The 57,671-nt window shown below is 58.1% G+C and carries 34 protein-coding genes (2 of these 34 cut by a window edge); 12 read left to right on the plus strand and 22 right to left on the minus strand.

Features of this window, described 5'->3' with window-relative positions:
* The 10 genes from NHH03_RS11815 to NHH03_RS11860 all read right to left on the minus strand — a co-directional run.
* Positions 1–2,470 carry the 5' portion of a DUF4175 family protein gene (locus NHH03_RS11815; RefSeq protein WP_253156267.1) on the minus strand. It extends 1,133 nt beyond the left edge of the window, so the window shows 2,470 of its 3,603 coding nt (coding positions 1–2,470); the start codon lies at positions 2,468–2,470; the stop codon falls past the left edge of the window.
* On the minus strand, positions 2,467–4,548 hold the full coding sequence (locus NHH03_RS11820) for a BatA domain-containing protein (RefSeq protein ID WP_253156269.1): 2,082 nt from the start codon (positions 4,546–4,548) through the stop codon (positions 2,467–2,469). Before NHH03_RS11820 ends, NHH03_RS11815 begins: the two co-directional genes overlap by 4 nt.
* Complete coding sequence (locus tag NHH03_RS11825; protein WP_253156271.1) at positions 4,545–5,456, minus strand: DUF58 domain-containing protein; 912 nt, start codon at positions 5,454–5,456, stop codon at positions 4,545–4,547. The genes NHH03_RS11820 and NHH03_RS11825 overlap by 4 nt, the downstream gene beginning before the upstream one ends.
* Complete coding sequence (locus NHH03_RS11830) at positions 5,457–6,545, minus strand: AAA family ATPase (RefSeq protein WP_253156273.1); 1,089 nt, start codon at positions 6,543–6,545, stop codon at positions 5,457–5,459.
* Entirely contained in the window at positions 6,542–8,140 is a 1,599-nt protein-coding gene (locus NHH03_RS11835; protein WP_253156275.1) for an EF-hand domain-containing protein, read from the minus strand. The genes NHH03_RS11830 and NHH03_RS11835 overlap by 4 nt, the downstream gene beginning before the upstream one ends.
* 65 nt (positions 8,141–8,205) lie before the next feature.
* Positions 8,206–9,510, minus strand: coding sequence for a DUF1501 domain-containing protein (locus NHH03_RS11840; RefSeq protein WP_253156277.1), 1,305 nt, complete (start codon positions 9,508–9,510; stop codon positions 8,206–8,208).
* On the minus strand, positions 9,507–11,027 hold the full coding sequence (locus tag NHH03_RS11845; protein WP_253156279.1) for a DUF1549 domain-containing protein: 1,521 nt from the start codon (positions 11,025–11,027) through the stop codon (positions 9,507–9,509). The genes NHH03_RS11840 and NHH03_RS11845 overlap by 4 nt, the downstream gene beginning before the upstream one ends.
* Before the next feature lie 110 nt (positions 11,028–11,137).
* On the minus strand, positions 11,138–11,983 hold the full coding sequence (locus NHH03_RS11850; RefSeq protein WP_253156281.1) for a hypothetical protein: 846 nt from the start codon (positions 11,981–11,983) through the stop codon (positions 11,138–11,140).
* Positions 11,984–12,336: 353 nt separating this feature from the next.
* Entirely contained in the window at positions 12,337–13,482 is a 1,146-nt protein-coding gene (locus NHH03_RS11855) for an aromatic ring-hydroxylating oxygenase subunit alpha (protein ID WP_253156283.1), read from the minus strand.
* The gene (locus tag NHH03_RS11860; protein ID WP_253156285.1) at positions 13,445–14,746 is read right to left on the minus strand and encodes an MDR family MFS transporter; all 1,302 of its coding nucleotides are present in this window, start codon (positions 14,744–14,746) and stop codon (positions 13,445–13,447) included. The genes NHH03_RS11855 and NHH03_RS11860 overlap by 38 nt, the downstream gene beginning before the upstream one ends.
* A gap of 226 nt (positions 14,747–14,972) precedes the next feature.
* Here NHH03_RS11860 and NHH03_RS11865 point away from each other — a divergent pair, with 226 nt between their 5' ends.
* Positions 14,973–15,803 carry an endonuclease/exonuclease/phosphatase family protein gene (locus tag NHH03_RS11865; RefSeq protein ID WP_253156286.1) on the plus strand — a complete coding sequence of 277 codons (831 nt, stop codon included), beginning with the start codon at positions 14,973–14,975 and terminating at the stop codon, positions 15,801–15,803.
* A 161-nt stretch (positions 15,804–15,964) separates the two neighbouring features.
* Here NHH03_RS11865 and NHH03_RS11870 read toward each other — a convergent pair whose 3' ends face one another.
* Positions 15,965–16,522 (minus strand): REP-associated tyrosine transposase, encoded by a 558-nt coding sequence (locus NHH03_RS11870; protein ID WP_253156288.1) that lies wholly within the window; start codon positions 16,520–16,522, stop codon positions 15,965–15,967.
* Positions 16,523–16,792: 270 nt separating this feature from the next.
* Positions 16,793–18,958 (minus strand): DUF5722 domain-containing protein, encoded by a 2,166-nt coding sequence (locus tag NHH03_RS11875; protein WP_253156290.1) that lies wholly within the window; start codon positions 18,956–18,958, stop codon positions 16,793–16,795.
* 194 nt (positions 18,959–19,152) lie between these two features.
* Here NHH03_RS11875 and purL point away from each other — a divergent pair, with 194 nt between their 5' ends.
* The 7 genes from purL to NHH03_RS11910 all read left to right on the plus strand — a co-directional run bounded on the left by purL (position 19,153) and on the right by NHH03_RS11910 (position 32,322).
* Positions 19,153–22,128 (plus strand): phosphoribosylformylglycinamidine synthase subunit PurL, encoded by a 2,976-nt coding sequence (purL, locus tag NHH03_RS11880; protein ID WP_253156292.1) that lies wholly within the window; start codon positions 19,153–19,155, stop codon positions 22,126–22,128.
* Positions 22,129–22,132: 4 nt separating this feature from the next.
* Positions 22,133–23,173: a 4Fe-4S dicluster domain-containing protein gene (locus NHH03_RS11885; RefSeq protein ID WP_253156294.1), complete on the plus strand. Its 1,041-nt coding sequence runs from the start codon at positions 22,133–22,135 to the stop codon at positions 23,171–23,173.
* 191 nt (positions 23,174–23,364) lie between these two features.
* Positions 23,365–25,620 carry a hypothetical protein gene (locus NHH03_RS11890; RefSeq protein ID WP_253156295.1) on the plus strand — a complete coding sequence of 752 codons (2,256 nt, stop codon included), beginning with the start codon at positions 23,365–23,367 and terminating at the stop codon, positions 25,618–25,620.
* Between the two features lie 170 nt (positions 25,621–25,790).
* Positions 25,791–26,528, plus strand: coding sequence for a 3-keto-disaccharide hydrolase (locus tag NHH03_RS11895; protein WP_253156297.1), 738 nt, complete (start codon positions 25,791–25,793; stop codon positions 26,526–26,528).
* 53 nt (positions 26,529–26,581) lie between these two features.
* Positions 26,582–28,216, plus strand: coding sequence for a PQQ-dependent sugar dehydrogenase (locus NHH03_RS11900; protein WP_253156299.1), 1,635 nt, complete (start codon positions 26,582–26,584; stop codon positions 28,214–28,216).
* A gap of 128 nt (positions 28,217–28,344) precedes the next feature.
* Positions 28,345–30,885, plus strand: a complete 2,541-nt coding sequence (locus NHH03_RS11905; protein WP_253156301.1) for a DUF1592 domain-containing protein — start codon at positions 28,345–28,347, stop codon at positions 30,883–30,885.
* 24 nt (positions 30,886–30,909) lie between these two features.
* Complete coding sequence (locus NHH03_RS11910; protein WP_253156302.1) at positions 30,910–32,322, plus strand: DUF1552 domain-containing protein; 1,413 nt, start codon at positions 30,910–30,912, stop codon at positions 32,320–32,322.
* Between the two features lie 115 nt (positions 32,323–32,437).
* Here NHH03_RS11910 and NHH03_RS11915 read toward each other — a convergent pair whose 3' ends face one another.
* Positions 32,438–33,292 (minus strand): glycosyltransferase, encoded by an 855-nt coding sequence (locus NHH03_RS11915; protein ID WP_253156303.1) that lies wholly within the window; start codon positions 33,290–33,292, stop codon positions 32,438–32,440.
* Between the two features lie 223 nt (positions 33,293–33,515).
* Between NHH03_RS11915 and NHH03_RS11920 the strand changes: the two genes are divergently transcribed.
* Positions 33,516–35,147: an alpha/beta hydrolase gene (locus NHH03_RS11920; RefSeq protein WP_253156304.1), complete on the plus strand. Its 1,632-nt coding sequence runs from the start codon at positions 33,516–33,518 to the stop codon at positions 35,145–35,147.
* 133 nt (positions 35,148–35,280) lie between these two features.
* Here the strand turns inward: NHH03_RS11920 and NHH03_RS11925 are convergent, their stop codons facing one another.
* The 8 genes from NHH03_RS11925 to argC form a co-directional block, all read right to left on the minus strand.
* Entirely contained in the window at positions 35,281–37,272 is a 1,992-nt protein-coding gene (locus tag NHH03_RS11925) for a sodium-translocating pyrophosphatase (RefSeq protein WP_253156305.1), read from the minus strand.
* 173 nt (positions 37,273–37,445) lie between these two features.
* Positions 37,446–37,655, minus strand: coding sequence for a cbb3-type cytochrome oxidase assembly protein CcoS (gene ccoS, locus NHH03_RS11930; protein ID WP_253156307.1), 210 nt, complete (start codon positions 37,653–37,655; stop codon positions 37,446–37,448).
* On the minus strand, positions 37,652–40,159 hold the full coding sequence (locus NHH03_RS11935) for a heavy metal translocating P-type ATPase (protein WP_253156309.1): 2,508 nt from the start codon (positions 40,157–40,159) through the stop codon (positions 37,652–37,654). Before NHH03_RS11935 ends, ccoS begins: the two co-directional genes overlap by 4 nt.
* A gap of 89 nt (positions 40,160–40,248) precedes the next feature.
* Positions 40,249–45,297: an MG2 domain-containing protein gene (locus tag NHH03_RS11940; protein WP_253156311.1), complete on the minus strand. Its 5,049-nt coding sequence runs from the start codon at positions 45,295–45,297 to the stop codon at positions 40,249–40,251.
* Positions 45,294–45,836, minus strand: coding sequence for an RNA polymerase sigma factor (locus NHH03_RS11945; protein WP_253156313.1), 543 nt, complete (start codon positions 45,834–45,836; stop codon positions 45,294–45,296). The genes NHH03_RS11940 and NHH03_RS11945 overlap by 4 nt, the downstream gene beginning before the upstream one ends.
* Before the next feature lie 100 nt (positions 45,837–45,936).
* Positions 45,937–48,972, minus strand: coding sequence for a VWA domain-containing protein (locus tag NHH03_RS11950; protein WP_253156315.1), 3,036 nt, complete (start codon positions 48,970–48,972; stop codon positions 45,937–45,939).
* Positions 48,973–49,070: 98 nt separating this feature from the next.
* Entirely contained in the window at positions 49,071–49,952 is an 882-nt protein-coding gene (locus NHH03_RS28165) for a CPBP family glutamic-type intramembrane protease (RefSeq protein WP_253156318.1), read from the minus strand.
* A gap of 139 nt (positions 49,953–50,091) precedes the next feature.
* On the minus strand, positions 50,092–51,114 hold the full coding sequence (gene argC / locus NHH03_RS11960) for an N-acetyl-gamma-glutamyl-phosphate reductase (protein WP_253156320.1): 1,023 nt from the start codon (positions 51,112–51,114) through the stop codon (positions 50,092–50,094).
* Between the two features lie 206 nt (positions 51,115–51,320).
* On the opposite strand from argC, the gene NHH03_RS11965 reads away from it, so the two are divergent.
* Positions 51,321–54,902: a Calx-beta domain-containing protein gene (locus NHH03_RS11965; RefSeq protein WP_253156322.1), complete on the plus strand. Its 3,582-nt coding sequence runs from the start codon at positions 51,321–51,323 to the stop codon at positions 54,900–54,902.
* Between the two features lie 11 nt (positions 54,903–54,913).
* Entirely contained in the window at positions 54,914–55,681 is a 768-nt protein-coding gene (locus NHH03_RS11970; protein ID WP_253156325.1) for a sulfite exporter TauE/SafE family protein, read from the plus strand.
* Between the two features lie 280 nt (positions 55,682–55,961).
* On the opposite strand, the gene NHH03_RS11975 is transcribed toward NHH03_RS11970, so the two are convergent.
* Entirely contained in the window at positions 55,962–56,852 is an 891-nt protein-coding gene (locus tag NHH03_RS11975) for a helix-turn-helix transcriptional regulator (protein WP_253156326.1), read from the minus strand.
* Between the two features lie 150 nt (positions 56,853–57,002).
* On the opposite strand from NHH03_RS11975, the gene NHH03_RS11980 reads away from it, so the two are divergent.
* A protein-coding gene (locus tag NHH03_RS11980; RefSeq protein WP_253156328.1) for an aldo/keto reductase crosses the window boundary here: on the plus strand, positions 57,003–57,671 show its 5' portion. It continues 255 nt past the right edge of the window; the window shows 669 of its 924 coding nt (coding positions 1–669); its start codon is at positions 57,003–57,005; its stop codon lies off the right edge, out of view.

A 57,671-nucleotide genomic window follows, 5' to 3' on the forward strand; every position in this document is an offset into this window, starting at 1 on the left:
ATTGATCGCGGATCGCCTCCAGACGTTCCAACAAATCGATCTGCTGTTCAAATAATTTGTCTTTCGAATCAACTTCATCAGAATCCTCGTTTTCGCCCTCTGGATCGGGGGTGTCGGCGGATTCGCTTTCGGAGGGCTGCCCTGCGGCTGGCTGGCTCTCGGGACTTTGGCTTTCGGGGGCCTGAGTGTCAGACGAATCGGACTCCGCTGGTTCGGTTGCATTGCCAGCTGATCCGGTCGGCTGAGCGCCCGACGCCGATGTTTTAGCGGTCATCGAGGTTGGCTGTGTCGAGGGCTGTCCGGCAGCGGTTGCCAGCATCTGCGCCTGCGATGCCACGCGTCGTTGTTGGGAAGCGATCTGCTTCAGGGAATCGGCCAATTCACGCTCGGTTTCGGGACGATCGCGGCGCAGTTTCTGTCGCAGTTGCCTGGCCATCCGCCGCAGTGCTTGGCGCTGGGCTGCGGTCATCCGTTTGGTCAATGCTATCTCTAATGTCTGTCTGGCTTCGGCCAGTGCCCGCAGAGCATCCTGCTGTTGAACCATCGACAGATCCAACGACCCCGCGGCCAATGAGTCGGCCGCCTGCAGCATCGCCGCTTCGGCTTGGCTGAGAGCTTCGACGTCATCGTTACCACGCGAGATGAAGAACTCGGCTAAGAAGCGAGTCAAATCCGCCAGCTCACTTTGGTTTTTAACCAGCCGATCGATGGTACCCAATTGGGCTGCGATGTCGGCACCACCACGAATCAGTTTGCGAGTCCGGTTGATCACAAACCGTTCACGGCGAATGATTTCATCCAACTGAACGATCACGCCGCCCCCGCCGCCGTTGGGCTGCATCGGGTCAATTTCTTGATAGAACTGTCGCAACGGTCGAATGTCGATGTACCGCACATCGGATTCGGTGCGGTGGCTGCCCCAAGGCCGATTGTCGATGGCATAGGCGTAGTAACCGATGTAATCTCGTTCGGTCAACGCGAACGATTCCAACGGCAACATTTCGGCCAACATCAATCGCGTTTTCGCCGCCACCGGTTCGCTTTGGGATTGATCCTCTGAATCCCGTTTCCATTCGGTGAGAACGTATTCGTCATCGCCACCTAACTGGAACGCGACACCGGATTCGATCAATCCGTAGTCGTCCGCGATCTGGACGGCCAGCGGGACTTCGGCCAGGGTATGCACCTTGATCTCGTCACTCGGTTCACGCCAGCGAATCGTTGGCGCCGCATCGCGGCGAATTCCTAAACGCCCTGTGACCGCTTTCATCGGCGTTCCATCGTTGCCGTCGCCGCTGAAGCGCCAGCGTAGCGTGTTGTCAGCGGGCAGGTGAAACGTCCACCGTGTGCGATCGGTTCCGGCCGAAATCGAAACCGGTTTCAATTGTGATTGTTTGGCCCCGGTTTCTAAAACCGCTGTCTTCAAGGGATGGTTCAATTCGATCGTCACCGACACGTCGGACTGTTCCAGAACAGTCAGGTCCGACTTGGAAAACGAACGCTGTCCCAGTCCGGTGTATTCCGGCGGTTGGACCGAAATCTCAATTCGCTCGACTTCGATCAGCGGCTGGATCTCGATGCGATGAATCGGCGTCGACTGCCCCGCCGAAATGAACTGGTATTCGATCGGCCAAGTGGCTTTGCCCAACCGCGTCGAAAATGACTTGCGTCTTGAATCGTCCGCGGACGTTGCTGTTTCTGTGTCGCGTTTGTCGGCGTCATCCGGCAGCAGTTCGCTTTCGATCCAGGTCGGTTCCGACGCTGTCTCGGTTGTCTCGTTGGTCTGCGTTTGAGTTCGCATTTCACGGTAACGAAACGTGACATCACGGTTCGTTCGCCCAATCAAATCCAAGGAAACGGCAACCGGCGTTCCCTCCAGTAACCGCACGTTGCCGGGGGTCACTTCTAATTGCGTGTAGGGCAGGTCGCGGCCGAGAGCCCGGGCCAACGCGGAACGCCAATCGCCCGCCGCGGCAAACAGTCCGATCACCACAATTGCCAACAGACCGGTGGCGATCGCGCTGACCCACAGCGCCCGACGCGGCACCAATCGTGTCGGCGAAACCGATTCCCAACGCCCCATGGTTTGGTTGCCCAGCGCCGTCAACATTTCTTGCGGGCCTTGGACACGTCCATCAACGGTGTCCAGCACCGTGCGAATTCGCTGGCCGAAATCTTCAAACGAGCGTTCCAAAACGCCGGCAAAGGTTCTTCGCCGAGTTTGACCCACGACGACCACCAACCGCCATATCAAGACCAATGTGGTGGCGATGAGGGTGGTGAGCACGAGAGTGACCCGAGTTCGCTGGGACCATTCCCAGTGATAATCGATCGCGGTCAGCAACACCCAGACCGACAGCAGAAAACCAACGGCCAACAACAGCATGGTCGCGATGCGAACCGACAGGTAACGTCGGCGGAGCGCGGCGAATTGCCGGGCCACTTGAAAGGCAACGTCTGGGGCGTTCATGCGGTCGTCCGATTGGCAAGTGTAAATTCGGCTGTCAGCAAAACAACTGCCGCGGCTGCCAGCCAGGGCCAAAGTTCATGTCGATGTTCACCCTGAACCGTCGCGGCAACCTGGTCGTTGTTGTCGTCGGCCAGCGTGATTTGAAAGTGTTCGGCGAATTGATCGACCGGCAGACGTGTCGGATCTGATTCCTTGGATGCCGCGTTGACCACATACAGGGCTTGGTCGGTCTGTTCAAAACCAAGTCGATCAAAATTGATTTCCGCCGCGGCGTTGGTTGATCCACGTGCCGAAACGGTCGTGACCGGCGGCTGTGCCGCGGAAGCGATGGTCGGGCGCTGGGCACCGACATCACGAAACCGCACCTTGCCCTCACCGGTCAAATTCAACAGATCCGCGGCCATCTGATGCACCAGCGGCAAGTACAGCGGACTGGTCGGCCAATTGCTCCAGCTGGAATCCGCGCTCGACAGAAACCAGACCACCTGACCGCGGCCAAGGGCGTGGCTGGTCAGCGCCGGTTGTTGCTGTTCAAACCAAGCCAGCACCCGCGTCGTCGGGTCGGGTTGGACCGGCAGAATTTGTTCAAAAGCGAGTCGACCTAGGTCACCCTGTTGCGGATCGCCGAACGGCAGCAGCATTGCATCTTTGTCGTCCAGCGACGTGATCCGAAACGGCATCGCGCCGCTGCGTTTGGGGGAACCGAGCGTTCCCGGCGCAAGCCCACTTTCCTGCCAATTGTCATTCGCCACTGCCGCCGCGGTCAACTGGTCGGTGGCACCGTCACCGGCAAACACCAACAGTTTTCCGCCTGCGGAAACATAGTCGGCGATTTGATCGATCATCGCCGCTGATAGCGAACCGCTGTCAGTGACCACCACCAATGCCGTTTGTCCGGGCCGGATCGGCGGCAACGTGCCGTCATACAAATAGATCACTTGCGGTTGAAACAATCCGCTAGACGTTTGAGAGGATTCTGCGTCGACGGCGATGCTGGCTGCCACGCGATTGGATTGGCGAAGCGCCGCAGCCAGATAAAAACTCTCACCGGTCGCCGCCTGGCTTTCTGCACCACCGTCTAAAACCAATACGGGAGCCGCCGCGGTGACTTCAAAAGCGGTCATCCGCCGGTTGTCGACCGCTAAATCATCCTCGACGTCCAACGCCATCGTGACCTGCCAGGTACCGGGTTCCAATTTGCCAAATTCGAACGAGACCTCTTGGGCTTGCCCGCCGGGAATGTTGATCGACTTTTTCAATCGCACCGAACGATGGCCGTTGTTTGCCGTTGCCGTCATCGGCACCTCTTCCATTGGCAAGGTGCCGTAGTTGAACAGCGTGACATCGGCGACCACCTTGCGATCCGGTGGGATCCGTTTGCCGGCGGTCGTGACAGACAACAACGCCAGATTGTTCGCGGCGGGGCGGCCGACATCAACGACTCGGACCGGAACGCTACTGGGCATCTGCAGGGCAGCGGTTTCCAAGGCATCCGACGCCAACCCGGATTGCTGGAGGTCCGAGACCAGCACCACGTCGGCCAGAGTGTCAGGATCTGCGGCGGCACGATCACGGGCCCAACTGAGCGCTGCCAAATAGTTGGTGTTGCCGACCACGCTGCGTGGGGCCGTGACACGCCCTGGGACGGCTTCGAATGGATGGACGCTGCTATCAAACCAAGCCCAGACGATGTTGGCATCGGTTCCCAACTGACCGGCGATCTCTGTCGCCTGAGCGATCGCATCGTCGATCAAGCGACCATTCTGGCCCGGCATGCCCATGCTGGCCGAGCGATCGATCAACATCAATCGCATCCGATCGCCGTCACGCCGCATGGTTTCCGGCAGATAGGGGCGGGCGAACAACAGCACCAGTGCGGCGACCGCTGCCATACGAGTCATCAGCAACAGCCAACGCCGAATCTTGCGACGCTGCGCCCCGTCCTGCATCACCTCCTGCAAAAAACGCATCGTTCCTAATTCGACGCGCTGCACCTGCCAGCGGCTGAGCAAATGCACCAGCACTGGGATCGCGACGGCGATGCCGCCGAGCAGAAATGCGGATTGAATAAAGTTCATGTTGTTCGGCGGACCAAGTAATCGACCAGCGCTGCGGTCGGCGGCATGTCGGTCGTCAATTCGATTCGATCCACGCCCTGATACAAACAGGCTTCATCAAGCTGCTCACACCACTGACGGATCTTTTCCAAATAATCGTTGCGTATGCTTTCCATGTTTGTGGTCAATTCGTTCGGCCCCTCCATGTCCAACACGCGGTAGCGGCCGCTCTCGGCCAAATTCCTTTCAAAGGGGTCCAGCAGGTGAAACACGACGACCTCGTGTCCACGGTGTCGCAACTGTTGCAAGCCTTTTTTGATCCCCTCGACGTCGTCCACCAAGTCGCTCAGGATCACCACCACCCCGCGGTGCTTTGCCAGTGCGGCGGCTTGTTCGAGCGACTTGGCAAGCGCAGTGACCTTGGATTCACACTTGGTCTGCAACAGGCTGAGACAGTCTTCCCAACGACCTGGTTTGGCAGAGGGATCCAGATACTGCGCGACGCCATCGTCGAACAGTCCCAGCCCGACCGCGTCACGCTGCTTGAGCGCGAGCGAAGCCATCGCCGCGGCCAAAGTCGCTGCGTAGTCATGCTTGCTCATCGCCCCGTCGATCTTGCATTGCATCGAGCGACTGGCATCGACAAACAAATACAAATTCAAATTGGTTTCGGCATCAAATTCTTTGACATACAGTTTTCGCTGCCGCGCGAACACTTTCCAATTCACATGGCGCAAATCATCGCCCGGCCCGTAGCGGCGGTGCGACGAAAATTCAACGCTGTAGCCGACGAAGGGGCTGCGGTGCAGGCCCTGTAGGAAACCTTCGACCACACCACGGGCGCGCAATTCGATCGAGCTCAGCCGCGCCAATTCATCGGGCTTTAGCCATTGCGGGTGCTGCGGTGTTGGTTTGGCAGCGACGACCACTTAGGCATCCTCCTTGACCGCCGCGAGCAACGCATCGATCACATCGTCGGAATCGATGTTGTCGGCGCGGCCATGAAAATTCAGCACCAACCGGTGGCGCAACACCGGATGCGCCAGCGCGGCGATGTCGGCGAAATCGACGTGGTAGCGGCCTTCCAACACTGCGCGGGCTTTGCCAGCCAACACCAGCGACTGGCCGGCCCGCGGGCTGGCGCCATAGGTCACGTACTTGCGAACCATTTCGACATCTTGCCCGAGCGTTTGTTGTTTCCGATCTGCGGATCCCGGTTTGCCGCTGGTTTGTGGGCGTGTCGCGGCGGTCAGCCGCGCGGCGTACATCACCACGTCATCCGACACCGGAACGCTCCGCACGATTTCCTGCAGTTTCAACAAGTCGGCCGAGGTGAGTACCGAGTCGGGCACGCTGACATCGGTGCCGGTCGTGCCACGAATGATGTCGGCTTCCTCTTGAATCGTCGGATAGCGGACTCGAATGTTGAACATGAACCGATCCACCTGGGCTTCGGGCAACGGATACGTGCCTTCCATTTCGATCGGGTTCTGGGTGGCCACCACAAAAAACGGCGGGTCCAGTTTGTAGGTCGTGTTGCCGATCGAAACCTCATGCTCTTGCATCGCTTGCAGCAGCGCTGCTTGAGTTTTCGGTGGCGTTCGGTTGACTTCGTCGGCCAATAGGAAATTGGTAAAGATCGGACCGGGCACGAATTTCAAGCGGTGCCCGCCACCACCTTCCTGTTCCTCGATGACGTCGGTTCCGGTGATGTCCGATGGCATCAGGTCGGGCGTGAATTGAACCCGTTTGAATTTTAGATCCAAGGCCGCCGAGAGTGTGCGGGCCATCAGCGTTTTGCCCAGCCCCGGTACACCGTGTAACAACACGTGTCCACGACACAATAGTCCTAGCAACAACAGATCGACAACGTCCTGTTGCCCGACGATCACCTTGCCGACTTCCTGGCGCAGACGCTGACGTGATTCACGCAGCTTTTCGACTTGATCAAGCAGTTGGCCGTTGCTGGACGGTGCCGCTGGATCGTTCGTTGATTTCGTATCGGTTGTGGTACTCATCCGGCTAGCTTGTCTGCGTTAGAGGCTTCGGTTCGGTCAATCAGATCATCCTGGTCGAGATCCAATTGGTGGAAAATTTCGCGAGGTCCTAGGAATTCATCCCAGGTCAGGTCGCCGTCACCATTGCGGTCCATTCGTTGGAACCACATCGGTCCGCTGGGCGGCGCGATCAGGGCGGTCGGGGTGTCAGCGGTCGGGCGATCGACACGCCCGAACAGGCTGACACCGCCACGTTTGATTTCAATCCGGTAGGAGGTTGCCATTGCCGACGGATTGATTTCGGGTTGGTCGCCGGCGGTTTCTTGCAGCACTTGCTCGCAGCCTCGCAGTTCACGAATCGAAATGCGTCCGTCCGCGTTGCGATCGAGCATTTGAAAGAAGCCGTTGCCGGTGTCCAGTAAAGTCACCTGACAGGTTGTCGACGCCGGTTCGGTGTATTCACCGACATAGTCCATCATTTCATTGGCAAACACCCGATCGTCGCCGTCTTTGTCCATCGCATCAAACAGGTAGCGTTCGAACCGCTGGTGTTCGACGATTTCGTCGCGATCCAAGTAGCCATTGGCGTCGATGTCGATGGCGTTGAAGGCTGCCGAGGCATTGCTTTTTGCTTCCGCCAACGGGTCGCGGTAACGGTAGGCGACGCTTAGCGTCATCGCGTCGCGCCCGAGTCGGACCAGATCCTGTTGGGCAGTCAAGTTCGCATCGCTGTGATGATCGACCACCTGCAACGCGTTGCCCGAGTTGTCGCTTAAATCAACTCGCAACGTTAAATCCGGTCGGGCCGCCGCAATACCGGACAACTCTTGCACACTTAAACGTCCGTTGGCATCGCGGTCGAGCGTCTGCATCTGCTGGTCCGACCAGCCGAGTTCCTGGGCGGTTAAATGCGCATCACGATCACGGTCGTAACGACGCACCAAGCGTGCCGGCAAGATGGGCTCGGCCGCATCACGCAATAGTTCGGCATGCACCGAACCGGGCGGTTCTTGATCAATCGTGTTGACCACGACGCCGGCCATGACCTCGGGCGCTTCGGACAAAAATTCATCAAAGGTGACACACTGATCAAAATCACTGTCACGCTGGGCAATTCGCGACGCCGCCAACCGCATTTCCGCCCGCTCGATCAAACCGGTTTGGTTTTCGTCCAACACGTTGAACACACTTAAATCTTGTTCGGCCAGCGAGTTGTTCTGGCGATAGGTGACCAATTGGCCAGCGGCTCGATCCACGGCCAGTTCCAGTTCTTTTTGACTGAACGGTCGTTTGTTGCGCAGCGAGCTAAGGAATTTATTGCCCTGGAATCGTCGTGTGGTGTTGAACAGCGGGTGGTTCGCGGTTTCTTCGCGACTGACCTGGCCGTCCATGTCAGTGTCCAGCGTCGTCACCAAACGATCCAAATACTCCTGCCGCAATCCTTCCAACGATTTGCCCGCGTTGCCGACATACACCCGTACATGCAGCGGTCCGTTGGGCAATAGCAACAGCATGTCGTGCCGCCCCAAGCCGCTATTGGGGTCGTCGTTTTTCGCATCGGTTTGGGCGCGGGCGGCAGCCGACGGCAGCAGCGCAGCGAGCAGCAACGTTAGCACAACACGTTGAATTCGGGTCCCGGATGGGGACCACGCGGATTGTTTCCAGGCTGCCACGCGCAATTTCATCCCAGCAACTCCCGGATCGGAGTTCCGCCTTCGTCGATCATCGGAATCGGGCGATCACCCATGTCGTTGCTGGACGAAGAATCGATCCCCAGTCCCTCCAAGATGGTGGCATACAAATCAGGTGCGCTGGTTGGTGCATCGACGACTTCCATCCCGTCTTTGGAGGTCGCCCCGTGGACCTGACCACCGCGGATCGATCCGCCCGCCAAGGCGACGCTCCAAGCATCGGGGAAATGGTCCCGTCCCCGGTTCGGGTTGATCCGCGGCGTGCGACCGAATTCTCCCATCCAGACGACCATTGTCGATTCTAACATGCCGCGATCACGCAAATCGGTCAGCAACGTCGACCAGGCTGGGTCCAAGGTTTCGCACATCGACGACACGGTGCGAAAGTTATTCAGGTGCGAATCCCAGGACCCCTCGGCAGTACGATCCAAGGTGACTTCCACAAACGGTACACCCCGCTCGACCAAACGACGGGCCAGCAAACAGCCCTGGCCGAACCGATTGCGGCCATAGGCGTCGCGCAGTTCGGTCGATTCCTCGTCGAGTTCAAAAGCCCCCTCGCCTCGCGTTTCCACCATCCGCATCGCTTGGTCATAGACCGAAGCATGCTTCAGAGCGGAAGACGAGGCAGAAGGGGCACCCTGGCGCAAAATGTTCAGCAATGCTTGGCGCTCACCGAGCGCCGCGGGGTCACCGCCGGCGACCTCCAAGTTTTCAACCGTCAAATTGGCTCGCGTGTTCGGATCATCACTGGCCCCGGAAACCAACAGCGGCGAATGATCCGGGCCCAGGAAACCCGAGCCCAGATTGGCCAAACGAAATGGGGCGATCGAGACAAATCCCGGCAACGGAGATCCCGGCGGTTTCATTCGCTGGGAAACCATCGACCCCAGCACCGGGTAATCCGTCATGCCGCCCATCGGTCGATACCCGGTCATCATCAACTGCGTCGCCCGGCCGTGATCGCCTTCGCGTGTCTTCATCGAACGCACCAGCGCCACGTCCTTCATCTGCTTGGCCAGACCCGGCAGGTTTTGACTGAGCTCGATCCCGGGGACCGCCGTCGAAATGGCTTTGGTCGGTCCGCCATTGGAATGCCCCGGTTTGGGATCGAGTGTTTCCAACTGGCTCGGCCCGCCGGCCATCCACAGCAGAATACAAGACTTGGGCGGACGTTTCTCGCCGGCGGCCTGTGCCAATCGAGGCAACCACGGCGAACAACTGATGCCGCCAAGCGACGCTGCCGCGATGCGGAACATTTCGCGACGTGAATACGACTGGAAAGTTCGTTTCATCGACATAACACAAACTCCGGGCTGTTGAGGAGCGCCCACAGAATCTCGCCGAACGCTTGGCGACGCGTGATCGCGTTGGGTTTTTCATCCAAGTACTTGGTCAATAATTCCATCTCTGTTTCCGTCGGTTGACGCGTCAACACGGCCAGATACAAGGTTTCGATCCGAGTGTTTTCGTCAAAGAACGGCGACTCGACGACGGCACGCAACAATCGGCTGCGATCCAGGTCGATCGCATCCGCAGTGACTTTGCCGTTCATCATCATCAATGCTTGCGGTATCCCCGACGCATAATCCTCCGGCGTCGCGCCGACCGCTTCGCCCAGCCGATTCACCATCTGGGTGCGAGCGCCGGTCCAACGTGGCGCGGAAGGATCAATGCGGCTGATCGGCAAATGCAACGACTGCTCGAGCGAATCGAACACCTGTTCCGGGCTGATCACTTTTAACTCGCGTTGAAACGACGGGTTGTCGTCGTTGGTTTGCATCGACTGGGCGGCGTACCAGTCCGATTTGCAAATCGCCGCGATCAGTTGTTGAACATTGAATCCGTCCTCGGCAAACCGATCGCCCAGTTCATCCAGAAAGGCCCGCTCGTCGCTGGTTGCCAAGTCCAGGTTTTCGACATCCCAATACAATCCGTGGCCGACCAGTAGCTGCCAAAATCGATTCACCGCCGTGGCCGAAAAATTTGGATTCTCCGGTGACGTCATCCACCGCGCTAACCGTACCCGCGGCGTCCGCGAAGCATCCGGCAAAGCGTCTTCTTGCCACAAAAATTTCGCAGCGTAGGTGGTGCCCTCGTAGCGGATTTCACCACTCTTGCCCGTCGGCTTCGACGCGTCTGGATTGGCAATGGTTCCTGGCAGGTCACTGTAAAAAGCAGCCAGCCCCCAAAAATCACTCTGCTTCCAGTCGGTGAAGGGATGGTCGTGGCACTGTGCGCAGTCGATTCGCACGCCTAGCATCACGCGAGACAAGTTTCCCGCATAGTTTTCCGGGGTGCCGCCTAGCAACTGAAAATAGTTGCCGGCCGATTGAGGCGATTGAATTTGCGCCAAGCCGCGCATCATTTCGTCATAGGGAACGCCTTGCTTGAACTGTTCGGTCAACCAAGTCTCGAGCGTCTGCGCCGGACCCAGGGTGACGGTTCCCGGGGGCAACAACACACGCCGCCAATGACGGGCCAAACTGGCCGCCGACAGCCGAGTGTACGTCTCTCGCCGCGGACCTTCGCCGAAGACCAACTCGCCGACCAACAACTCGCGGCGGTCATCGCCCAGTTTCTGGAAATCACGGATCTCCGCGACACTGGGCACGCGGCCGACCAAATCCAGATACACGCGACGGACGAACGTCAGGTCGTCACAAGCCGACGGCGGGTCGCCCCATACCTGACGGCCTCGCTGATCGATCCAACGCGACAATTCATCACCGCCGGAATCCGCAACCGATCGCTCGGGCAGCATCACCATGCTCATCAGCAGAGTCGTTAGGAGGACTGCAATCTTGTTCATTGATCTGCTCTTCCGCCCCGGAACCACGTCTCGACACCAGTCAACCCCGGCACCGCTTTCTTATCCTCGACCATTTCAATTTAGACATTGAGTCTATAAATGTCAAGTGATTATTTTTGGGTCTCTTCGTTAAATGATTTGTAGACGTGATAGGGTGTGTCAATTCGGTGCACCGCCCACTGGGAACCGGTCGTCCAGACCAGTTTTTCGTGCCGGTAGACCTCCAGTGGCACAATGGTCGTCCGGGCGACTGCATAGCGCCACTTCTGTTGATCGTCCTCGGCGAACGCTTCGATCAACAGGATTACCTCGGGGTCGGTCCCCTGCACAAAGGTGAACACGGCCGCATCGATCAGCGGTTGCTGCACGTCGATTTGTGACTTGGAAAAATCAGACCGGTGCACCGGGGTGTCCAGCAATCGCAGCGGCATCGGGTTCTTGTTCGGCGGTACCAGTCGGGCAGTGAACTGGCGGGCCAGTGTGCGCATTTGGCGTAGACGCTGAAACGGTGTCTTGGCCGGTGCGGCGGCGCCATCAACCGCCAGCCACTGAATCCCGGCTTCGTTGGGTTGCCACAAGACCTGCGTTTTGCTTTGTGCGGTCAGCGACGATTCGCTTAGCGATTGGAATTCCAAGTCGATGATGGTCTCGCTGCTGGGATACAACGACAGCGCGACCTGGGGACGATCGTTCAGCGTCCACAAGAACATCGCCCCGGCGGCGGTTTGGCGGGCCGGGTTGCTCCAACTGAGCGCCGGCGGGGACTGCAGTTCAAATTTGTGGTTGGCGCCGTCGCTGGAACGGATCTCCAGCCCCTCGGCCAGTACCGTGAACCGGTCCTTGATCTTGCTGGTCTCGTCGGCATCGGGCTGCTGTGCCGCGGCCGCGGTGGCGATGCACAGCAGCGACAGCGCGCACAGCGCTTGCGACGATCGGTGGAAAAGCGTTGCAAACAATGGATTCACCCTCGATGCGTCTCGCCATGATTGGCCGCCCAGGTTATTTTAGATGAGTTGTCTAATGTCGCAGCCTGCCTGGGGCGCGTCAAGTTTTTTAAGGGCTGCTGAAATGCGAATGGGAAATTTCTTGGGGGGCATCATTGTCCTGGCATGGGTCGCCAGCGGGCTACCGCGCTGTCTTGCGCAGGACGATGCCGCCGTGCAGCCCCGGTTGGCCCAGTTGGCAGCAAACTTTCGATTTGCCGCCACCGATGCTCCATCAGTTCCCTTCCCGTTGGAATCGCCAGCGATTCTGACCTACACCAATCCGGTGCGTGGTCGCGTGTCGCTGAGATTGAATGACGGTGTTGTTAGCGCGACGTTTCACCGGTTCGCTCGTCTAGTCGTTTCAACCAATCTTGTTGAAAAGCGTACAGACGTTCTTCGCTGCGGGCGAAAATCCGCGGGGTTCTGGCGGCATCCAGGCCGGCTTGGACCTCGGGGAAGATCGCGGCGTCTTCGTCCAGGACCCGTCCGGCCAAGCGGGCTGCGGCGATGCCCAGCCACCACGCCAGGTAGCGGCCGCCCCAACCCCAACGTTCGCTGCGGCGGGCAAATCCGAACACCGTCATCCGCGATTGACGCAGCCCGGTCGGAAAGGTTTGGTAGACCAACGTAAACGAGTCTGTCAGAGACGCCATCAGATTGGGGAACACGTGTAGGTGCCGATAGGTCGGATCGAATTGGCCGCTGATCCCGCGCAGCACCCGGGCTTCTAAATCCGCCAAAAAGCTTGATTCACGGGCCGAGGTTTCGAACACGGTTCCTGCATCGTCCAGGTGGTGTTCGCAATCGGCCTCCGATGGCGCACTGCCAAACGTCCCCGCGTGAACTTCGTCCAAATGGTAACTTTCCAACGAGCCTTCGATCGGGATTTTCCAGTCGCACCGGTAGTCGATGTCTCGTTTCATCACCAGCCGCCACCGTTGCTTGCTGGTACGCCGCGTCAACCAATCGTTCCACTGACTGATCGTCTGGCCGACCGTGGTGGTGCCATCGTTTCGGCTGTCGATTTCGACTGGTTCGGTCAGATGCACCAGCAGCAGCTGGCCGATTTGACGGACCGGAAAGGTGCCCAAGCGATAGGACTCTCGATCGAATTTCGGAAACTGTTTGGCATCCGGAATCTTTCGCGTTCGACCATCGGTCCCGTACTGCCAACCATGATAGGGGCATTTGATTTGGGCTGAATTTCCACTGCCGCTGGCCAGCCGGCAACTGCGATGGGCACAGACGTTGTGAAACGCGAAATAGTGGCCGCCGTCGTTGCGAACCAGAATCGGTACACCGAGTCGGTCGATGGCAAAATAGTCACCGTCGTCAGGCGCCATCGAGGTGCAGCCGACCAACTGCCAGCTGCCACGGCGCAACGTGGTGACGTCACGCTCATAGGCAGCCGCAGTGGTGTAATGGCTGGAATCAAGCAGAGCTGGCAGTGATTGCTGGGTTTGGAACATCCCGGCAGCTTAATCCAACGGAATCATCCGCGTCGCCGGGGGCCGGTTTGATCCGCCGCATCACGGTCCAGTGGATCAGTAACAACAGTCCCGACGCCGCCGCGGCAATCAGCAGTGCACCTAGCCACAACACCGGCGCCCCGAAACGGTACAGCACTGCACCACCAACCGGTGCGCCGATCGTCAGGGCCAAGCCATGGCCCATGCCGAACACACCCAGGTAACGGCCGCGCAAATCATCCGGTGCCATCTCGGTCACGATCGCTTGCTGGAACGGAGCTTGCAGGATTTCTCCCAGCGTCCAAACCGCGATGCACAAGGCGATGAAGGCAAATTGCAAACCATTGCCGCCGATTCCGCTGTGAAACGTCGTCAATCCGAATCCCAACGCGATCAAAAAACCGCCGGTCACCACGACCGTCATCGCTTGGAATCGTGACAGCCAATGCGTCAGTGGTAGTTGCAACAGAAAAATCAGCACGCCGTTGACCGACATCAGCAAACCGAACTGAAAATTGCTGTAACCCGATTGCCGCACGTAGATCGGCAGCGTTGACATGCCCTGAACAAACACCAGTGAAATCATCAACATCGCAAAACAGAACAGCATGAACGGGGTGTCCCGCACGATGCGGCCGACGGAATCCCACAACGGTTGCTCTGGCTCCGCACGATGCATCCCCAGCGACTTGGATGAGGGCCGAGTCTCGGCGATCGCAAACACAATGATGATCCCGTAGACCGCCATTGAAATCGCATCGATCCAGAACAGCCACTCGAACGAATAACCGGCCAGCAATCCGCCGACCGGGGGCGCGATCGCAAACCCCAGGTTCACCGAGATGTACATCAGGGCAAACGCATGCGAACGGCGATCGACCGAAACCAAGTCCGCGATCATCGCTGCGGCGGCAGGCCGATACAAATCCGCCACCAGTGCAAATGCCCCAACGGACAACATGAACAGCCAACGGTTGGTCACAAGACTTAAAACAATCAACAGCGCCGCGCCGCCGAACAAAGCGAATAACATCACGCTGCGGCGACCGATTTGATCAGCCAAATGGCCGCCGATCACCGATCCTAGCATGCCACCGACGCCGAGCACGCCGATACAGGCGGTCGCAAAGGGAACCCCAAACCCCAGTTTTTCACTCGCATAGATCGCCAAGAAGATGACGACAAACGAACCGGCGCGATTGACCAGCGACCCCAGACACAGGATCCGCACCGGAAGCGGCAATCGCAAATAATCTCGCAACATGGACGTTACCGAAGCAGTAAAACACAGCCTAGAAAACAAGGTTCAGAAACTGGCCATCCAGACAACTCACCCCTCCCACAGGTTCACAGCAGGCCAGGTGAAACCCAGCATTCCAACTCACTACAATGTTCCAAACGATCACCCTGCCCCCGCTGGGTCTCACCGGCCGACTGAAATCCCCGCCAGGTTGCACCTGGCCTACTGTATCCCTCCTGCGAGATTCAAAATGCTTGTTCGTTCCCTCACCGCGTTGCTGCTTCTGACCGTCGTGACTGGTGTTTCAGCTCAAGACGACACCCTCAAAATTGCCACGTTTAACATTCGTTATGCCAATGACAACGACGGCGAAGACGTTTGGACGCACCGAATCCAGGCGGTGACCGAATTCGCTAAACAGAATGACATCATTGGCATGCAGGAGGTCCGCAAAGGCCAGTTCGATACGCTTCGCGAAAATCTGTCAGCCTTCGGATCCTATGGGGTCGGCCGAGACGACGGCAAGCAAGGCGGCGAACACGCGGTGATCTTTTACCGCAAAGATCGTTTCGAACCAATCGACAAAGGCACTTTTTGGTTGAGCGAAACGCCTGATGTGGTGGGACAAAAAGGTTGGGATGCGGCTCTGCCGAGGACCTGCACTTGGATCCTGCTGCGGAATCAGAAAACCAAGCAACCGATTTATGTCGCCAACACGCACTTCGATCATCGTGGATCAAAGGCGCGACTGGGCAGTGGCGAATTGTTGGCCAAGCGGATCGGCGCGCAACCTCAAGACATGCCAGTGGTGGTGATGGGCGACCTGAACTGCTTGCCGGGATCTGGACCCTACGAAGCACTGGCCGCCGTGTTTTCCGATGCCCGCAAAGTCAGCCAGACGCCACCAAGCGGGCCGACCAGCACTTGGAACGGTTTTCGCGCCATCGCACCGGACCGCATCATCGATCACATTTTTGTCCGCAACGTCGACGTGCTGAAACTGGCAACCCTAGATCCCAAAACCGACCAAGGCCGTTTCGCCAGCGATCACCTGCCCGTGCAAATCACCATCACCCAGTAGGCCAGGTGAAACCTGGCGCCTACCGTTTGGTTGTTGATGCGATGCGGGCGCCAGGTTGCACCTGGCCTACTGCAGCAATGCGGGTGCCCAGTAGGCCAGGTGAAATCTGGCGCCTTTCTGTTTGGTGGTTGATGTGATGCGCGCGCCAGGTTGCACCTGGCCTACTCGCCCCAATTGTATTTTTGATTGTTGACGCATTTGGGAGCGGTACCGCCCCAGTCGATGTGATATTGTTTTTCATCGACAAAACGATGGAAACTCGAAAATTCCCAATCGCGAACGCGCTGCACGAGATTGTGTTTTCGCGGGTTCCAGTGGAGATAGTCGACACATCGCTCAAGATCCGTTTCGTCAACCACAGTGTGCTCCCAATACCGTGGTTGCCAGATCCCGCGGCGCCCTTCTTTCTTCTCCGCAACCGTGACGGTTGCTTCCGTTCCACCCGCTTCGAGCCAACGACAGCTGAAGTCTCGCTTGATCTTTTGGATGCGGGTCGGATAGTCAGCATCTTCTGGCGGCATGATCCAAACCGAATGGACATGGTCCGGCAGCAGACAAATCGCAAATAGTTGAAAGGGAGCGTGGTGGAGTTGTTCCGCAATGGATTCGCGCAGGCAACGTCGACCGAGAGCGGTCGTCAAAATCGGACGCCGCCCGTAAGTGACCAATGTGAAAAAGTAGGTTCCACCCGGAACGAAATTCCGTCGGTAATGCGACATCACAACTCCCCAGTAGGCCAGGTGCAAGCTGGCGTAGTTAATGCGCGCGCCAGGTTGCACCTGGCCTACTTTAGCAAATGCGCGCGCCAGGTTTCACCTGGCCTACTTTAGTGATGCGCGCGCCAGGTTTCACCTGGCCTACTTTAGTGATGCGCGCGCCAGGTTGCACCTGGCCTACTTTAGTGATGCGATAGTCCAGTAGGCCAGGTGAAACCTGGCGTTTTTTCTGTCTGGTGATTGATGTGTTGCGCGCGCCAGGTTGCACTTGGCCTACTTCCACAAGGGTTGGTAGTGGTCGCGCAGCTCGGCTTCGCGGTCGGTGCCGATCGCGCGATAGACGTCCCATGCCGGTTTGGGTTTGCCCAGTCGATCGCCGCGGGTCGGCAATCCTCGCAGTCCCAATTTCAAACCGCCCTCACCGGGATGATCGCTGGGACGATGGTAGTCAAACGCCAAGATCGAGGGGCACTGCCGCAGTTGCTGCCAGGTATACAGTAGCGCCGCTGCTTGATCATCCAACTGTTTGGGATCCGCCGGGTCGGCATGAAAGCCCTGCTCGCTACAAATCACGGGCCGAACCTGTCCGTCATGGGTTCGCGAGCTGGGTAAATGCATCCAGCGATCGAGCACTGTTAAATTCTTGATTGTGATCAACGGAGTGTCAAAATCGTCGCTGACTGCATTGTCATTCCAGGTGTCCGATTTCCACAAACTTTGCGGATACGGATGGTAGGCGACGCCCCAGGGGAAATCACCCTCGAGCTGGCTGTCATGACAGAGCCACTGGAGCATTTGTTTGGGCGGATAGGTTTTCCAGTGTCGGCAATCGGTCGCATTCCAGCGGTGCGTCAACGAGATAAAAACGCGTGCGTGCGGATTGATCTGGCGGACCGCCGCATCGACCAGTCGCATCGAGCGGACGTAGTGATCCATGAACACTTCCATGGGTTGCTCGCCCATGTTGGTCCACTGCCACCCATAGTCGATTTCGTTGTGAACGATCCAATGATCGATTCGTCCGTGTTGCGGATCGCCACGCCCATAGCGATCGGCCAAGACATTCAGTGTGGCCTGATACAGCGCCACCGCGTCGTCCTGATCTAAGTTTGGCATCGCATAGGTTCCCGCCGGGTCCGCTTGCGGATGTGCCAGCGGCGATGGATGAGCCGTCGAATTGGGAATCAGCAAAATACCGGCGACCACAATCCCGGCATCCCACGCGGCGCGAACATCGCCGTCGATCGATCGCAATTTAGGTTCATTGATCCACCACTTGCGCCCGCCGATCGTGGTTTGTGGCCAACCACGGTGTTCACGGTCACTGACCAAGCCGGTCATCACGAGATTCACCGAAGCATGCTCGAGCCCCAGGTCCCGTAGCTGGTCGACCGTGAACCGCGATGTGATGCACGTCAGTCCTTTTGCCGCTTGCAACGATCGCGGTGGATCGGGTGCCTGATCCGGAACATCGACGGATCGATAGACGGCCGCTGACAGCGCGCTGACGTTCGGTTCAGCGTCGGTGGCATCAACGCCGGCTGTATCGGTGTTCGACCCCCGGAACAATTGAAACCGCACACCGGATCGCAGCAGGGGGGAATTCGCTGTCGCCGGGATCTGCGCTGTGAATCCTCTCGTTGCCCTGTCGCCGTTCAGCTTGCTGTCCCCGTGCAACCTGTCCCAGGTCACCGCCCAGGTTCGTGCAAGTTCGGCAGCGCTGGGCGGCGTCGCAGCGGAGGCGCTGGGTTTGCGTGCGACCACGATCGGCGGATTTGCGCCCCCCTGGTCGACAGCGATCTGGCCAACGACGCGGATCTGTCCTGCGGCAAAGGTCACTGAATCGATTCGTGCCGGCCAATTTCGGTTGCGGTACTGACGAATTTGATCGGCCAGATGCTGTTTAGCTGTGATGCGTTGTTCCGCTTGTTCGGCGAGTGCCAATTCGCGTTCATTGATCGGCCGCACTCGAACCTTGCGGACCTGTAAACGGATTCCGGATCGACTGCCTAGATCCATGCGGATGGTGACGGATTGATCGGGGGAAATCGAATCCGGCGACAACTGACTGAGATTGGCCGAATAGGTGGTCCAGCCTTCGGCCGGTGGCATCGCCGGTAGGGCCGCGGCGGGGCTCAAGCGGTTTGACTGGCGTGTTCGCCACTCCACCGATGAGATTCCGGGGGCACAAAAATATTCCAGCGACAACATCCAGTCGCGTGATGAGGGTGGCAGCGGCGGCATTTGGAACCAGAAATACGGGTCCCCACCGGTCGTTTGGATTTCGATCACACCAGCGGATTCGTTGGCGGTCATCTGATGAGCGGTTGTCGCGATGCCAGACCAATCCAAGCGCCCGGCCAAATCATCCGGTTGTTGAGCATTGGCTGTGACCGCCAGCAGCCATGAAAACAGCAATAAAGTGGATTTTCGAAGCATCAATCGAACCGGTGGGGGGCGGGCTGGAAAACGGTGGCAGCGGATCGCGGGGCATTCTATTTTGACGTCGGCTTTTGACGTTGCCCAGCGGGAAGCCTATCCCATTTGCAGGGCGGCGCAGGTTCTCGGCAGCCGGCGGTGTTTTCGATACACTTCTCGCAGCTGACTCAATTTCCCCGTACCAGGACACACCCATGCCGTTGTGGCAGATTGACATCTACCCCGCCGAGAACGAAATCGACCGTGAGGGAGCCCGGACCAGCGAGGAGATTCACGAGTTGGGCATCGGTGACGATGTGCCCGTGGCGTTTGCCCGTAGTTTTTTGGTCCAAGGGGAATTGGACGCGGATCAAGCCCAGACGATCGCTCGCACCCTACTCAGCGATTCAGTGACCGAGCATGCGGTGGTCGGCATGACCAGCGACAATTCGCTCAGCCAGCCGCCTGCGGGCATCGAGTCAGCGTCCAGCGAAACAGTCCGTCTGGTCAACGTGCTGCCCAAACCCGGCGTGATGGATCCGGTCGCGGCCAGCACGATTAAAGCCGCCCAGGACATCGGGTTTGATGTCGAATCGGTGCGGACAATGCGCAAGTATTGGATCGATGGTGTCGACGACGAAACGTTCCAAACCATCTGTCGCCGCGCCCTGTCCAACGATTCGATCGAACAGGTCGTTGTCGGTCCACTGCAAATGGACCAGCTGGATGTCGGGTCGCCGTATGAATTCGAACTGGTTCGCGTTCCCATTCGAGGCTTGTCCGATGACGAATTGGAAACCCTGTCGCGCGAGGGGCAACTGTATTTGACGTTGGTGGAGATGCAAACGATCCGCGATCACTTTGTGGCGCTCGATCGAGACCCCACCGACATCGAATTGGAATCGGTCGCACAGACCTGGTCCGAGCACTGCAGCCACAAAACCTTGGCGGGGCGCATTCACTATCGCGGCGTCGGCGCCGATGGCACCGCAGGTGCCGACCAGCGGCAATACGACAACATGCTCAAGGAAACGATCTTTGCCGCCACGCAAACGATTCGCAAGCGATTGGGCGACGACGATTGGTGTGTCAGTGTGTTCAAAGACAACGCAGGGGTCGTGACGTTTAACGACGACTTTCACGTCTGTTTCAAAGTCGAAACGCACAATCACCCCTCGGCCTTGGAACCCTACGGCGGTGCCAACACGGGGATCGGCGGCGTGATTCGCGATCCGATGGGAACCGGCATGGGCGCCAAACCGGTCTGCAACACCGACGTGTTTTGTTTTGCCCCACCGGACACCCCCACCGACCAATTGCCGCCTGGCGTGCTGCACCCCCGCCGTGTGATGAAAGGCGTCGTGGCGGGCGTCCGCGACTACGGCAACCGCATGGGAATCCCCACCGTCAACGGTGCCGTCTACTTCGACAAACGTTATTTGGGCAACCCACTGGTCTATGCCGGCAACGTCGGTGTGATCCCGGTCGGCATGGAAGACAAACAGGTCTACCCCAACGATTTGATCGTCTCGCTGGGCGGACGAACCGGTCGCGATGGGATTCACGGTGCGACGTTCAGTTCGGCCGAACTGACCAGCGAGTCCGAATCGCTGTCCGGTGGTGCCGTGCAGATCGGTAACGCGATCACCGAGAAAATGGTGCTGGACGTTTTGATGCAAGCCCGCGATCGTGGCTTGTACAACGCCGTGACCGATTGCGGTGCCGGTGGATTTTCGAGTGCCGTCGGAGAAATGGGGGAACAGGTTGGCGCCGAAGTTTGGCTAGACAAAGCGCCGTTGAAATACGAGGGGCTCTCGTACACCGAGATCTGGATCTCCGAAGCCCAGGAGCGAATGGTGCTGGCGGTGCCGCGTGAAAAATGGGACGAGCTGCGCGAGTTGTGTGAAAGCGAAGGCGTCGAGGCGGCGGTGTTGGGCGAATTCAAACCGACCGGTCAATTGCACCTGACCTACCATGGCGAAACCGTCGGCAACGTCAGCATGGCGTTCTTGCACGACGGGCGTCCCCCGGTCATCCGCGAAGCCGTCTACGAACCACCGGCCGTCACGCCCGTCGATTTGCCGGAATCCGTCACGCCGGAACAGACCAAGCAAACCCTGTTGAAGATCCTGTCCAGCTTGAACGTGGCCAGCAAGCACTGGGTGATCCGCCAATATGATCACGAGGTCCAAGGCGGCAGCGTGGTCAAACCATTGGTCGGCCCGCAGTGTGACGGCCCCGGTGATGCAGCGGTGATCCGTCCGCTCTTGGGCAGCACACGCGGGCTGGTGATCTCCTGCGGGATGAATCCCCACTACGGTGATTTTGATACCTATCACATGGCGGCGTCGGCAATCGACGAAGCGATGCGCAATGCGGTCGCCGTGGGCGCGGATCCCAGCAAGATCGCGATCCTGGACAATTTCTGCTGGGGCTACACCGATCGTCCGGAAACACTGGGCTCGCTGGTCCGTGCGGCGATCGCCTGTCAAGACGTTGCGGTCGAATTGGGAACACCGTTTGTCAGTGGCAAAGACAGCTTGAACAACGAATTCAGCTACGTCGATTCCAGCGGTGAGAAACAAACGATCTCGATTCCGCCCAGTTTGCTGATCAGCGCGATGGGACAGATCGACGACGTCTCGTTGGCCGTGACGATGGATGCCAAGGAGGCTGGCAACCTGGTGTTCCTGGTCGGCACCACCCAAGACGAAATGGGTGGTTCACATTACTGTCTCAGTCAGTCCAGCAGCGGTGGCAACGTGCCGACGGTCAACGTGCCGGTGGCCAAAGCAACGTTCGCAGCGATGCACGCGGCGATCCGCGATCGATTGGTGCGCAGCTGCCACGACCTTAGCGAAGGCGGCTTGGGCGTCGCCGCAACGGAAGTCGCGATGGCCGGCGGATTGGGGATGGAACTGAATTTGGATGCCGTCGCAGAAATCTCCACGCCTGGTTTAGACCCCACGGTGCTGTTGTTCAGCGAATCGAACTCGCGGTTCCTGGTCGAACTGGCCCCCGAGCATGGCCCGGCGTTTGCCGCGATCATGAAACAATCCGGCGTGCGGGCTGCACAGGTAGGTACAATCAATGCCAGTGGAAAATTGACCGTCACACGTTCCGGCACCGAGGTGTTGGATTTGGCGATCGACACTGCGAAAGATGCCTGGCAAAAACCTCTCGATTGGTGAGTGGATGATTTCTCCAACGCTGCAAGCTGACGAAACAACGACCAAGACTTGGACCGTGGTGATCTCGCGTGGTCAGTCACGTAACCCGGCCAAGCGGGCGACCGAGCAATCCATCACGGATGCGGCGGCGGAGATCAACGGTGCGCATGTGATCGTTGTTCCGCACCTGTACGATTTGCCCAAAGGCGGCGAATCGTTGCAAAAGCTGGCCGCTATTGAGGGCAACCTGATTGTCGTCTCCTGGATCTTCCCCCGCGCCGCCCACTGGGTGTTGGACCGCAATGGTGTCCGCGGGCAATTCGTCGCCGTTGAACTCGGTGATCCCGCCGGCGATGATGCCGAACAGGATCAGGACGCCTCGGCGAGCGATTCCAACGATCGGGATGACGTGGAGCGAGTCGACCAGCTGTACCCGCGGCCGGAGCGAGAGATTCACTGTATCGATTTGAAGCTCGAAATCGGGGCCGATGAAATCATCGCGGAAATTCAGCGATTGATTCAAGCCGACTCCGCAACCGCTCAGTCGCCTAGCGATCCCAATTCTCTGCCGATCATCGGCGGTCAAATCGTGCAAGTCGACGAGGACACGTCGCGGCGCTGGTACCCGGTGATCGACTTCAGCCGCTGCACCAACTGCATGGAGTGCGTCGACTTTTGCTTGTTCGGTGTCTACGGGGTCGATGGTGCCGAAACGATCCTGGTCGAACAACCCGACAATTGTCGCAAGGGTTGCCCGGCCTGCAGCCGGGTTTGTCCGGAAAACGCCATCATTTTCCCGCAACACAAGGCGCCAGCAATCGCCGGTGCGGAAACCGGTGGCAGCGAGGCATTCAAAATTGACCTGTCCAAGCTATTTGGTGCCCCCGAGGGGTCTGACGACGCGATCGCCACAGCGGCCCGCGAACGGGATGAACAACTGTTGCTGGTCGGCCGCGACGCAATCGGAATCGATGATCAATTGCAGCGTCGACAAGCGGATTTACAGGCTAAACCCAAAGACGAATTGGACCGTCTGATCGACTCCTTGGACGAACTGGATCTCTAGCATTGATGCTTGAGCCGGATTGCTGATTTTGTCGCAATTGGTTGTACACTAGCCGGAATAGTTTACCCACAACACGGTACTTTTCTTCACCTAGTTGACTCACCTTTCTGGGTGAATTTCGGCGGGAATGCTTCCGATAGCAGAGACTAACCCTCTGCATTCGATGGAGCCTGCTAGTGCCAACCCGCTTGATGTTTGACAAACGATCCCGTCGCCGCCGACGCCTACGGACCCTGTTGTGGAAACCCTTTCTGGCCAGCGTTTCGGCCGGAATCCTACTTGCCTTTGCCGGTCAGGCCCGCGCCGACGGTGAAATGCAATTGTTGGCTCCACTGAATTCGACGCTGACGTTACGCGCGGCCGAACCCGTCGCGACGCCCGCGGAACTGCCGCCTGCTGCACTGGAACCAGCGGCCTCGGCCAGTGAGCCCGCTGGCGCCAATTCAAAAGCCAACAAACCCTCGATTCAAGCGATTCCCGCTTCGGGGCCGTTGGATCGATTTCGCGCGCCGGCGGCGAAGCTTCCCGCGATGAATCTCGCCAGCCCACTGGGGCGTCCCGCGACCGCAGGAACCGAGACCGCCAAAGCCCAGATTCCGACGCCCGGCGAACAAGTACTGGACCGCTTGGACCAAGCCGCCGAAGAACTTCCGCCGCTGCCAGGCGATAGTGCTTGGTCCAGTCGTGGAGCATCACAGCGAACGAATTCGCAAGCTGCCAAAACGAGTTCGACGCCAGCTCTTCCCCCAGCCAGCACGCACGTGACCGATGGCTTCGCCCCGCCGGCGTTCGAAGGCGGATGGGTTGCGCGTGATGCGATCAACCGGATCGAACCGCTACGGGATCCGGTTTCCGACGCCCGCGCGAATGTCGATTCGTTTCAGTCGCAACGGCAATCCCAGCCCCCCGTGAATGATTCTCCAGCGGTGCAAACGCAACCTGCTGCGGTCGCCCCCAGCCCTGCGAAGGTTGCGGAAAAATCCGTCCAGCTGAGCGCGCCGGAAACACCCGCCTCGGCTGCGCCCAAATCGATGTCGCTCAACGAAGCCAAGACCGCTGGGCCGATCAAGAAGTCGGTGGATGTCGATGGCAAACAGGACTGGGCCGACCAGATGCTGCAGTCGTTGATGGAACCCCAGTCGACCCGCAGTTCCAATCTCAACCAGGCCGAACTGGGGCGGGCAGACGAGAGCACCCCAGAGATTACGCCCAGCGCACCGGCGACGGTAAAACGCAAGGTTGCAACCATCATCAAACCGGTCGAACAGGTTCGGCCGCAGGCCACCGTGTCGAAACAGTCCACGCCCGAGCCGCAGCAGTCGGCGTCGGTGGGCGATTTGGCGCCGGACGACTCTGTCACAGCCGACTCTGTCACAGCTCGCACGCCTGTCGAAGCGGCTCCGCAAGAACAACTGCTTGACTACACCGGCAATCCGCTGGCCTCGATCCAACCGACACGCTCTGTGTTGAGTATGCGACCGGGCATCGAACGTGCGCTCAGCTATTTCTACGAGCGGCCTGAAATTGCAACCGGGCGCAGCAATTGGGGCATGATGCATTCGTTGATGGTGTTTGGTGCCGACACCAAGATCATCGTCGGCCGACAAAAGTTTAGCGCGATTGCTTGGATCGCAGGCAACAACAACTGCCGCGGCCAACGATTGTTGACCCACGACGGCCACCGACTGCAAGCCAAAAGCGGCGTCGGGTTGCAAGGTCACCAGGGCCAGTTCTTAGCCGTGCTGGGGATGTGCAATGTTCCCACCAGCTATCCGCTTCATGCCGGCGAGCTGAAATTCAGTGTCGCCGATCTAATCGAAGTGGAAAAACGGGACTGTAAAGCAGGCGAAGAGCTGACGTTTACCCTGATCGGACTGTCGCACTATCTGGATACCGATAGCACGTGGATCGCCGCCGACGGCACGCAATGGGACTTCGAGCGTTTGCTGGCCGAAGAACTGAAACAGCCGATCGTCGGAGCGGCCTGCGGCGGCACACACCGTTTAATGGGTTACGCACACGCGCTGCGGAAACGTCGCGCCGAAGGCAAACCGATCACCGGGCAATGGAAACGTGCCGAGACCTACAGCGAGGACTTCATCCAATACGCCTACTCGCTACAAAACCGCGACGGATCGATGAGTACCAAATGGTTCGAAGGCCGTGGCGACAACGGTGATGTGGATCGCAAGATCCAAACCACCGGACACATCGTCGAATGGTTGCTGACGATCACGCCAGATGACGAACTGCAAAATCGTCGCTTGGTCGCGGCGGTGAACTTCCTGTATCGCTCGATCGGATCCAACCCATCGCATGACTGGAGCATCGGTCCGAAAGGCCACGCGCTGCGTTCACTGGCGATGTATCACCAACGCGTCTTCCGCGACGGTTCCCCCTGGATTCCAACCGCCATGGCCAGTCGTCAAACCCAAAACCGACGCTAGCCAAACATCCCCCTGACGCGACGGATCTTTCACAAGATCCACGACAGCAATCGTAAAATCGGCATCCTCAAGGCCAGCCCGCATCGGGGCTGGCCTATGAATTCGTGTATCCTGCTAGCGGATTGATCTCCCGCTACTGCCTTGTTCCCCCCAAGACACGGATTCCCGCGATGCGTTACGTTCTGGTTTTGCTCTCTGCCATTTGTTTGCTGGCCGGTCAGGCGACTGCCCAAGATTCGGTGACCAGTGAACCCGGATTTGTCAGTCTGTTTAACGGCACCGATCTCGCCGGCTGGAAGGGCGACAAACGGTTTTGGCGTGTCGAACAGGGCGCGATCGTCGGTCAGACGAGTGCCGACAATCCAGCCCCACACAACACGTTTCTGATTCGCCCCGATGACTCCTACGGCGATTTCGAACTGCGTTTTTCGTATCAAGTCGACGGCTTCAATTCAGGCGTCCAGTACCGCAGCGTCGAACAGGATGACTACGTGGTCAGCGGATACCAGGCCGATTTCGAAGCACGATGGCACGACGGCGACAGCGACAAATTCTCCGGCATGTTCTTTGAAGAAAACGGGCGGATGTTTCTGGCACAGCGCGGCCAAGCCGTCGTCGTGCGGCCCCCGCCGGCAGGCGAAAAGAAACCGGCGATCGAAGTGGTGGGCTCGCTCGGCGATGCAGCGGAATTGGAATCCGTGATTCGACGCGATGACTGGAATGATTACACCGTGATCGCCAAGGGGTTCCAGTTCACGCATCTGATCAACGGTCGTGTCGTCGCGCTGGCCTGGGACGAAGACACCCAGAAACGTCGCGACAGCGGAATTTTTGCCTTTCAATTGCACTCGGGAACGCCCATGCAAATCAAAATCAAAGACATCCGCGTGCGGCGCATCGACAATTGAATTGGCTTGCCGCGACTGTTCCTCGTCTCCCACCTCGCTCGCCGAAACTTCTCATGCGATTTTTGCTTCCGCTCGCGCTGTGTTGCGTTTCCGTCACTGCTGCTGCTGCGGAACCGCCCGCCGCCAGCGCGGCCGATCTGGCACTGTTGCAACAGTACGCGATGACTCATGCCGGCGATGCGGCGCGCGGCAAACAACTGTTCGATCAAGAACAAGTCACACGCTGCCTGGCATGCCATGTGGTCGGCGACAAAGGCGGTCAAGTGGGACCCGACCTGTCGAAAATTGGTGGCAAGTTCGATCGCATCCACTTGATCGAATCGTTGCTTCAACCCTCCGCCCAGATCGTACAGGGCTATGAAACTAACACCGTGCTGACCGCCGACGGCCAAGTGCTGTCCGGGGTCATCGGCAAAGAATCGCAGCAAGAAATCGAGCTCTGCGACTCCACCGGGAAATGCTGGACGATCGCGCGAGCGGACATCGAATCGATTAAGCCCAGTCAACAATCGACGATGCCTGATAACTTGGCGACGGGACTGGACCCCACACAATTCACGGATTTGATCGCCTATTTGGAAACACTGCGAACCGGTGTTGGCAAACAACCCGGGTCGGCAACACGTGGTCCAGTCAGTCTGCCCCAGGGGTACCAGATCGAAACACTGGTGACCGGGCTGTCCGGTGCAACGGCACTCGAGGTTTTGGATGATGGCCGCATTTTGGTGTGCGAACAACAAGGCGATCTGCGGGTGATCAAAGACGGCAAGCTGTTGGAACAACCGATGCTGTCCCTGGACGTCGAACTGTACTGGGAACGAGGGCTGATCGGTGTGACGGTGCACCCCGATTTCCCAGCCACCAATTGGTTGTATGTTTGTTATGTCGCCCAACAGCCCTACACCCACCATCGCATCAGTCGCTTTCGCGTCCAGGGCGACGTCGCACTGCCAAGCAGCGAACAGATCTTGCTGCGAGGTGACGACCAAAGCAAGCTTGGTGGCAATGTTCCTGCGGGACACCAGGGCGGTGCGTTGCACTTTGGTCCCGATGGGAAACTTTATATCGGCATCGGCGAACAAACCGCCAAGACACCGGCGCAAAATCTGGGCACGTTCCAAGGCAAAATATTGCGTCTGGGCGATGATGGAACGATCCCGCCCGACAATCCCTTTGTCGGGAAAGCCCAAGGCAAATACCAAGCGATTTGGGCGCTCGGATGCCGCAACCCGTTTACCTTTGCCATTGATCAAGCAACCGGTCGGATGTTGATCAACGATGTTGGTGGCAAATTCGAAGAGATCAATCCGGGGGTGGCCGGCGCGAACTATGGTTGGCCGACGATTGATCACGGCCCGACCGAACAGGCCGAATTTGTCGGCCCCATTCATGTGTATCCCGAAGCGTCTATTTCCGGCGGTGATTTTGCTCCCGTGACAGCGGGTCCGATCCTAGCCGGCCGATACGTGTTCGCCGACTTTGTTCACGGCTGGATTCACAGTATCGACCCAGAAAACGGTGGCTCGGCCGATGATTTTGTCAGTGGGCTGCGCCGACCGGTCGACCTGCGGTTCGCCGCCGACGGGGCGTTGTATGTGCTGCTGCGAAACGCCTGGATCGTGGACGACAAATTCCAGACCGACAGCGGTTCGCTGATCCGGATTCAACGCACACCCACGGCAAAATAGAGTTTCATCGCAGCGCCCCAGTGCCTGCTACAATGGTCGGTTCCCCGCCATCCTTGATCGGACCCGCCGTTATGTGCCTGCCGTCATTTCTGGATTGTCGATTTGCGTCTGCCCTCATTCTATGGGGCATGGCTGCAAGTCTTGGCGGGTCATGCGGCACAACCTGCTTGGCGGCAGAGGGGCCGTTGGTGCTGTATGAGTTTACGTCTGGCGGACCCGCGGCGATCAACACCGCAGCGGGCGACCTTTCGTTGGACTTGATCGTCTCGAAATCCGATGCCATCGATGCCAAGCATCACGCGCTGAGACTGGATGGAAAAACCAGTGCCATCTCCAAGACATCGACTAAGCAACTGTTGGACGCGATCAAACGGTCCAATGAACTGACGTTGGAGGTCTGGTTGACGCCAGACACGATGAAGCAATCCGGTCCGGCGCGAATTGTGACCTTTTCAACCGACACGTCGAATCGAAACTTCACACTCGGCCAAGACAATGATCGTTACGACGTCCGGCTGAGGACCAGCAACACGGACAAGAATGGTTTGCCATCGTTAGCCTCGCCGCCTAGATCATTGACGACGAAGCTGACTCAGGTCGTTTTCACGCGATCGGCCGCCGGGATGACTCGACTGTACATCAACGGCAAACAGGTCAGCCAATCCAAAGCCACAGGCACGTTCAGTAATTGGAGCGACACAGCACGTTTGTCGTTGGGCGACGAAGTCAGCGGTGGGCGACCATGGACAGGCAAACTACATCGTGTTGCGATCTACACCCGCGCTCTCTCGTCGGCTGATGTTCGCGCCGATTTTGCCGGCGGCATCCACCAGGACGCTGGACACACCGCGTCGCCAAAACAAATCGCCGAACTGCATTTTCAACAGCAAATTGCTCCGTTGCTGGCCAAGCACTGTTTGGAATGTCACGACAACGCATCCTCTAGCGGCGATCTGGTGCTCGATCGCAAAGCCAGTGTCATGAGTGACGCTGTCGTCGCCGGTGATTCCGAAAATAGCCCGCTGTGGATTTCGGTGCAGGATGATTCGATGCCGCACAATCGAGATCCACTCAGCACCGATGAAAAGCGTTTGCTGCGAAAATGGATCGACGACGGTGCCGCCTGGAATCTGGATTGGATCGATCCAGCGGACTACCTGCATGATTCGGCAACCGCTGATCAATACGTGCGTCGTTTGACCGCCCAAGAGTACGTTCGCAGTGTTCGCGATGCCGTCGATGTCGACATCAGCGACTTAGCCGGCGATTTGTTGCCACCTGATGTGCGAGCCGACGGATTCAACAACACCGCCTACAACTTGACCGTCGACTTGGGCCACGTGGAAGCCTACAACGAATTGGCAAAACAGATCGTCGCGCGGATGGATGTAAGGGACTATGCCGGTCGGTTTTGGGGCCAGGCAAAACTGACCGACAAAGAGATGCGCGGGCTGATCGAAAAAATGGGGCGTTGGGTCTTGCGTGGCCCGCTGGAACATTCGGAAATCGATTTCTATCGCGGTATTTCGACGTCCGTTGCCGCGTCGGGAGGCGACTACCGGGATGCTGTGGCCGCCACGATCCAGGCCATGCTGCAATCCCCTCGCTTTCTTTATCGGATCGAAAATCAAGCTGCCGATGGTCGCACCGCGTACGTCGACGACTACCAGTTGGCGTGTCGGATCAGCTACACGTTGTGGGGAGCGCCCCCCGACAAGAAACTCAGTGATGCCGCGTCCGCCGGCCAGTTGCAAGATCCCAAAATTTTGCACCAACAGGTCACGCGGATGTTGCAGGACGATCGCGCCGTCGAGCGATCCAAAGACTTTGTGACGCAGTGGTTGAACTTGAATCACTTGAACGCCTTGCAACCCTCTGCCGATCGGTTTCCCGATTGGCGGCCCGAATTGGCGGACGACATGCGCCGGGAAACCTTGGCGTTTTTTGAACACGTGGTTTGGGACCAGAAACTTCCGCTGGCCAATCTGCTGGACGCTCAAGTCACATTTTGCTCGCCGCAATTGGCCAAGCACTACGGAATCCAGCCCGTCCAGCCGGGGTTCAGTCGCTATGACCTTTCGGCGTTGCCCGAGCGTGGTGGATTGCTGACACAGGGCAGTCTGCTTTCGATCGGTGGCGACGATGCATCGATGGTTACCCGTGGATTGTTCGTGTTGAACAATTTGTTGCGTGGTGTCGTCAACGACCCGCCACCCTGTGTCGACACCACCCCTGTCCCCGCCACGGCTGGCGTTTCGGCGCGGACCATTGCTGAATCCAGAATCAAAAACGAAGCCTGCGGTGGCTGCCACAAACGGTTTGAACCGTTGGCCTTTGGTTTGGAAAAGTTTGACGGCCTCGGTTCGTTCCAGCAGCAAGACGAATTCCAAAACCCGCTCCGCGGCGATGGAAATATCTTGGTCCCCGGCTCCGCCGAACCGGTGGACTTCGCCGATGCCGCAGAGCTAATGCAGTTGCTGGCCTCCAGCGATCGTGTGCAAGAAACTCTGGTTTGGAAATTGGCACAGTTTGCCGTCGGTCGACCGCTGACTGCCGACGATTCACCGGTGGTTCGTCGCATTCATCGCGATTCACGTTCTCAGGGCGGCACCTACCAAGCGATCGTCTCTGAAATCATTTTCGGTCCACTTGTGATCCCACAACGTTAACCCTTCCACCTTTCGGGTCTCACCATGCCCAGCCAACGAATGCACCGCCGCACCTTGTTGCGCGGACTCGGCACCGTCGCCATCGCTCTGCCGGCGTTGGAAGAAATGATGTTGCAATCCGCCGTTGCCAGTCCAACCGCCGAGGTACCGGTCCGCGCGTTCAACGTGTTCTTTGGGTTGGGCATTCCCGCACCATTGCAAGATGAAGGGATGGATGGCGTGTTCGAACCACTTGGTCCACTCGCCGACAAACTGTTGCTGATGCGAGGCGTTGACCATGTTCGCTGCGATGAATCGGGAATCAACGCGCACTTTGATGGCGCCTCGGCATCGTTCACTGCGGAACCGCCAGACGGCGAAGCCAAAGCGGGAGGGCCGTCGATCGACCAAGTCATTCGCAAACAGTATCACCCCGGCAGCATGCCCAATGGGATAGTTCCAACCTTGGTTGCTGGCACGTTCTTTCGCCGCAGCAGGGTCAGTCGATTCGTCCACAGTTATAACGCTGACGGCACCGTTGCCGCGACCATGCAGGAGAAGCCACGCGACCTGTTTGATCGCGTCTTTGGTACGATCGACGCAGCAGATGATGCAAAACAACGTCGCATCGACCGCAGTGTGCTCGATTCGGTCGTCCAACAATATAAGTTCTACACGGGTGCGAATTCTCCATTGGGCAATGCGTCTCGCAACCGGATCGCAGACCACTTGGAACGGATTCGCGAATACGAGACACGCGTCTACTCCAACGACGCTGTCGATCCTCGTGCCCCCAAAATGCCTGCTGCGAGCGAGATGGCGCACGGCGGTGCGGCCGATCCGGGCGGCGAAGGAATCGACATGCACATCGATGATCTGTCGCGTGAATGGCGTTTAATGGCCGACCTGTATGCGATGGCGATTCAGCTGGATCGAGTGCGTTTCGGATCGCTGACCTTCCTGGCGGCCGGCGAGCGACTGCGGATGAAGGGGCAATACAAGTACAACGGTCGTTTGGTCTATGAGTTCAATGACCAACAAGAACTGGGGAAATCCGGCAGCGCGGGATGCAGCCACGAATGGTGGCACAAATTCAATCCGCAAAAAGACAACAAGCAACTGCGTGCGCATGCCCACATGAAGATGCGCGAGGTGGCTTATTTCCTGGGGCTGCTGGATGAAACCAATGAAGCCAACGGAAAATCAATTCTGGAAAACAGCTGCATCACAGTCAGTACGGAATCCGGCGACGGACGCCATAACGATGTCAAACGTGAACTCTCTGGCGTCTTCCACGCGATCACCTCTGCCGGTGGCCGATTCAAGACCGGTCAGCAGATCCAGGTCGGTGCCGAAGGCCTGGATGTTTACAACACCATGCTAGCCGGCATGGGATGCGAGCAACGGCTGGGGCCCGGCAAACGTGAACACCAGATGGTCGACTCGATTCTGTCCTAGTGATTCGTACATGTTTAGAAGTGGGGTAAGCTTTCAGCTTGCCATCACCCCACCGCTTCAATCGCAAGCTGGGAATGCTTGCGCCACGAATTCAAAGATGGATGAAGCACACCGGTTAGCCAGCCATCGAACGGATTTCGTCCAATCCTTGATCGGCTCGTGTCACGCCGGTCTTACGCACCTGCTTACGGATGTTGCGGTTGCGCTGCCAATCTTCGTCGGTCACATAGCCACGGTCGTGGTCCAAGTGATAGCAGACCGCACGGTGACGGATTTGAGTTCCGGCAATTCCGGAGTTCTCCAGTCGTTCGCCGAGTTCGCGGTCTAAACCACCGTACCGCATCTCGTGGTTAAATCCATTCGCATTGACGACATCGGATTTCCAAGCCGACGCGTTGTGACCGTTGAAAGTCGGTTTGGTCGTCGTCGACAGATCGAACCATCTCGCCAGCGAGGGATGGTTTTCAATCCACACCCACTTTTTTGAGACATCGATTCCTTTTCGCCGCAACCAAGACGGACTGGTGAAGTCTCGGTAGGCGACTGTGTCGTCCAAGATCTGGTTGGTCAGATCACGCGGCAATCGATTGCAGCCGCCGGAAAGAAATCGGCCAGGCATCGCCAACGCTTGATGCGACGCGACGAAATCACAGCGGGGCACACAATCGCCATCGGTGAACACCAGATAATCACCGGCCGCCGCGTCGATCGCTCGATTCAAAATGCGTGTCTTGCCGAACCCTTGGTGCTGCTGCGACACGTAACGGACGCTGATCGACGAATGGGATCTGAAATCAGCGATCACGTCCCGAGTCTCCGTGGTGTCTCCGTCCTCGCCGACGACAATCTCAAATGTTTGCTGAGTTTGTTTGGAAAATCCGCGGAGAACCTGACGGAGATAGTTTGGTGATCGGAACGTCGTCATGATGACCGACACCGACGGACCAGTCTGGGGTCTTTGCGATTCCATGCGTCGACACTTCTAAACGGAAAAACGTGCGGGGATTTGGCACTAGTAAACAGGATCCCAACCGCTGGGGTAAAGACCGATCGACAAACAATTGGCATCGACCCCAACCCGACACAAGAAGTATTTAGGAGCTGACGAAAACGCGTTTTCGCGATCCACCGGGAACCCAACCATGCGCTCCATCAACCGCTGCAAGACTCTCGACATGCCAAAGCTCCTCTGCATGTCATTGCTATCATTCATTTGCTTGGGCGGATGCAGCCGCGAATCCAACGAACAGACCGGTCGCAGCCCCGACGTGGCACAAACTCGCACGGCACAGGCTGATACGGCACAGGCTGATGCTGCGGAAACCCACACCGCGGACAGCATCGCGGTGGAAACGCCCGCGATGCTGCCCCCCGCAGCGGACACATTCCCCACGCCAACCTTGCAAGCTGACCCGGTCGGCCCGATGCCCATGCAAGCCAGCGTCAATCGTTCACTGCCGGCCCCCATGTCCAGTTCAGCGTCGTCCAGTTCGGCGTCACCGGTTCCAGCCGGCGCGTCATCGACTGGTCCCTTTAGCACCTTGCCCGCAGGTTCGCAGCATGACAGCCAGCAAGGCTATGCGACCGTGCAGGTCTTTTACGCCACCGATCGGGCTCGCGATCTGACCCCATTGTCGTCTTACAACGTCACTGGCAATCGCGATGCGTTCCTACTGCTCGGGGGCTGTGCGACGGTTTTTTTTGTGCTGGCAATTTTTAACTGGGTCTGCAAACGCACTGGTACGGGATTCGCATTTTGCGGATTTGGCGGCGTGGCCGCTGCGTCGGCAACCGCGGTGTTGTTATCGGGAACGGCAAAAATTGAAAAGCACGGTGTGACCTACAATGCGAATCGAGGTTCGCTGGTCAAAGGGATCTGCAGCGTCACCGTGCCGGACACCCATCAAGTCGGTGTGGTGGAACGCCCGAGTCTGCTGAAATTTGAAATCCACGAGAACCAAAAAGATCACATCGTGCTGACCAGCGCGATCGAATTGCCCGCGGATGAATTCAGCCAGGCATTGGCCCAGACCGTCGCGGCATCACCACAGCAAGACATGTTGGTTTTCATCCACGGCTACAACGTCGACTTTGAATCCGCGGTTCAGCGAACGGCGCAGATTTCGGTCGACCTGCCCTTCGAAGGCGTCCCGGTGTGTTACAGCTGGCCCAGCCAGGGCACGTTGCTCGGCTACACCGTTGACGAGAACAACGCGGCGTGGACACAAACGCATCTAAAACAGTTTCTGTTGGAATTGGCCAACGAAAGCGGCGCGCGCTCGATCAACGTGGTCGCCCACAGCATGGGAAACCGTCCCACGACCGGTGCGATGCAACAAATCGCTTGGGAACAACAGCACGCTGCCGAAGTGAACCAGACCGACCCCCGGATGCTGTTTGATCGCGTCGTGTTAGCAGCCCCGGATGTCGATGCCGATCTGTTCCGCCGCGACCTGGCCCCCGCACTGTCGGACATCGCCAAACAAGTCACGCTGTACGCATCGTCGGACGATCAAGCATTGGTTGCATCCAAACAGGTCCACGGCTATCCGCGGGCCGGCGAAAGTGGTGTCAATGTGGTGGTCGTTCCTGGCATCGAAACCGTGGACGTCAGCGGCATCGATCTCAGTCTGCTCGGTCACAGCTACTACGGTGACAATCGTTCGATGCTGTATGATCTATACGAAGTCGTCCGCGAACGCATTCCAGCGGCCAACCGCCAATTGTTAACACCACGTTCGTTCGGTGAACTCACCTACTGGCAGTTGCAACAACACCCCACCGACACGCAACGTCTGTCTGCCCAACCAAGTGACATCCGCTAAGCATCGCAAGAACAATCAGTGGCGAGTTTACCGTAGCTGATCCCGCCAGGGTTCAGTCTTTTACTGTGCAAATCTGAACCCTGGCGGGATCAGCTACAGCGGTTACTGATCACGTCATACTGACCGCTCGATTTCAAAGGTATGGTGCGATCACCAGACTGGTGATCGCCAGGACTTTGATCAGGATATTCAGCGACGGTCCCGAAGTGTCTTTGAAAGGATCGCCGACGGTGTCGCCGATCACACAGGCGTGGTGCACGGGGGATCCTTTGCCGCCCAGGTTTCCCTGTTCGACGAACTTTTTGGCGTTGTCCCATGCGCCGCCCGAATTGGACAACAGAATCGCCAACAACACACCGGTCAGCATCGCGCCGACCAGCAAACCACCCAGCGCTGCGGGACCCACCAAGAACCCGACCAGCGGCGGCGTCGCCAAGGCGATCAATGCCGGCAACGGCGTTCGTCGTAGCGCCGCACCACCTGCGATGCGAATGCAACTGGCGTGATCGGGTTTGGCGGTGCCCTCCATCAGTCCTGGAATTTCACGGAACTGACGCCGAATCTCTTCTACCATTTCTTTGGCCGCATCACCGACCGCTTTCAACGTGAGTGCACTGAACAGAAACGGCAGCATGCCGCCGATGAACATTCCAGCCAACACCAACGGGCTATCGACCAACAGACCCGATTCCGATGCGACCAGTTCGATGTAAGCACTGATCACAGCCAGCGAGGTGAGCGCGGCCGCACCGATGGCAAACCCTTTACCGACTGCCGCAGTAGTGTTTCCGACCTCATCCAGTTCATCGGTGATCGCCCGCGTCTCAGCTCCCATCCCAGACATTTCCGCAATCCCGCCCGCATTGTCGGCGACCGGCCCATAGGCATCGACCGTCATGATCATGGCGACCGTGGCCAGCATTCCAACCGCAGCCATCGCAACGCCATACAATCCTGCCAACTCGGTTGCCACTAGAATCGCTGCGGCCAACGAACAGATCGGAATCACGATCGATTCCATACCCACCGCCATCCCGCTAATGATGATGGTTGCCGGTCCGGTCTGACCGGCTTCGGCAATGCGTTCGACTCGTTTGCCACGCGTGTACCATTCGGTCGACAACCCGATCACGATCCCGGCCACGGCGCCCGAAACAACGGCCCAGCCAACATTCCAAGCAACGCCCATCACCCACAGCGTGATCCAAACCGCAGGGATGAACATCAGGCTCGAACCCACCATGCCAAACCGCAAAGCGGTCGCGGCGGATTTGCGAGCCATCGGTTTCATCATGAACATCACCACAGCGGAAATGGCTAGACCGATCGTTGACAAAACCAACGGTAAAAATAACAGCGCCGGGCGACCACCCAAAAGATCCGCCTGTTCCGAAGTCAAAACGGTTGCGATCGCCAGTGCCGAGACGATTGATCCACAGTAGGACTCAAAAATGTCAGCCCCCATCCCGGCCACGTCGCCGACGTTGTCACCGACGTTGTCCGCGATCACACCGGGGTTGCGTGGATCGTCTTCGGGAATGTCCGCTTCGACTTTGCCGACCAGGTCCGCGCCAACATCCGCACACTTGGTAAAGATCCCACCGCCGACTCGCGCAAACAGTGCAACCAGCGATGCCCCCATCCCGAACGTGCTGTACAGCGACAGTGAGTTCGCATTGGCACCCAAAAAATAAAACAGCCCACCCAGCCCGATCAGCCCAACCGATGCCACGGTCAATCCCATCACGCTGCCACTCATACAGGCGATCGAAAATGCTTCTGTCATACCGTGCTCTTTTGCGGCAACGGCAGTCCGACTGTTGGCCCGCGTGGCGGTCAACATGCCGACCAGACCAGCTGCGGTGGAACCAAACGCGCCCAACACAAACGCCATCGCAGCTTGGCCCGACATCAGCGTTGCGATCGTGATCGCCACCAACGCCACGACAACCGCCAGGACCGCATACTGCTGGCGTAGATACACCACCGCGCCAAACCGAATCGCCCCCGCGATCTCCTGGACCTGTGCGTCCCCGGCGGGCCGCCCACGGATCGCCATCATCACCGCGATTGCTGCAATCAGCCCCAAAACGCCTGCTGCTGGTACCAACCAAACAAAGTCCATGACAGTGCTTCCTGATGTTGATGGTTCCTTTGATTCGACTTCTAAGGTAAGCCATCTGGCAGAGTGATACAGCCTGGGGATGGCCTTTTAAGATTCGAATTCCGGCATTCAATCACGATTGAGGGGTGCGATCTGCCGTTGAAGCAACTGGCGTGCCAATTCGAAATGCCAACTCACAGGTCGTTTTGACTGTCGACCGACGTCCTATCGATGGCCGAATCCGTCGCCGTGTCGGGGACGATCGGCTGGTCATCCACCAGCACACGGACCGCCGGTGTATCCAGGTCGTCGTACTGGCCGTTGCGAATGCAATACAAACAGGCCAGCAATCCGCCACCGCCTAGCAGCAGTGCCACGGGCAAAGCGATGTACAGAACACTCATGACGGGGGATCTCGAAACGTCGGCCAAACCAGGGTCAATGACAGCACCGAAACAGAGCTGATTGGCATCAACACGGCGGCCAGCAGGGGGCTGATGTAACCGGCCAGTGCCAGCACGACGGCAAACAAATTGTAGGCCAATGAAACGGCAAAGGTCGTGCGGATCAATGCACTGGAACGTTTCGCCGCATCCATCAAATCCGCCAGACTCACTAGCGCACCGGAAGCGACAAACACCGGCGCCGCTTGCAGACTGACTTCCGCACCGCCACGAACCGCGATCCCAACGTCGGCTGCCGCCAAGGCAGCCGCGTCGTTGGCGCCGTCGCCAATCATCACCACTGTTTGATCGCCGTGACCGTTTCCGGTCACCGTCGCCAGCTTGTCCTCGGGCGACAAACCACCAAACACCTGTCGCGAATCGATGCCGACTCGATCGGACACCTTGCGAACCACATCCGGGTGATCACCCGAAAGGATTCCGACCTGCCAACCGGATGATCGAATTCGCGCGATCGTTTCGGCGGCATTCTGTTTAATCGGGTCGGTGATGGACACCACCGCCACCGCGACCCTGTCACGGGCGATCACGACAGGCGTCATCTGGTTCTCCAAACAGGTTCCGATCGCTGTCATGACGTCGTCGGCCAGCCGAACGCCCAAGGAACGCATCAAAGTTTCATTGCCAACAGCGATGTTGTGTCCACCACAGCATCCCTGCACACCACCGACACTCAATCGAACGTCGTCGGCCGCTGGCACGGACAACCCCAATTGTTCGGATTGGCGGACGATCGCATCTGCGATGGCATGGCAACATTCCCGCTCAATTGCCGCCGCTTCGGCGATCGAGTCTCGATCGCCCCAGACCACTTCGGCTCGTGGTCGGCCTTCGGTCAACGTTCCGGTCTTGTCGAACCAAACGATTCCTGTTCGGCTCAACTGTTGCAGCACACCGCCGTCGCGGATCAAGATCTTTCGTTTTGCGGCTCGTCCCAACGTGACCGCAATCGCAAGCGGTGTTGCCAACGCGAGGGCGCAGGGACAGGCCACGATCAACAGCGCGGTCGCATTGGCCGTGGCGACATCCATCCCACTGGGAAACCAAACCACAAACGCGGCAATCGCCAACAGTGTGACGACCACTACGAACACGCCTCCGATCCGATCGGCCAACTGAACGATCGGCGTCCGCTGTGCCATCGCGGCTTCGACCGACTGCATCACTTTCCCGATCCGACTGTGTTGTCCGGTCGCTTCGACCGAAACGGTGATCGGACGCGACAAATTCACCGTTCCAGCCGCCACGCTCTGACCGTCGCGCGTCGGGATCGGTTCACTTTCGCCGGTCAGCAGCGATCGGTCCAACATTGATTCACCAGTTGTCTTGCCCAACGCCACCACGCGTCCGTCGCAGGGAATGCTTTCGCCCACGTTGACTCGAATCAATTGTTCGGCCGCCAAGGACGTGACCAGCACCCATCGTGTCTGGCCATCTGGATCGGCTTCGTTGACCAACCGCGCATGCTGCGGCGTGATCCGCAACAACAGATCGACCGCGCTGGCCGCACGGTGTTGTTGGCGAAATTGGATCCAACGACCGACCAGCAGCAAGAACACCAACATTGTCAGCGAATCAAAATAGACGTCACCTGTGCCGGTGATCGCATGAATCAATCCGACCGTGGTCCCCACCGACAATCCCAACGCAACGGGCAGGTCCATGTGCGGCGTCCGTGTCCGGATCGATGCCCAGGCGCTGACAAAAAAGGTTCGTCCTGGAATCGCGATACTGGCAAGCCCCAGTGCGGTTCCGGCCAATCGCAGAAATGTCCGGTGTTCGCTGGCAAGCCCCGACGCATCGCCCGCGTAGAGCGCCACTGCGATCCACATGGCATTGGCGGCAAAGAAACCGGCGATGGCGATTTGCATCAACAACCGTCGATTTTCGATGCGAAACCGATCCACCGGCTCGCTGGTCAACGGTGACAGTTCGTATCCCAATCGGGCCACCAACCGCGCGATCTGGCTGAGTTTGATTTGGCTGGGATCAAACACCAATTCGATCGTGTGTCGATTCAACCGCACCCGAGCGAGCGTCCATCCGGCCGTCCGCGTGGCCACGTTTTCAATCAACCAAGCACACGCAGCGCAGTGCAGTCCGCTGATCGACAGTTCCGCCTGCATGCGACCATCGGCAAGTTCGCGCGGTGCCGAGAGCCCCAGAAAGGCGATGTCGTCCAGTGCGTCGTAGCGTGACGTGTCCGCGCTATCAAAAAGTCCGCTGCTGGCCTGGTTCTGATCGCGAATGGCATAGAAATCACCCAAGCCCCAACCGTGGATCAATTCATACGCTTGGCGACAACCACCACAACAAAACACTTTTGTCAGATCGTCCGACGCGTCGCACACGGTGGGCAATCCACAGTGCACGCAAGGGAGTTCGCAGCGACGCTGTGCGGCGGCCGCGGGTTGATCGGCAGGTTGGGGGCGGGTGGTCGGCATCAGAGTGCGGGTTCGGCATCACGGGCAGAGCACACCCAGCATACCGCATCGGCAACAAATTCCACCCAGTCCCCGCTGGTGTGGAGGATTTATCCGACCGGTTTCGAAACCTCAATCGTCAACGGAGCCGACCACGACTTGGATTCAGCGGTGTAATACAGGTAAGCCGAACTGGCCGGGCCGGTGTAGCGTCCACCGACTTGTGCGACACAGGGAATCACGATCTGGTGGCTCTGATTCGGCGCCAGGGTTCGCCAGTACAAAACAAGTTTGCGTCCACGCAATTCGTAATAATCGATCACTCCGGTTTTCCGTAGTTTGTCCAGGGATTCGATCACCGGTTCCAACCCGCCCGGCAGGCCCACGGTTGCCACCGTCATCGGTCGCCCCTGGTCGGTTTTGTTGCGGACATCGGCAATCACATCGATGGTGTCCCCGGCGGCCACCGACAAGCGGTCGTCGGCAAATTGAACGCCGATTTCGATTGGGCAGGCGGCGTCACTTTCGGGAGCGGTCGTGTGGCCGTTGACCTGGACGGTGAATGGCAACGCGGCACCATCAACCGCACGGAGCGACAACGTTGCTGAAGCAGCCAATTGTTTCAAAATCGCAGCGGACATGCTCCATTGGACTCCGTCGCCCGGCCGACCCTGCCACTTGATCAGATCAACGACTTTTTCATCCACCAACACTTGAACCTGGCCTCCCTCGCCGCCGACCACGGTGTCGTGCACTGCGATCAATGCCTTCAATGCCAAAACCGTGGCTTGTGTGGAACCGAAACCACCGGATTGGCGATGATCAACCAACCAACCTGCCGCTCGCCGAGACTGGGATTGTTTCGCCTGAGCGGCCTGAAATGCCAGGATTGCCAGCGAGGTGGTTTCGACGGTGCGTGAGATTCCACCGCTTTGCGTGACGGTCGTCTGGCCGATGAAACTGCCGTCGGGTTGTTGTTGCTGGACCATTCGGTCCAACAACTTGCTTGCCGCTGCACCGCGTCCGACGTTGATCAACGTGATGGCTGAGAGTGACATCAAGTATGGGTCGGTTGAATTTTCTGCGACTTGCTGCATCCGATCCAGTTCCGCGGACAACTCGGATTCGATCCGCTGAGAGTCTCCCGTGGCCACATCGGCTTGGGACAAGGCCCACAACAGATAGGCGTTGACGACGTCTTGATTGACCGACCAGGCATGCAGGTGTCGCGGGTTGCGTTGGAATCCGCCCTGGCCGTCGCGCCGATCCAGCAACCAGCGGCGGGTCCGTTCCATCATCGCTTGGTCGACGGAGACAAATTTGGACATCTCGGAAAACTGCATCAATCCGAATGCCGACAATGCTTCGTGTCCAGGGTCATTGCCGAACCATTCGTAACCCAGTGTCGAACATTCGTAGCTGGTCAATTTTCGGTAGCCGCGACGCAGGAGCGAAATGATTCGCCGCTGGTCGGAATCGTCGGCGGTGGCGTCCAGTTGCATCAGCTGAAACGCCATCACGTTGGGGTAATTGGATGCCGACGCTTGTTCAAAACATCCATGCGGTTCTCGCAGGATGCTCTCCAGACCCGCGCTCAATTGCGACTGGGTGCTGGGATAGATCTCGATCCGGCCGGTCAGCGATCCGCCGACGATTTGGTCAGGCAAGTTCAATGGCACGCTGACATCCTCCGACAGCGTTCCCGATTGGCTAACGGCAAACGGGAATCCGTCGGCCACAATGTTGACGACACGCTCGACGTGATCGGATAGCGATCCGCCCTGCTGCTGCGCCAGCACGGTTAGTTTGGTCTGCGTGGACGCGGTTGGTTCGCCGACCTTCAGCGAAAATACTTCGGTGGTTCGTCCGTCTGCCGCGATCGACGTGGTGGCGGAGATTCGATCACTGCCAAACGCCGGGTCGACTTCCAAACTGATATCGAACTGCCCCGCTTGCCCGGTTCCATTGATGATTCCCACTGGCAAATCAATTCGATCGCCGACGGTGACTTCCAACGGCACCTTGGCTTCGACCTGAAGTGGCAACCGGGTCACGACTGATCCGCCGCCACTGCCGATGCGTCCGTCCGCGCTGTGAGCGTCCACGTGCACACCAAATTTGGTCAGTGAGTCCGACAGATCAAATCGTATCGTTGCCGTACCGGTCGAATCGGTCACCATCAACGGATTCCAATACAGCGTCTCGGTGAAATCACGTCTAACGTTGTCGTCGGCAGCCTGATGCAGGTGCGCGTACTGGCGAATCGGAAATCGCAATTCGTCCATCAATTGATCCGCCAATGCTTGGGCATCAACATCACGGGCTTTGGCCCAACGCTGCAACTGGTCAGGTGTCAGTCGTGACGGATCGATTTTCTCTGTCGACGATCGGCCTCGATTTCCCAGGAAGATGCCAACGACGCGTTGGACAAACGCCGGACGAGTTTCACCATCGGATGCCTCATCAGACGGATCAGCCTGAAGTTGCATTTCTAATGCTTCGGCCGGTCGCTCGGGTTGGCTGTTCATCGCAGACGCCCCCTCCATCTCCTGCCCGGCTTTCATCGCACGGCTCGCCGTGTCACTTTCCGTTGCAGCCGGCGACATGCTGGTCACGTGTTGCGAACCGCAACCGGCATGAGTCAAGATGACGCCGGCCAACAGCAACATCGTGGCTGCGACAACCGTGGGTTTCCGCGGACGCAGCAAAAATCCGACCAGCCACAGCGCGCCGATGATCATCAACACCCAGCGAATTTCATCGACAAACTGGCTCCACACCTGATTCGCTTGCCTGCGGTAATCCATGATCTGCTGACGCAGCGTGACTTGGTTGGACTGAACATCAGCCACCAGCCCTGCGCGGCGGCCGTCCAATTCGATCAGCCGTGCCAGCTGATCACGAAAAGATTCTTTCCCTTGGTCCGGAGAACCACTGACAAACCGTCGCCAACCCTGGGTGCCCAGCAGCAGATCCAGACTGTTCGCCGCCTCGGGCCCGTCGGCCAGGTAAACGTCGGCATGCTCCAGATCCTCGGGCGACTGGATTTCACTGGTCAGCAAAAAATGCGTTCGGATCGACGGCAGATCCTGTTGTCGCAAACTGAGTGCCGTGTCATCCACCACGCTGACACCCAGCACCGCACCGACCACCGGTGCATCGTTTTCGTCAGTGACCGACAACGTCATCCGTACCGATTCACCTGGCGTTTGCACGCGCTGGGGGCCATCCATCGTGGCGGAAATGTTTAGCCGTTTTGTGTCCCGTCGATACACCAATCGTTCCACCAGCGGCAACGCGGTGTCGCCTTCGGTGTCCAAAACGGTCACACGAATCACACCAGCGGCTCGGTCCTGAATCGGAACACTGACCGCAGTCTCGCCCAAACCCAAGTCAATCGTTTTGACACCCACCAATTCACCGCGACACACCGCACGCACAATCACTTGCCGACGCTTGGTACTGTGCAGTGTGATCTGGATCGGCTGACCAGCGGCGTAAACGCCAGGCCCCGCATCCAGCACCGGCAACGCTTCGACCACTGATGGCAACCAAGGGGTTTCGGTGATGTCCTGTGGCGAAGTGATCCGCAATGAGTAGCGCATTCCCGATTCGGGTTTGAATTCGAACCGCCCCATCCCATCACGTACTGTTTTAACACTGGCCACCATCCGTCCGGACTGTGACAAGATCTCGCCGGTGATTTCAATCGGTTTGCCATCGATATCGCGAGCGGCAAAGTAAACGCGGTTATCGACACCACCGACCAGGTAGCCGCCTTCGGGATAAAATTCGATTTCCGCGCGGCCGGTATGGATCGGAATCGGTCGCGCCGCGGTCTCCGTCACTGAACCGTCGTCGATGGCGATACTCAGTGTTGCGTTGGAGCTGCGAATCAATTTGGGCAGATCAAATGCGATCGATAACTGGCCCTGATCGTCTAGCGACAGGTCGGCTTGATACACAATGTTGCCGTCCACCACCGCTTTGGCTCGCGCCGTGGCAAAGGATGGGATCTGGTCATCCGCACGTCGAACAACCAAATTGGCTTCGACGCGATCGCCACCGCTGAAGGAGCGTTTGCCGAATTGCAAATCCGTTTTCAGCCGGACGGCTCGATAGCGGCGGACTTCCAGATCACAGCTCTGATCGGGAAAGAAGTCATCCAAACTTTTTGCAACTAGTTTGAACGCCCCACCAGCAGCCGACTCGGGGACAACAAACGCGCCGCTGCCGACGCCACGTTCGGTAACGCCTTCGATCACACAATCGGAAACCGCCGACCCGCTGGGATCGATCAATTCAAATCGAATCGGGACGTCAACGTTTGCCGCCAGGGTGCGGCGATTGAGTGTTACCGAGCGAAAGTAAACGGTTTCTCCCGGCCGATAAACCGGGCGGTCTGTCGACACGAACGTCAAACAACGTGTCGGTTCCAACGGCACGGTCAACCGCACCACATTGCTGTCGCCGACCTGGGTGGCGTCCACGTGCAACACCGCGTCGCCGGGAATGGCGATATCATCGGGGACACGAATCCGGCAGGGTTGCGAGGGCGCCGTCTGGGCCGAGCCAAAAAACAGCACCGCACCCTGCGAGAGCACCTTGAAGGAAATCGTGGCCGGCACGATTGGCATTGAGGGATCAAAACCATTGTCACCAATCGGCGAGTCCACATCGGATTCGGGGCCGACCGAGACCAGGAACTCATTTCGCGCCAACGCATCCGCTCCCGCGATGGGCTGGACCGCGACACGAATTTGGCTCGGTGGGGCGGCGGGCCATTGGGACCAATACTTTAACCCGCTGACGGTGATGGCGATCGTCGCCGCCGTCACCAACGAACCGAACCACAGTCGCATGAACCGGTTGGATCGCGCCGAGCTGGCCGGTAAATTCGCTGGCACCGGGGCCTCCGCCGGCAACTCGGTTGCAGCTCTCTGGGGCGCATTGACCTTGGCCGCCTCGGCGAATTTTCCAGCCATCACCAGGGTTTGCGCCCATGCCTTGGCAACGGCGGGGTCACGGTTGATTCGCTGGTGTAACGAGTCCGCTTCGTCATCTTCCAACAGCCCGTAGTGCAGTTCCAGCAACAACTGACGTAGGTCATCATCGTGCGGCGGCGGGTCAACGGAATGTTTATTTGGATCGCGGTTCATGACAGGTCTCCCACGCTAGAGCGAAGCTGGCGGATGGCCGAGCGCATGCGAGTCTTGACGGTTCCGAGCGGCAATGACATGGCGTCGGCGATTTCGACATAGGTCAAATCACCGTTTTGCCGTAACAGAAACACTTCTTGCTGTTCGGCAGGAAGCTGCGCGACGGCGCGACGCAGTCGCTGCAGATCCTCATTTTTCATCAGCCCAACTGGTGGGCTGTCGGCGGTCGAAGCCATGGCGCTGTCCTCGTGCAGGGATTGCCGACGACGGTTCCACGCGGTTTTGCGAAAATCGCGTCCGGTGTTCAGCGCAACGCGAAACACCCACGCACGTAGATTTTGAATGTCGTCGATCTGGTGTCGGCGGTGCCAACACTTCAAAAATGTTTCCTGCAACGCATCCCGAGCATCTTCTAGATTTCCAACCACGTAATACAACGTTCCCAAAATTTCGTCCGGGCAAGCATCGAAAAACTGCTCCAAACGCCGTGCTGGGGCGTCGGAAGCGGTGATTTCGATCGATTCCGGATCGTCGGTCATGGAAAGCGTCTGCAGCGGAGGATGCGTTGTCCACTAGATCAGACGAGGCATCCGGAGAAACGGATTTCAGAAAATCCAGAAAACGCCGACCAACGGGATCTCAGTCTTGGTTGTCTTTGCGGGCACGGCGTTTGGCCTCCAGCAATCGTTCGGTGTAGCTGGATTGTGGCGGCGTCTCGGCCGGTTTCTCCGCTGTCGACGATTTCGGTTTGGATCGGCCGATGTCCGACAGCTGGAATTCGTCATCCGACGCATCGACGTGGGTCGGTTCGAAGCGGACGCTGGCACGCCGTTTTTCTAGATCCTCGTCCACCTGCGACTTGTTTTTCCGCAGCGCATCGAGCCGGGTGACCACTTCCGCGGACGACGTTTTTTCACCGCGCAACCGTTTCATGGTGCGACCGACCCAGGACATATCAAACGCGATCCGTCGCACCATCACGTCTCCCAGGAACAGACAGCAGCCGCCCAGGACAAACCAGGGCCAGGCGTCGCGAATGCTGCGGGCTAGCGCCAACCCACCGCGAAAGGCGTTGGCGTCGACCAATTCTTCGCTGCTACGGTCTTCCAACGGCGCGGTGACTTCGCCCGCTTGCCCACCCCGCGGCTGGGTCGCAGCTAGTGATTCGATCAACGCCATGTTGGTTTCGCGAACACGGTATTCATCGCTGTAGGGAACCGTCACGCCGGTGGTCAACGGTGTCGCACCGGCGCCGGGAACAACGTTCACAAAATAGCTGCCCGCGGTCGTTGCGGGAAAGGAACCGACGTAACGCCCGGGGGCGGATTGACGCATGATCAACGGAATCGGATTCAGGTTCGCATCGAGTGCGGTCGCATTCATTTCTAGAAAGTCGAGGAACGAATCGTCGTTGGCCAGCGCGTTGACGACCACTTGCACCTCGCCGTCTTTGACACTGGTTGCGATTGCAAATTTTCCTGTGTCGCCGGTCGGCCGCATCAACCAACGGACCAATTGGCTATGGAATTTGTCATAGTCCTCCCAGTCGTTCCAGGAACTGGCCCATCGCGCGCCGGCATCGGTGGTCAACACCGCCGTTCGCCCCAATCCATAGGTCCACGCCGCCAAGATGGTCGCGTTTTCCGGCTGGTCTGGCTTAGGCGATTGAATCAACACCTGTGCCAGCGGGCTGTCTTTGGTCTGGGTCATCACAAACCCGGTGATCGGCGGCAGTACACGATCGATGCCGTCCAGCAAGGCATGTGGGAAAATGACTTCGGGTACCGCGCCACCGGGCGGTTCATAGACCAACGGTTTTGAAACACGCCGCGCCTCGCGTTGGAAAATTCGCGGCAGCGCGCGACCTGATTTGACGCTGTAATACTTGCCGCCGGTCGCGGTGGCGATTTTCTGTAACCGTTGGCTGCCGGCCAATCCGTGCGAGGCGACTGCGACGGTGCTGATCGAAATGCTGTTGTTCTTAAACGCGTTGATCGTGCCCGGCATCGGGTCACTGGGATCACCGTCGGAGATAATGATGCAGTGTTTGACTGACGCCGGAGCAGCGGTCAACGATTTGGCAGCCATCTTCATTGCCGGATCAAACTGCGGCATGTCGCCGGGCGTCATCTTGCTGATCCGTGACAACATTGCGCGGCGGTTGGGACCGACTTCTAGCAAACCTTGTTGTCCGCCCCACAGCCAAGCGTCACCGCTGAAATTCCAGTGCAAGACGCCCGCCAAATCCGAGGGCCCGAGTTGTTCGACCGAGGATTTGCAAATCACTTTTTGCCAGTGGTTGCCGTCGGCCATTTCACTGGCGTGCATGATCAACGCCAGCGCGCCGACGGCCTGGACCTTGGCGTTCTTGATTTTGAAATCGACGGGCATCGCTTTTTCAATCTCGGTGCCCGTCCAGCCGCCCGCCCCAAACGATTCAGGCCCACCGATCATCAACAGCCCCGCACCCAATTGCTGGGTGTTGCGGACCAGCATTTCAATTTGTGTGTCGGTGAACGACACGATTTCGCTATCGGCCGCCCCGCCGACGCGCGGCACGCCGGCCAAGATCACCGCATCATAGGCTTGCAGTTCGGCCAGCGATCCGAACAGGTTGTGGTTGGTTTGGGTGACGACTTCGATGTTATTGTCACGCAGTCGTTCGACTAACAGATCAAAGTCACCGGCATGCTCCGGCGAACCGTCTTCGATCAACAACACTCGGCCTTTGCCACGCACGTGGGTGTATGCGGTGGCGCTGTTGTTTTGACGCAGCCCGTCGTCGTCTTTGCTGGCCGGAACGAATTCGGCTTCGTAGATATACGGAGCGGGACGATCGATGGTGTGTCGCAGCGGAAAAACGTTTTTACCAGGCGTCAACGTGATGTCCTGTTCCAACAGGATGGATTCGTTTTCGCCGACTTTTTGTTTCACACGAATCTTGCCCTCGGTCGGTGTCGCATCGGCATTGCTGGTGTCGGCATAATTGTTGACCACGATTCTGGCTTCAAAGGGTTGGCCTTTGCGGATGTCGTTGGGCAGGTCAATTTTTTCGACGAGCACTTCGCTTTTGGCATCCAACATCACCGGAACCACATCAATACCAATTCCTGCGGCGGCAACGCGGGCGACCAGTTTACGCGCCTGACCCAGATTTTCGTTGCCATCGGTCACGACCACGATCCGCCGCGACGTGTCCTCGGGCATCGTCGCTTGTGCCAAATTCAATGCGGATTCCAAATTGGTCGCATCGCTCCGCTCGAGCAAACTCTCCAGACGACGAATCAATACGTCGCCGTCGAACGGTGGGATCTCGATCGACGCGTCGCGGCCGAACACGATGATGCCGGCTTGGTCGCCACGGACGCCGTCGCGATGCCGACGGACATTGCGGACCACGTAGTCCAACATCACTTGGCGTTTGGCGTTGGGAATGCTCTCGGATTGATCGAGTACGTACATCACGGTGATCCGGTCGCTGACACGGACCAACTGCACGCCAGCCAAGGCAAACACGAGCACCGACCAAACCAATGTGCGCAGCAGCAGTGCCAATGCACGACGCGTCTTGCCCAGCACCCCCAGTGATTGAAAACCGATGTACCACAATACCGGTAACAACAGCATCAACCAGAGGTAAGCCGGATGCTCAAAGCTAAGGCGATAAGGCAACATTTGCGGTCGGTGCTCGATAAGCGGATTCTCAGGTTGCCGGTCGCGCCGCCATACGCGCTCCGGACAGACACCCCATGATACCGCAATTCAAGCCGACTTCATCCGTCCATCACACTCGCCGCCGAATTCCCCCGTGGAATCCGCCAAATCGCCACGGCTGTCCACACCGATCCGATCAGCCCCGTCAACAAAACCAGCGACAGGAACATCGCCATTTCAGGGGAAACTTGCTGATTCGGATCCTCTGGTGCCAGCACCACGGCGACCACACTGATGGCATTATTGAAAAAATGCCCCAGCATTGCCGGCAAAATCGACCCGCTACGCCAGGTGATGAACCCCAGGTAAACGCCCAGCGGGAACACCGCCATGATGTGAATCCAATCCAGATGGAACAGGGCGAATAGCAACGACGAAATCAAAATCCCAGACGCCGGCGAGAGCGCCCGGGTGAGCCGGGTTTGAACGTAACCGCGAAACAGCAATTCCTCACAGATCGCCGGCGTGGTTCCGATCAACAGTGCCAGTGGAATCAAAAAACCCGATTCGCCATGACCGCGAAAGACGTTGGTCATCATTTTTAGATTTTCGCTCTGCTCCAGCAACGAACCGATCAGGATCGACGAAGCCCAGCCGACCAGAGGCGTCGTCACCGCCGCGGCTAACCATGCCCACAACGGCCAATGACCACGTACCAACGACAATCGCTGCAGCGTCGGAACCGGTGACAGAAACGCCGCCAAAAGCGCCGGAAACACCAACGCAAACTGAGGGACGATCACCAATAAAATCAGCCCCAGACGCGACGCCGAAACGGTGCGCATCGTTTCCGGATCCAACATCATCGGCCCGTTGATCTTGCCGTGAACGACAAACACGGCCACAAACGACATCACGAAACTGGTCGCCAAAAACGATGCCAGCGAAACCAACGGCAGCAACAATGCCGTCCAAATCCGTGGCCGCGCGGGAACCGTCACTTCAGGCTCGCTGGAATCGTCCGGCGGTATCATTCCCGCAGCAGACGGATCGCATCGGGGCTGCGGGTTTGGCGCTGTCGTGTCGAACGAAATCGTATCGTCGATCGGATCTGGGTTGTTTGGATCTTGCACAATGCACCTAAACCAAACCGGCCGTCTGGTCCAAACCAAACATCACGTTCATGTTTTGCACCGCGGCACCACTGGCTCCCTTGGCCAAGTTGTCAATCACGCACATCAAAACCAAACGGTCTCCCGCGGCGCGAACGGTCAGTTGCACATAGTTAGTGCCGGCAACATGTGCGGTGGCGGGTAAGTGTTCCACGGGCGTTACAAAGGGTTTGTTGGCATAGCAGTCATTCCAACACTGGCTCACTTGGTCCACCGCGTCGGTCGCCATCCCGGCGGCCGGGCGAACATAGATGGTTGACAGGATTCCGCGTGTCATCGGTGTCAAATGCGGTGTGAACAGCACCCGCGTCGGCCGACCGGCGATCCGACCCACCAGGTCTTCGATCTCGGGTTGATGGCGATGACTGCCGACTGCGTAGGGTGCGATTGATTCGTTGGTCTCGCAGTACAGCGTAGCCACTTTGGCGCTACGTCCAGCGCCGCTGACGCCGCTCTTGCTATCCACGATGATGTCATCGGGCTGGATCAATCCGTCACGGATCAACGGTGCCAACGGCAAAATGGCGCTGGTCGGATAACACCCCGGGTTGGCAACCACATCAGCGCTGGCGATTGCGTCGGCAAAAAATTCTGGCATTCCATAGGCCGTGCTGCCGACGCGCTCCGGCCAGGGATGTTTGACCTGGTACCACCGTTCGTAGACCTCCAACGACGACAGACGAAAGTCGGCGCTAAAGTCAATCACGCGAACGCCGGCGGCCGACAGTTGCTTGACGGTCTCTGCTGATGCGCCGTGCGGCAAACAGCACATCGCAACGTCACAGCAACTGGCGATGGCGGCTGGATCCAGTTCCGTCAATTCCAAGTCCACACGCCCGGCGAGTGACGGATGCACACTGCTCAAGGGCTTTCCCACGTCCGCTCGCGCGGTCGCAATCCGCAATTGAGCCTCGGGATGAGTGGACAAAAGACGAGCGACTTCCAAACCGGTGTACCCGGTGGCACCAATCAGCGCGACAGAAAGTGTCATATCAAAATCAAATGGAATCGTGACAAAAACGATCAGGGGGGGAGAGCAGTCAATGGTCCTGCATCGGCAACCCAAAAGTAGCCGATCCGCTACGGTGACAACAGCGGCAGACGACAATCGCAGCCAGCAGCGATGCTAATCTAGGTTTTACGGGAATTTGCCAACCCAGCCGCCACATTGGAAAACTTCTCAGTAGGCTGAAAGGCATGAGACTCTCTGCACTGACACATCGGGCTGGAAATCGTTCGCTGATTCGGCGGAGCTTTCAAGTGCTCGAATCAAGGCGTTTACTGGCCGCCCAAGTGACGCTGCCACTGCCCTTGGCGGGAACACTGCCTTCGGCGGAACATCTGCCCTCGGCGGACTTCGAGTCCGATCCGCGGTTGATCGGTATGTTTCTCGGCCCCCTGATGCCCGGTCGGCCGATTCCTCCCATTCAAGCGATCACCGCGCTCGATGGCGCTGGCGTCGACGTCGGCGATGAATTTCCGGTCGCTGACGATGATGACAATTCCGATCAGCAACCGCTGCAGACGTCTCCGTTTTCACTCGATCAAACGTTCTTACTGAATAGTCGTCCCGATTCGAACTTCACGATCTATTTAGACTTCGACGGCCACACCACCGTCGGCACGTCGTGGAACAGTGGTTACGGGATGGCCGAGATCGAGCATCCCAATTACTGGGGCGGCAGCGGACCGATCACGTCGAACTCGCAATTGGAATTGATCCAAAAGATCTGGCAGGTGGTCGCCGAAGACTTTGCGCCCTTTGACGTCAACGTCACGACCGCGGAACCGCGCGATCTAGATGACCTGCGATACGGCGGCAGCCAAGACACACGCTGGGGAACGCGAGCGGTGATGACCAAGGATACGTTTGCCGATTGTGGTTGTGGTGGTCACGCCTATCTGGGCGCCTTTGATGATCCGCAAGACGAGCCCGCATTGATCTACAACGGCGGTCTGGGCGCAGGCAGCGAAACGGTCAGCCATGAAGTCGGCCACCAACTGGGGCTCCATCATGACGGTTTCGGATCGAAAACGTATTACAGCGGGCACGGCAGCGGCGCCACCGGCTGGGGACCGATCATGGGATCCCCGTTTAGCAAACAGATCACCCAATGGAACAACGGGGACTATTTCAATGCCACTAATTCCGACGACGATGATTTAGCGATCATCACTCGCAGCGTCAATTTTCCTTACGTGCCGGACGATCACGCCGATGACCGATTGTCAGCCACGGCACTGAAGGAATCTGACACCATCGATGTCAGCGCGCTGGGCATCATTGAAAACAATGACGACGTCGACTGGTTTCGGTTCTCGACGGCCGCCGGCAGCGTGTCGTTGTACGTGGATGCCCTTGATTACAAACCCAATCTAGACGTTTGGGCGGGGCTGTACGATTCAACCGGTGCGTTTGTTGCAGAATCGAACCCCGCGGACGATCCCAGCGCGGCGTTTGACAACATCACACTCGACGCCGGTGACTACTTTCTGAAGATCGACGGCGTGGCTCGTGACGTTGTCTACGATTCGGCGCTCGATGCAGTGGTCGAACCGGACCCCACACCCTATTCCCTGGCGTCCCCGCAAGGCTACAGCGACTATGGCAGTTTGGGACAGTATCTGGTCCATGGCACAGTGGTTGATCAAGGTCTACCCACGGTCTGGATCACCGCGGATTCCGATTCCGTGATCGAAGGCGACGACGCATCGTTCACTCTGACCTCCAGCGATGGTGGTGACGTGGATGTCACCGTCGCGATTCGACCGACGCGCCAACCCGCCCCCGGCAGCCCCGCGCCGGATTCCACTGAACCGGACGACTTTGCCGCACCGCTGACTCAAATCGTCTCCATCCTCGGCGGTACCGCCACCGTTTCAATCCCAACCGTGGTCGATTCCCGAGTGGAAAATCGTGAGCGTTTTGAAGTCGAGATCATTGACGCTGGTGGACATCAGATCGCCAACCGAACCGCGGCCATGGAAATCGACGAGTCCGAAACGGCCTATCTGATTGTGGCCGCGTCAGCCAGCACGCCCGAGGGCGATCTGGCCGATGGCGCTCGACAGACCTTTACCGTCTCTCGACGCGGTCGTGCTGACATCGCTCAAACAATCGAATGGCAGCGCATCGCGACCGGAAACTCACCCGCCGATGAAACCGATTTTGTCTCGCCGGCCAGCGGGACGCTCGTGTTTGCCGCCGGTGAAACCACACAGACGCTGACGATCGACATTACCGGCGATCTGGCAATCGAACCCGATGAAACCTATCGGATTGAATTGTCAGTTCCATCCGGTCAGGCGTTTCAGATCGATCCGGCACGTGGGGCGGCGGAGGGCCGGATTCTCAATGACGAATCGATCGTGACGCTCGGTTCATCGGCACAGTTTCGATTGCGACAGGTCGATTTCGATCAAGGTGACTTGGATCATTGGGCCGTGGACGATTTCCACATCAGCGGCACCGTCATCGACGACGATTTTGATCCCGATTTGGACCCCACGAATTGGGCCGCCGTGGAAAACGCGGAAACCAACAGCCTGTTTCCGCAAACCGACGGCAAGGCGCTGTTTTTCAACGGCCCCGCAACGCCACGGGCTGTGACAACCATCCCCGTTTCGCCCGCACCGGGTTCGACCGCTGAATTCTCGATCCTATTCGCCGACCAGGACACTGACGATCTCAACGCGACGGAGTCCGGCGAAGACGTCGTCTTGGAATACTCCTTTGACGGCCAGCGGTGGACCGAAATCCAGCGATTCGACGAATCAGAATACGTCGATTGGACCGACATCGTGGTCCAGCTGCCAGCGGAATCTACGTTTGCCCCCACGGCCTTTCCCGAAGGCAACGGCGGCGGCAGCAACGTCCAAACGATCTCCATCCCCCGCGTCGGGTTCATCGACAAATCAATCACGGTCGACTGGACGATCACACCGACCGGATCACAAACAGTCGATGAAATGGATTTTGTCGGCGGGTTGCCATCAGGATCGCTGGTCATCCCAGCCGGCCAGTCGATGGCGGCGGTCGAATTGCCGCTCCTCGCTGACAGCACGATCGAGCCCGACGAGACGTTCCTGTTGACGGTCACGGCCAATAGCGGTGGCCCCATCATGAACGCTACATTGACCGGCGTCCTGGTCAATGATGATTTTGATGAACCAGAATTGGTCGTCCAGCAAGTCGTGGTCAACGGGGACCAGTCCTCGCGCAGCCAAGTCACTTCGCTGACCGTGCGTTTCAACCATGCGGTCGATCCTGACACGCTTGCCGACGCCTTCGAAATACGCAACCTGACCACCGGCCAGTCGCTGTCGTCGGTGATCGCTGCTGTTGCGGATCCGTATCAACCGACGGATGTTTGGTTGAGTTTCGCCAGTGGTGGATCCGTCATCGATCGTCTCGGCAGCGGCGGGGCTGCCAACTCGTTGGCCGATGGCAATTACGAACTGCGAGTGGTTGCCGGCACGGTCACGATGCTTGGTCCCGGCGCCGCGGCGTTGACCGACGATTATTGGTTTGGCAGCGACGGGTCCGCGGTCGTTGCCGCCGACGCATTCTTCCGATTCTTTGGTGACACCGATGGTGATCGAGACGTTGATGGGCAAGACTATGCCCGGTTCGGCCAAAGTTTCTTGCAAGACCCGGGCACGTCCGGATTCGATTCCGATCTCGATTTCATCGGCGACGGTGACGTCGATGGACAGGACTATGGGTACTTTAGCAAACGATTCTTACGGTCACTCGTATCGTCATTTCCATCTAGTTAAGTGTCAGCCGTATGTGGGACGGATTCTATTATTTGATGTTGATTGTCGCCGGGTTCATTGCCGGTATCGTCAACACGATCGCCGGCGGGGGGTCTTTTCTGACTCTGCCGGCACTGATGATGTTCGGATTGGATCCAAAAGTCGCAAATGGCACCAACCGTATCGCGGTGCTGTGTTCAAGCGGCGCGGCAGTGGCAACGTTCAACAACGCCGGGCACCTGGATCGCAGTCGGGCCAATCGTTTGACCGTGCCCACGTTATTAGGCGTGCCGGTCGGAGTGCTATTGGCCGTCTACCTGCCATCGGGTGCTTTCGAGCCCGTGTTTGGTGCGATCTTCATCGCCATGGCAGTCGTGTTGATGATGAACCCCAAACGCATCACCGAATCGAAACGCTCTGACAGTGATTCACAGCGATCGATGTTCCCGGTTTTTTTCGCGATCGGAATTTACGTCGGTTTTATCCAAGCCGGGTTTGGGATTTTGTTGTTGATAGCGATGAGTCTGACAGGCGGCGGCGATTTGCTGGGCGCCAACGCGATCAAAAATTGGATCGGCTTTTTGGTGACCCTGATTGCGGCCCTGTTTTTTGCCTTCTATGACCTGATCCAATGGCTGCCGGGATTAACAATGGCGATCGGAAATTTGATGGGCGGATTCGTCGGCGCAAAACTGGCGATCAAAAAAGGCAACAAATTGATCTTTGGTTTTCTGGTGGTCGTGATGATTGCGACCGGACTGAAATTGGTCGGCACCAGTCTGTATCGCTGGATCGGTTAGCGTTCTCCCGGCCCATCCCACACCCGCGGTTTCAAGCCCGCGCTTTTGCGTGAGGGATTTGTTTTTGGTAACCCGACGCGTCAGCGAGGGATCCCGTTAACACCCTAAATCCCTCGCTGACGCGTCGGGTTACCGTAAAAGAGCCCCTTCAAAACTGACGCGTCGGGTTGCGCAACTCTTCGTTGTTTATTAATGGATCGGCAAATGGTCACTTCGATCTCGTCACTCTCTCGTGAGGCACGCAAGTGACTCGCAACAGCCCCACTCCAAACGTTTCGAATCAGCTTCCGTGCGACCGCAATTGCTTTGGCGGAATGCCATAGACCCGTTTAAAGGCGCGGGAGAATTGAAACGCATCGGCAAATTTCAATCGCTTGGCGACGTCTTTGACCAGCAAGCCTTCGTTCATCAGCAGTCCTGCCGCGTCGTTCATTTTTCGCCGCAGCAAAAATTGGTAGGCGCCGCAGTCGCCAAACCGATTGAACAACCGTGACAGATACACCGCGGTCACATCACATTGCTCGGCAACTTCAGCGATGCTGTGCAACTGCAGGTAATGCTGTTCGATGTGTCGCCGAATCCGTTGGTAGGTCGCATAGGACTGCGGAAGATCACTTTGTGGTGGCAAAGCGAGTTGTTTGATTTTTAACAGTGTGACCTCGGCCAATGCTTCACAAATCGAGTGCACCACCGCACCGTCCTCGACAGATTCTCGCATCATCATATCGAACAGATCGGTCAATTGATGCAGGGCGCCAACGGACAGCGGTTGGTAATCACCCGCCGCGTTGATCAGACCGGATTCTCGCAGCAGTTTGGAGCCGCATGTGCCGACGAAATCCAGGTAGTATTTGCGCATCGGATCGTCGGCGTTGTTGCGAATCAGGTGGACCGTGCCGGGCCCGTAGGCGAACACCGAACCGGCCGACAAGGCGTGTTGCTGGCCGTGGATGATCAACGTGCCCCGGCCCTCAGCCACCAACTCGAGCGCAAAAAAAGGAAAGTCCTCGCGCTCGACCACATAATCCGGACGCATCCGTTCGACACCCCCACAAACCACCTCCAGTCGCGAGTTTGAATCCGGATTCAGGTTCAAAAAGAACCGCTGTGCTTCGCTAACCTGATGGGAAACGAATGCGGGAAGCGGGGTGGAAGGTTTGGAATCGCTCATTTGAATAGGTTAATTTTAGACATGCAAAAGTCAACTCCGGCTATTGGTTTGCCCACCGGTCTGGGGCACAATGGCCTCCGCTGACATTGCTCCTGCCCAACAACCCAACGAGCCCCGACCGTGGAAAAACGACCGCTAGGAAGAACCGGAATGGAATTGACGAAGCTCTCCTTCGGAGCTTCCTCGCTGGGACAAGAATTTCGCAACGTGGATTTGAACGAAGCGTTGCAAAGCGTCCGAGTGGCACTCGACAGCGGCATGAACTTCATCGACACCGCCGCCTACTACGGTCGTGGGATGAGCGAAATGCTGTTGGGCAAAGTGTTGCCCGGAATCGCCCGCGACAGCTACTACATCGGGACCAAGTTAGGACGATTTGCGCCTCAGCACTTTGATTTCAGCCCCCGCCGAGTCTCCGAGAGCATCGATATTTCGCTGGAACGGATGAAGCTGGATTACCTTGATATCGCGCTGTTGCATGACATCGAATTTGTCGACGTCGACAAGGTGATCGAGGAAACGATCCCGGCGCTGCGAAAGGAGGTGGACAAAGGCAAGGTGCGATTCATCGGTGTCAGTGGGTACCCGATGAAAATCTTTAAAGAGGTGATGGAGAAATCTGAGATCGACGTGTTGCTGACCTACAACCATTACACGTTGCAAAACGACATGGCGACACAACTGGTTCCGATTTGCAAAGAGAAAGGCGTCGGGTTGATGAATGGGGCTCCGTTTGCCGCTCGACTTCTAACCAACGCCGAGCTTCCGGAATGGCACAAATCGATTCCGCCGGTCCGCGAAGCCGCTCGCAAAGCCGCC

The sequence above is a fragment of the Stieleria tagensis genome, assembly GCF_024129865.1.
Lineage (GTDB): Bacteria > Planctomycetota > Planctomycetia > Pirellulales > Pirellulaceae > Stieleria > Stieleria tagensis.

Excerpts from the sequence above, each read along its gene's own strand:
- NHH03_RS11945 (WP_253156313.1), bottom strand. The coding sequence starts at position 45,836 with ATGACCGACGATCCGGAATCGATCGAAATCACCGCTTCCGACGCCCCA.
- NHH03_RS11860 (WP_253156285.1), bottom strand. The coding sequence starts at position 14,746 with ATGTTGCGAGATTATTTGCGATTGCCGCTTCCGGTGCGGATCCTGTGT.
- NHH03_RS11925 (WP_253156305.1), bottom strand. The coding sequence starts at position 37,272 with ATGGACTTTGTTTGGTTGGTACCAGCAGCAGGCGTTTTGGGGCTGATT.
- NHH03_RS11940 (WP_253156311.1), bottom strand. The coding sequence starts at position 45,297 with ATGAACCGCGATCCAAATAAACATTCCGTTGACCCGCCGCCGCACGAT.
- NHH03_RS11920 (WP_253156304.1), top strand. The coding sequence starts at position 33,516 with ATGTCATTGCTATCATTCATTTGCTTGGGCGGATGCAGCCGCGAATCC.
- NHH03_RS11885 (WP_253156294.1), top strand. The coding sequence starts at position 22,133 with ATGATTTCTCCAACGCTGCAAGCTGACGAAACAACGACCAAGACTTGG.
- NHH03_RS11895 (WP_253156297.1), top strand. The coding sequence starts at position 25,791 with ATGCGTTACGTTCTGGTTTTGCTCTCTGCCATTTGTTTGCTGGCCGGT.
- NHH03_RS11970 (WP_253156325.1), top strand. The coding sequence starts at position 54,914 with ATGTGGGACGGATTCTATTATTTGATGTTGATTGTCGCCGGGTTCATT.
- NHH03_RS11830 (WP_253156273.1), bottom strand. The coding sequence starts at position 6,545 with ATGAGTACCACAACCGATACGAAATCAACGAACGATCCAGCGGCACCG.
- NHH03_RS11855 (WP_253156283.1), bottom strand. The coding sequence starts at position 13,482 with ATGTTCCAAACCCAGCAATCACTGCCAGCTCTGCTTGATTCCAGCCAT.
- NHH03_RS11870 (WP_253156288.1), bottom strand. The coding sequence starts at position 16,522 with ATGTCGCATTACCGACGGAATTTCGTTCCGGGTGGAACCTACTTTTTC.
- NHH03_RS11875 (WP_253156290.1), bottom strand. The coding sequence starts at position 18,958 with ATGCTTCGAAAATCCACTTTATTGCTGTTTTCATGGCTGCTGGCGGTC.
- NHH03_RS11890 (WP_253156295.1), top strand. The coding sequence starts at position 23,365 with ATGTTTGACAAACGATCCCGTCGCCGCCGACGCCTACGGACCCTGTTG.
- argC (WP_253156320.1), bottom strand. The coding sequence starts at position 51,114 with ATGACACTTTCTGTCGCGCTGATTGGTGCCACCGGGTACACCGGTTTG.
- NHH03_RS11935 (WP_253156309.1), bottom strand. The coding sequence starts at position 40,159 with ATGCCGACCACCCGCCCCCAACCTGCCGATCAACCCGCGGCCGCCGCA.
- NHH03_RS11910 (WP_253156302.1), top strand. The coding sequence starts at position 30,910 with ATGCCCAGCCAACGAATGCACCGCCGCACCTTGTTGCGCGGACTCGGC.
- NHH03_RS11900 (WP_253156299.1), top strand. The coding sequence starts at position 26,582 with ATGCGATTTTTGCTTCCGCTCGCGCTGTGTTGCGTTTCCGTCACTGCT.
- purL (WP_253156292.1), top strand. The coding sequence starts at position 19,153 with ATGCCGTTGTGGCAGATTGACATCTACCCCGCCGAGAACGAAATCGAC.
- NHH03_RS11915 (WP_253156303.1), bottom strand. The coding sequence starts at position 33,292 with ATGGAATCGCAAAGACCCCAGACTGGTCCGTCGGTGTCGGTCATCATG.
- NHH03_RS11840 (WP_253156277.1), bottom strand. The coding sequence starts at position 9,510 with ATGAAACGAACTTTCCAGTCGTATTCACGTCGCGAAATGTTCCGCATC.
- ccoS (WP_253156307.1), bottom strand. The coding sequence starts at position 37,655 with ATGAGTGTTCTGTACATCGCTTTGCCCGTGGCACTGCTGCTAGGCGGT.
- NHH03_RS11950 (WP_253156315.1), bottom strand. The coding sequence starts at position 48,972 with ATGTTGCCTTATCGCCTTAGCTTTGAGCATCCGGCTTACCTCTGGTTG.
- NHH03_RS11905 (WP_253156301.1), top strand. The coding sequence starts at position 28,345 with ATGGCTGCAAGTCTTGGCGGGTCATGCGGCACAACCTGCTTGGCGGCA.
- NHH03_RS11965 (WP_253156322.1), top strand. The coding sequence starts at position 51,321 with ATGAGACTCTCTGCACTGACACATCGGGCTGGAAATCGTTCGCTGATT.
- NHH03_RS11865 (WP_253156286.1), top strand. The coding sequence starts at position 14,973 with ATGCTTGTTCGTTCCCTCACCGCGTTGCTGCTTCTGACCGTCGTGACT.
- NHH03_RS11820 (WP_253156269.1), bottom strand. The coding sequence starts at position 4,548 with ATGAACTTTATTCAATCCGCATTTCTGCTCGGCGGCATCGCCGTCGCG.
- NHH03_RS11975 (WP_253156326.1), bottom strand. The coding sequence starts at position 56,852 with ATGAGCGATTCCAAACCTTCCACCCCGCTTCCCGCATTCGTTTCCCAT.
- NHH03_RS11845 (WP_253156279.1), bottom strand. The coding sequence starts at position 11,027 with ATGAACAAGATTGCAGTCCTCCTAACGACTCTGCTGATGAGCATGGTG.